Source organism: Acinetobacter sp. UBA6526 (genome assembly GCF_002434875.1).
Classification (GTDB): Bacteria; Pseudomonadota; Gammaproteobacteria; order Pseudomonadales; family Moraxellaceae; genus Acinetobacter; species Acinetobacter venetianus.
In genome coordinates, this window is record NZ_DJLC01000013.1 from 1 (window position 1) to 44,681 (window position 44,681).

Here is a 44,681-nt window from a genome sequence, read left to right on the forward strand (position 1 = left end):
AGTTCGATCGGTTTGTATTTCTGGAGTAAAGCAATCCGCCAACGCAAGGCAAAATATTTGGCTTATGGTTTATTATCTGGTTACGCTTGTGCATGGGTGGGGCATTTCTTCTTTGAACATAATAAGCCAGCAAGTTTCAAGCAACCGCTTTACAGCTTTATTTCAGATTGGCGTATGTTGTCAGATGTTGTACGTGGTCGATTGAGTCTGGTTGATCGTCAGTTTGATAAGATTGATAGCTAACTATTTGTGCAATATATCTATTTACATAAGTTTAGATAGATATATTTTTAAATACTTGATGAACTACAAGCCTTAATTTTTTATTTAAAACACAAGCTAAGATTGACTTGCTGTTAACTGGCCTTCGGCAATAAGTTGCTCTGCCATTTCTTTGGTTTTTCTTAAACCAGGCATTCTATATTCAGTGTGACCATAGTCTTTGATTGACTTCCAACGGCCACCCCAAGTCAATCCTACAGATTCTGCAACTTCCCCATAAAGTTGATAGCCGCGCATTGCCCAAGGATCTCGTTCCGTAATCACAATTTTTCCATTGCGTCTAAATGCGACATCGGCAGCAAGCCCAAACTGGTGATAGCTTTGATAACCTTTAGCACGTGTTGTATTTGGATTGCCTGCTAGCATGTTTTGTCGACTTGGGCTGCGATAACCTTCCAGTAACACAAGGTCATACCCATGTTGTTCCTTCATGATTTTAAAGACCATAAGTAGACGTTGTTTATAACGAGGATTAATTTTATCCCATTTACGATCAACAAGAGGCGAGTCTAAACTGCCATGTGAGTGTGTTATTGGAATCTCGATTTGAGATGCATCAATGCTCATATTATGTTGAGCCTGATATGCTTGCTCTAATCGAGTTGCTTCAACAATTGCATCTTGAACTAGTGTTTCATCTACTTCTGGTGGAGGACTGAGTATTTCTCCATCGAGTAACGCATATATTTGCGGATCAGTTTCCTTCAAATATTCTGCTTCGATTCGAGTAGAATCAATCGGCCGTGTAAATGCAAAGATCAGAATACTAGAAAATAAAAAGAAACCTGCAATTAAGATCCACCATTGTTGTAAATGCCAATCCGACTGGATTCGTGAAGGAGATGCCGCTTGATGCATATTTTCAGCAAACTGCATTGCATTTGCTAATCGCTTCTTACTATCAGGAATTAAAGACAGCAAACTTTGCTTAACTTTAAAACGCAATTCGTGTGACATTAATAGTATTAGTGTAATGACGACACTTATGAAGCAGATTGCAATAAACCAAATCATTGTTTAATGGAGTTCGTTCACTGTAAAAGGTTTTTGCGTCACTTTAATTTGAACTGTTGCTTGAGGTGCTTCAACTTCTGGTTCGGTAACTTGTGATTTAGGTTCGTTTGTTTGGACAGGTTTCGAAATATTGTTATTTTGCGGTAAGGTTGTTCTGTTTGCTGTCGTAGTTGATTTAACAACTAAAGGTGGATGTGCTACTTTTTTATTTGGTTCATTTGCAAATGGAGAGCTCCTTTGTTCTGTTGGGGCGGTAGGTACTGCTGGTGCATGCTGGAAGAACTTATTTAAGTCATTACTGCCAGGTTGTACGAGATTATTGTCCTCTTCTGCTCCTATAGCATCATCATGAGTTGGGGTTACAACAATTTCTTTTGATAATTCTTTTTGCGTTTCAACTGGTAATGCAGAATGTTCTTGCTCCGTTTGGACATTATCTACTTCTGTTTTGTTTTTCTGTTGCGTCATAAAGAAAACAAAGCCAATCAATAAAGTACAAGCTACACCTGAAATAAATCCAATCAAAACATAAACGATAGGAGATAGACTTTTTTTCTTATTGGTTTGTAATAAGCGTAAAGAAGTTGGTTTTTCCTGAATCATGCGCTATCAACTAAGGTAAATGGATGGTGATATGTGCTTCTTCAGCTGGTGCTGAAATAACATTCTGATAAGGCGATAAAGCACTTTGATTTTGTTTTGACAACATAAATCTCAGTCCTAAAAATGTCAGTACACTGAATATTAATAAGAAGATCAAAATCCACAAAAATGGTAACTCATGATGGATAATATTTTTAATTTGATCAGGGATCGCAGCAAAAGGTGAGAAAGCGGCTTTTTTCCCTTTTAAATAATCAATTTCATCACCGACACGAGCAACTAGATGGTTTAGACTTTCCACTGATTCCAAACGATACTTACCTTGAAAACCAAGAAGTAAACAGTAGTGAAAAACTTCTAGCGATGCTAAACGTTCTTTTCCTCGACTACGGAGTTGTTCGAGAATTTCAAAAAAACGATAGCCTGCCAGTTGTGAGCCAAACAAACTAAGCTGCAATGGGCTAATTAACCATGTGTTTTGCAGATTAAAGTAAGCGGCATCTTGTTGTGTCGCGATAGTTTCATCGATTAAAGCACAAAAGGCATATTTTGCATCGTGAATATCATCAGCAGGGAATTGTAATCGTTTTGCTTGTTGTTCGAAGCGATTGAGTAAATCCAAAATCTTTTCACGAAAATCATTTGGATTTGAAGGAATATATTTGTTTCGGAGCAAGAAGACGAGGTAAAAGCCATCATGCAATAAATCAATTAAATTCGTTGCTTGAATTTTATTTTGCGTGTGATCAGAACTTGGAAGTCCTGAACCAATTTTACCATCATCAAATAAAGACGGGATGCCTGTAGGATGTTGCGTCATTGCTATTCTCTTAGGTATTCATTACAGCAATCAGTTCAATGCTAATGTCTTGAAAGCCCGCAGGGACATAGACACAAATCGTTTCTGATTCAAGCATTCGTTGATACAGTTCATGATGTGGCTCAATTTCAAAATAGCTCACTCCAGAACGCACAGGAATTGCGGTAGGAACTTGCATTAAGTGATGAATTGGTACAGCTGGAAGTGCAGCAATAACCCTTTGCTCCACGTCAATGGTACTGCCAACTTTAAAGCGTAAAGGAACGATTTGAATAAGTTCATGGGTTTGCATCATGCTGCTTGAAACAGCAATATATAACCGTGTATCTCGGGTAATTTTGTCTGACTCAAGACTACCGACCCAATAAGATGGTCGAGTTTCTTTTAATGCAATATTGAAATAACGACTTGAAATAATAGTGTCTAACAAGTCTCTTAAAATAATATCCAGTTTTTGAAAGCTGTCTTGCAGCTGTTGATGTTGGTAATGTGGTAAATGATCAACATCATAAGCAGTGGAAAATGTCAGCAGTGAACCTGCAAGTCTCAGCAATTCAGCGAATAAACGTTCAGGATGCACCAATGGATATTGTTGAAGATGATTTAAACCTGCATAAGCGGTATTTAAGGCATTAATTAACCAGAAAGAGACAATATCACCAGAACGGAACTCAATCAGCTTTTGTTCATTCTCACGATTATTACTTTGGATCGTTTTAATTTTTGCCTTAATGACATTCAGCGTACGTTTTAGATTTCCAGTTAGAGACTCTGAAGCTGCAATATGTAAAATGGGTGGAATAAATTTTTGATCAAGTTCAAAGCTGCCAGAACTTTGACGTTTTAATTTGCCAATCGCTAAATATAAGAAACCATCCAAATTTTGGCTGGGTTGAATATGTGGTTCGAGTAATTTGAATTCAGCTCTACGGCGTAATAAATTGAGTTCTGCAGGACTTGCGTCTGTAAATAAATCATGGGTTTCCGTTAAATAATTATGATAACGGCTTGATACGGTTCGAGTGTCATCTGCAATATTCTTTTTGTTTGCTTGTAACATTGGCAAAGCCAAATAAACGATCATTTCACCCAGAAGATTTAAATCGTCTAGTAAAAGTGGTTCAGGTAACAGATCTTGGGCAGGGGCGTGGTAGATTTCACCGTCCTGCCAAATAATTTCGACATCTTCTAAAGCAAGTACGTGTGTAGAAAGTTGTATTGAATCAAATTTTAGTTTCTGTACGCCATAAGCATGAGGAATCATTGCTCGAACAGTATGATTCAAACGCTGCTCATGATAGGTATCTTGGATCTGGAAATGTTGAGGGCGTAAAAATAATCCTTCACCCCACAATACTTTTTCTGCTTTAAACATCTTTACTTACCAATCTTTATTCATATTCATTCTTTGGTTGAACACCTAATGTGTCTTGCAACATTTGCAGTGGATGTTCGTCCTTAATTACATGTGTTAACCATTCATGAAGTGGCATTTGACTCCATTTGATTGTTTTTTGCAGCATATAGCTAACAGGGCTATGAGGTTCATTTTTCTCAAAGTAAGTTGCAATGTCCTGTAACACTCGCATTGCTTGTTCACGATTCTCAATGTGGGATTGAACTTGAGGCTGAAAAGACATTTGGTTTTGAGGAATGCTTTGTTGCGTCAATATTTCGGTTGTTGTCGGTGCTATTATTGTTTCAGTCACAGTTGTGTGTTGCTGAGAGGTTTGCACAAAGTTCTCTGTTTTATAAATTTTTTTCAGACTGATATGAATGTTATCTAAATTTGAATCTATTGAAGCAAAACTTGGTGAGTCTAAGCCTAATAAGTCATCCAATACTTGTTTTAAAACAGACCATTGCTGGAGTATTTCATTAAAATATTGGTAGTTTTTGATAACAAAATTTTTATCGGTATTCGATACAGCTTGTTCAAATAATTCTAACTCTGTTGAATTTTGTGAACTCTCATATTCATCGCTCTGTTTGCGACGAATATTTTCATGATAGAGAAAGTTGTCATAATCTAAAAGATGATAGAAAGGAGCTTGATTGATTAACGGGACTTTCTTAATTAATAAAGGAAGTTGATTAATTAAGCCTTGTAATAAACCTATGCGTTGATCTAAGTCATCATCTTCTACTTCTGGATGTATGCTTAACCAATATTGCTCAAGGAGTTGATGACTTAATTCAAGACTTTTCGAGATCCCTTCAAAACCATAAAGATTGGACCAAGCTTCAGAGAGCCAAGTAAGTAAACGAATATCTTTACTTTTGGATTGAAGTAAATCGACTGAAGTAGATGCGACAAAATCCCAATCTGCTTGTTTGGGTTCAGTGACCCAATCACCTTGATCTAACAGTAGGTCATCTTGAGTTTTTGCTTTTTTAATTGCATGAAACTCATTGGAAAAAGAAAAATCCTCACCACACGGCGCTTGTTCGTAAATTGGGGTGAGGAGAGATGATATATCCATGTACATAACAATGTTGACTCAATCTTTAAATTACTAAACATCAGCTTTAGTTTTCTTACTAGTGCGCTTTTTAGTGACTTTCTCTGCTGGATCTAATTGATAGCTAATATCATCATCTTTAACATCAATTACGATACGTTTAGGGAGTTTATGTTCAGCTAATGCCACTAAAATCTCAGTCGCGAGAGAAGGTAATACACTTGAATTCAAAATGTTATCGACATTACGTGCGCCACTATCAACTTCAGTACAACGACTTAAAAGTAATTCGATGAGGTCATCAGAATATTCAACAGCCGTTGCATATTGGTTTTCAATACGTTGAATAATTTTGCCAAGTTTATGTTTAATGATTCGAACAAGTAGGTCATCATGTAATGGAAAGTATGGAACAACTCGCATACGTCCAATAAAAGCAGGTTTAAATTGCTTATATAAACTTGGTTTTAGATGCTCAATCAGATCCTCGGCATTTGGCCAATCTTCAACAGGCTGGTTTAAACAGGCTTGCATAATCGCGCTTGAACCAGTATTTGAGGTCAACAAGATCGTGGTATTTTTGAAATCAATAATACGACCTTCACCATCTTCAAGCATACCTTTATCAAAGACCTGATAAAAAAGTTCTTGAACATCACTATGTGCTTTTTCTATTTCATCTAATAGAACCACGCTATATGGGTTTCGGCGCACAGCTTCAGTTAAGACACCACCTTGTCCATAACCGACATAACCTGGAGGCGCACCTTTTAAAGATGAAACAGTATGTGCTTCTTGATATTCAGACATATTGATCGTAATCAAATGTTGTTCACCACCATACAGTTCATTTGCAAGCGCGAGCGCAGTTTCTGTCTTACCTACACCACTTGGACCAACCAGCAAAAAAACACCTTGTGGTTTATTTGGATCTTCTAATTTTGCTTTAGAAGTTTTGATTCCCTGTACGAGTTGTGACAGGGCATAGTCTTGCCCCATAACTCGTTCTGCTAATTTATCTTCAAGGGTTAAAATCTGCTTAATTTCATCATTGACCATATTTCCAACAGGTATACCAGTCCAGTCAGAAATAATTTCATTAATGATACGTGCATTTACACGTTCAAATACCAATGGTGCTTGGCCTTGCAGTTGCTCTAATTCTGTCCTTAAAGCCTCAATTTTAGAATGTGCTGATTCATCCTCAGATTGAGTATTTAGTTGATTAATTTCTTGTACAAGTTTTAATTCTTGCTGCCATTTTTCCTCTGTTGCCTGAATATCTTGATCTAAAGTCGCAAGTTGCTGTTTAAGTGACTCTAATCGTTCATGATGAATTGGGAAATGCTGATGTTCTTGAATTAAAATCTGTTGCTCAAGGTTTAGGTTGTGTTGCTGTGCTTTAAGTTGATCCAAAAGAACTGGCTGAGCATTCTGGGTTAATGCAACACGGGCTGCTGCCGTATCTAATACGCTAACTGCTTTGTCTGGAAGTTGTCGACCACTAATGTAACGATGAGAGGCTTGAACCGCAGTAATTATTGCTTGATCATCAATATGTAAATTGAAATGATTTTGCATGACTGGGATCATGGCACGTAGCATATCAATAGCAACTTCTTCTGTGGGTTCTTCAACTTTGACAACTTGGAATCTACGGCTAAGTGCCGCATCTTTTTCGAAGTATTGTTTATATTCAGCCCAAGTTGTTGCGGCAATCGTTCTTAACTCACCACGTGCTAAAGCAGGCTTAAGTAGATTTGCAGCATCATTTTGTCCCGCTTGACCACCAGCACCGATTAATGTGTGCGCTTCGTCAATAAATAAAATAATAGGATGTGTTGATGCTTGAACTTCTTGAATCACTTGTTTTAATCGGTTTTCAAATTCACCCTTTACGCTAGCGCCTGCTTGTAATAATCCCATATCTAAAACATGGATATGTACATTCTTGAGTGCATCTGGAACCAGACCTTGAGCAATTTTTAAAGCTAAGCCTTCCACAACAGCCGTTTTTCCTACGCCCGGTTCACCTGTCAAAATTGGATTGTTTTGACGACGACGCATCAAAATATCTAGCATTAAACGAATTTCGAATTCACGACCAATCACTGGATCAATCAATCCCTTTTGCGCTTTTTCGGTCAAATTGATTGTGTACTGATCTAGGGCTGGCGTCTTAACAGGGATCGGAGCATTTTGAGATTTATTCTGTTGCCCATCTATTGAAAGGCTATTTTCTATTTGGGTTTGTTCGCTACTTTGTTCACAAATATCAAGGAACTTGTGTTTCATTGTATCTATTGGGAATAGCTCAAATAAACTTGAAGCTCTCGCGGCAATTTGTTGCAAATCAGGTGCAGTTAGTAATGCAACAAGCAAGTGGCCGCTGCGAATGATAGGTGTTTGTTCCGCAGAGGCTAATAACCATGCTTGTTCAAATAATTTAACGATAGATTTTGCAAAAATAGGGGTTCTAGTATTTCCTTTGGGTAAGGATAGAATGGTTTCTTTTAAATTATTAATTAATGCTTCGTAAGATATATTATTTTTCTTTAATAAAATAAGTAAATCATTGGGTTCTTTTTGATTTAATAATTCTACAAATAAATGTTCTATTTCTATTTCATAATTCAATTGGTTAATACAATAATTTGCAGATTTTTCTAAAGCTGAACGAGTAGGTTGGGATAGTTTTGTAATTAAAACCTTAAGGTTACTCATTTAAGACTCACAAGTTTTTCGAATACCAAGCACTAGTTCATAAATTTTGACTTGATATGTTTGTTATGTTGAATATATATTTTTTGAATAAAATCAAAAACTTATCTAAACCTTGCAAAGGTATACAGATTATTCTACTACAAAAATTGTCACTTTTAAACAAAAATTGCATCAGAATTATTAAAAAAAATTCTATCAAAAAATAATAATGTTAATAAACGTAATTAGTATTGACTTTCTGTGTGATTTTTTTGTTAAATTCGCCGAAATGTTCTGTGTGTATAAAAATTGACGAGTAAGAGGGTTTTTTAACAATAATTGTCCACTCTTCAATTATAAACTAAATAATGATGAGGCATATTTTGAAAAAAGGTATTTTAATATCAACTCTTTGTATAACGATTTGTCTAGTAGACAGCTCTGTTTATGCTGGAGATCAAGAAATTAAGCCAATTAAATTAAAAAGTAAGTGTATTAGACACAACCCATTAGCTGCGAATCAGACGGATCAAGAGTTATTAAATATTTACCAACAGGTGTGTGATAAAGACAATGCTTCGCGAGTTAATGATTTGTTAGCTCAAGCGGCCATGCGTATGTATCAGTTAAAGCAACCCATGAATGCATTGCAGTTAGCAAATCAATTGCAACAACAAAACGTGCGAGGCGCGACACTCACAGATGTAACTTTTCTTGCCAGTGTAGAAATTGCAAATAATGCTTTAAAGCATATGCGTTCTGAAGAAATGCGTTATCTCAGTAATGACTCAACTTATCCGCCTGCAAAGCAATTGAGTGACAATATTCGCAGTGCAATTCCGGCACCAGATACATCGACAAGTAAAGCAATTACGGATGAGTCACTTCAAAAAGAAATTCAGCAAACTACGAATTCTCGCCGTACCTCCAATAGGCAGAAAACTCGGACTACACAATCAACCCGAAAAACAGTAAATCAGGTCAACACGACTACGAAACGTCAAACAACAGTGACCCCAACTGTTTCTAAACAACCAAATACTGTTCAAAAGACAGGTTCGAATCCATTCGATTCGTTGAAATAACAATCAGAGGTATAGAGTTATGGCGAAAAGAGAAAGTGTACAGAAGAAACTGCAACGCATTCGACCACCACGCGTCCAGCTAACATATGATGTTGAAGTTGGGGATGGAAAAGAGTCAAAAGAATTACCTTTTGTTGTTGGTGTAATGGGTGATTTCTCTGCGGCTTCTGAATTAGAAAAAACCAAATTAAAAGATAAAAAATTTATCAATGTTGATTTAGATAATATTGATGAAGTTATGGAGTCTTTAGCACCAAGAGCTGCTTTTCAAGTCGATAATACTTTGACTGAGGAAGGTGGTCGCATGTCAGTGGATTTGACATTCAACTCAATGGAAGATTTTAGACCTGAGCAAGTTGTTCAGCAGGTTGATCCATTACGCAAATTAGTTGCTGCACGTGAACGTTTAACAGATCTTCGTAACAAAATCTCTAACAGTGAGCGTCTAGAAGATTTGTTGGATGAGGTCTTACAAAATACAGATCAAGTACGTCAATTAAGTGCGGAGGCTGAAAATGAGTAATGCACAAGCCTTAGCTGCAACAGCAGTAGCCGCAGATTCTAATAATTTATTAGATTCAATCGTTGAGCAAAGTCGCATCGCACGTAATGATGATGAGCATGTTCGCGCTAAAAGTTTAATTGGTGAGTTAGCTAAAGAAGTGATGGCAGGAACAATCACTGTTTCTGAAAATATGACTTTGTCGATTGATAAACGTATTGCTGAAATTGATGCATTGATTTCAAATCAATTAAGTCAAATTATGCATCACGAACAATTTCAAAAAATTGAGTCTACTTGGCGTGGTCTTTATTATTTCTGCCAAGAAACACCATCTAATCCAATGATCAAAATTCGTATGTTAAATACGACGAAAAAAGAATTGGTTAAGGACTTTCAAGGTGCAACGGATTTTGATCAAAGCACATTGTTCAAAAAGATTTATGAAGAAGAATATGGTTCATTTGGTGGTGCGCCATACTCTGCATTGATTGGTGATTTCGAATTTGATCGTACGCCATCTGACATGTATTTATTAGAACAAGTATCGCATGTTGCCGCAGCAGCTCACGCGCCATTTATTTCAGCAGCCAGCCCAAGTATTTTAGGTCTTGAATCGTTTACTGATATCGACCGACCTCGTGACGTATCTAAAATTTTTGAAACTGCTGAATATGTTCAATGGCGATCTTTCCGTGATAGTGAAGACTCTCGCTATGTTGCTTTGACTATGCCACATGTTTTAGGTCGTTTGCCGTACCATCCAAAAGAAGGAACTGCGACAGAAGGCTTCAACTTTGCTGAAGATGTTTCTGGTGAAAATCATCATGATTATCTTTGGATGAATGCTGCTTATGCATTTGGTACACGTTTAACCAATGCATTTGATTCGCATGGTTGGTGTGCTGCGATTCGTGGTGTTGAAGGTGGTGGTTTAGTTGAAGGACTTCCTGTTCACACATTCAAAACTTCAGACGGTGAAGTGGTATTTAAGTGCCCAACTGAAATTGCAATTACTGACCGTCGTGAAAAAGAGCTCAGTGATCTTGGTTTTATTCCATTGGTGCATTGTAAAAATACTGACTATGCCGCTTTCTTTGGTGCCCAATCTACCCAAAAACCGAAGAAATATGATAACGATACCGCAAATGCGAACTCAGCACTTTCAAGTCAAATTCAGTACATCATGGCAGTGTCAAGGATTGCTCATTACTTAAAAGCAATGATGCGTGACAAAGTAGGAAGTTTTGCATCAGCAGGAAATGTTGAAGCCTTTTTGAATGAATGGCTTTCTCAATATGTATTGCTTGATGATGGTGCTTCTCAAGAGGCGAAGGCGCAATACCCACTTCGTGAAGCATCAGTAAAAGTTGTAGAAGATCCTGCTCAACCAGGTCACTACAAATCAGTGGTCTTTTTAAGACCGCATTTCCAGCTGGATGAGTTGTCCGTATCTTTGCGACTCGTGACTGAACTACCGCAGTCCTCAAATTAAAAATGAGATCAGCTAGATAATAACTTTAAATAAATAGAGGTAATTTTTAAATGAAAGATATATACGTTGAGTTTCGCGGCAAATATAAAGTGGATGGTGAGTCTCGTGACTCTGAGCACAAAGGTTGGCTAGAAGTTAACTCTTGGTCGCACAACATCCGCCAACCAAAATCTGCTACTTCGAGTAGTGTTGGTGGCCATACTGCTGAACGTGTTGAACACTCAGACATGATCTTCGTTAAAGATTTAGATGCTACAAGTCCTAAACTTTGGGAAGCATGTTCTGCTGGTTATACATTTGATGAAGTACAAATCGATTTTTACCGTGCAAATGGTGATAAGCGCATCAAGTACTTACAAATCAAATTGAAGCATGTGCTTGTATCAAGCGTAACGCCAACTGTAAATGAAGAAGGTGTACCAACAGAAGCATTTGGTTTGAAATATGCTGCTGTTGAGTGGACATATAATCAACAAGATATTAACGGTACTGCGAAAGGTGCTGTTACTAAGAAATGGTCACTTTCTAATAACACAGCTTCATACGCTGCATAATAGTTATAGTGATTTTCTAATAGAGGTTAATTATTCATTAGCCTCTATTTCTCCCATATTTTGTTTTGTGACATGAATCTAGATCATTTATATCCCTACGGATTTCGATCAACACTATTTGATCGTTTAGTTCCTGAGCATGAAGACTATCTAAGAGGTTTATCTATTCAGCAATTACGAGAATCTGTTGCTCGTGATTTAGAGGATTTACTTAATAGTCGTATTGCACAGTTTGATGAAGACATGGATGACTATCCATTGGCAAAACAATCTATTTTGCAGTTTGGAATTATTGATTTCGTAGGACTCTCAACAGCGAACCCTTTGGATCGAGATAAAATTTGTCAGTCTATCGAACAGTCTATCGCTGCGCATGAACCACGGTTACGTCAGATCAAAGTTGAGATGTTATTAGATGGTCACAATATGGGATCACTATGTTTAAGTATTCAAGCTTACTTAAACATTCATCCATTATACGAACCTGTTTTTTTCGACGCTTTACTGAAACCGACAACACAGCAGTATGTTATTTCTGCTAGAACTTAGTGTGAGCGTACCGTGATAGAACAACTTTTACCGTATTATGAAAAACAATTACAAGAATTTGGTCAGCAATCTAGAGAGTTTGCGCAGAAATATCCCAAAATTGCGCAACGTTTGTCATTAAACCAAGAACAAATTGACGACCCACATATTGAGCGGCTTATTCAAGCTTTTTCACTTATTGCCGCACGTATTGATAAAAAATTAGCGGATAGTTATGACGTTTTTACCCATTCTTTATTTGAGGTTATGTTTCCTCAATATTTACGCCATTTCCCCGCATGTACAGTGGTTAGTTTTGAAGATATAAATAAAATTAAGCAACTTACAACAGCACATATCATTCCTCAAAAAACTGCATTGAAATCTCGAAGTTTTAAAGGAGTTCAGTGTGAATTTAATAGTACGAATGCTGTTCGATTATTGCCGATTACACTTTCAGGATTAGAGTTTTTAACGTCTCCAAGTAGCCATATGCATTTAAATCAAAATGCATCACTTAGCTTAAAATTTGAAATCTTTAATGATGCGCAGAATTGGGTTTTAGACGAAAAGTTACCGATTTATTTAGATGCGATTTCTAATTTCCCATTGCAGGTTTTAGATAGTATTTTTCGCAAAGAGACTGGTTTTTCAGTTCGTGTCGGGCAGCGGCTAGTCCAAATTGATAATCCTTTTGAAGTGATGGGCTTTACTGAGCAAGAAAGTTTGTTGCCTGTTGATCAGCATACCCACCATGCTTATCGTTTATTGATGGAGTATTTTTGCTTCCCAGAGAAGTTTAATTATTTAAACTTAGATCTAAGCCAACTCAAGGCACTGGTAGGGAATAGCAATCATTTTGAAATCTTGATTCATCTTAAGCTCAATTTAAATGATCAAGCCGTTGTTCGTAATTACTCCGAATTGAATGTCGCAAACTTCAAATTATTTACTACACCTGCGATTAATTTATTTGAAAAGCAGGCTGAACCACAAAAAATTTCTTATACACAATTGCAATATCCACTGATTACAGATGCTCATCATCCTGATCTTTACCATGTTTACTCAGTTGTTGAAATGAATATGGTACGAGAAAAGACAAATCAGGAGCAGACTCATCTTCCTGTATTACCTTTTTTTGCAATGAGTCATTATCACAATGACAAAGTACAATTTTTCTATTCATTGAATTACTTATCCTCCCAAAACAAACATAAGCAAATGGGATATTCAATCATTTCAAAAGACCTAAAACCCTATGAAATAAAATCAGATTTTATTAGTACGAAATTACTTTGCTCGAATGGTGATTTACCACATGAAGCTTTGAGTCAAAGTAATAATATTCTAAATCTGAATGATAGTAGTCTGGCAAGACGTGCTCTGATTTTAAAGCGCCCGACATCGCCATTTTATTTTGATCAAAATAAAAATGAACAGTGGCGCATCATTTCACATTTGTCTTTGAATACTTTGGCTTTGATGAAAGGGGATGCATTGAGTCATGTTAAAGAGTTGCTTGCTTTGTATAACTTGCCACATTCCAAAGAAAATATTTTGTTAATTGATGCGCTTAAAAGTCTGAGTTTCTCGATAACGAATAAGCTCGTTCATGCAAAGCCTTTTCCAATGTTTATTCGAGGTGTTCAAGCTGAATTGACTGTGAATAGCAGTGTATTTAGAGGACATAGCTTATATATTTTCATTCAATTATTAAGTCATATTTTTAATCTAAAAGTCCAAATCAATAGTTTCGTCGATGTCGTGGTTAAAGACAGTATTCATCAACAGGAGATGTACCAATGCGTTCAGAACGTTGGTGGCAAGACGCTTCTGTAGTTGATCAGGTTTTTAATCGATCGAGTACATTTGAGTTTATTCAGTCAACACGATTATTGCGTCATGTGCCCAATAGCAGTAGCGTAAAAAATTGGTCGACTGATTTTAAGTTCGACACTTCTTTTAGCTTAAGTTTTCCTGCGACAGAAATTGAAGAATTAAGTTATCAAGATGATCGTATTCATTTGACTAATTTGATTGTCGGTTTAACAGGAACACAAGGAGCTTTGCCATATACATATACCAATAAGATAAAGCAAAGTTCAAGACAACAACGACTTGAGATTAAAGAATTTCTTGGTTTATTTAACCATAATCTCACCGCTAAATACGTAGATGCTAGTCTTACTTATAATTTACCTATCCGTTATGAAGTAGAACAAGAAAATCATTATCTTGATATCTTGCATGCTTTGAATGGCTATGTTCGTGCTCAGCATCAACAACATGATTTAGATGAATATTTCGCTGAATTTTCTGGTTTGATGCAAGGGCAAAACAACACGGCTCACGCTTTGAAAACCGTTTTATCCTGTGTTTTTAATGAACAAGTCAATGTTGAGGAATTTATAAAAGAAAAATTTAAGTTAGGCGAAGATCAGAAAACAACGCTAGGGGGCACAAACCCAAGTTTACTTGGTGTGAATACTTTTTGTGGTGATACGGTTGAGCAGATAGATGGCAAGATTGAAATCCAAATTGGCCCACTATCACGCGAAAAATATTTAGCTTTTTTACCAAACCAACCATTAAATAAAAAATTAAAAGATCTCATCCAAACTTGGTGCAGCCCAACTTTATTTATCGATGTTCGGTTGATTTTAGATAAAGATAACGTCAGTCCTCTGTGTCTTGATTCTAGTCATGAGTTGGGGTTGGGGCAGGGTACATTTCTAATGCCATCAGAACAATTGCATCATAACAAGGAAACTCGTTATGCACTTTTGGGAGCGGCATAATGATTAAGAAAATCCTTGCAACTTTGATGAGCTGCTTTGTATTGGTTGCTCTGATTGTGATTTTTTACTGGCGTGACACACAATATCAACCTGAATCTACTGATTTAATTAATTATTTTATTTTTCTACCTATTGTTATCACAGTTGTTTTACTTTCACCGTGGTTCGTTTATAGCGTTCATCAACATCGCAAGAAGAAAAAGCAGCAGGCATCGAGTCAGCAAGATGAGAGGAGTGATCAGAAGGTTGATGCAGAGCAAGTTAATCAATCTAGCCAATGGATAGCATTGAATGTATTTGCTGCGAGTGCTTATCACTCTTTTGGTGAAAATGATGCAATTGTTGAGGGAATCAAACAATTTACTAGCGCGCAACTTGATACAGCGCTTTTGAATTTTCAAGGACTACCGATTTTATCTTATCGAGTTGCTGATTTAGATCAACAACTCGAACATGATGAAGAATCTGAGCAAGCTTTTCTATCAATTCGTCAGCAACGTATTACCGCATTGCTTCAGCATCAAATTGAACAAAATACTGAATTCCTCATGCGGGTTTCTCAGCATTTAAAAGCTTCAAGTTTATTCTATGAAAGCCAAAGTCTGTATGAATACCGTATGCATCCTGCTTGGACTGATCCAATGCATGATAGTGAAGAAGATCTAGAACCTCAGCAGGTTCAACAAGTTTATCGTATAGACAAACTCAATTTACATATCCTACTGTCTGAAGACCTCCTACATACGTGGAATGAACATGATTGTAATGAATATATCCAAACCATTTTTTATGATTTAGAAATCATTCCTCAAAAATTGCATATCGAATATCACTTTGTGAGTTCTAAATCCTCTGATCAATATTTACTTGAATTATTTGATCGTATTCAAAAACAACCTCATGAGATTTCATGGTTGATTGCTGTCGATTCTGAAATTGATCAAGAAGTTATTGATGAAAAGAGCTGGAACACGAATGCCTATATTCCAGCTGAATTTATCAATAGTTGTTTTGTGGCGCATCCAAGTCTAGAAATAGAGCAGTCCCAGCCTGTAAAAACTTTAAGGTTGGTTGCTCATCAAAATAATTTAAATCAAATATTTAAAGAGTTAGATATCCATGATTTACCGCAATATCAAGATGAAGCTCCATTTGTATTTGTTGCTGAAGATGGATCAGACATCAAAGTTGTAAAGAGACTTGAGCAGTTTTTTGGACAAAGTTCAGTTGAGCAACATCATTATTTGTACTGTAAACCTGCAGTTGGAAATACGTTAAATGTCGCAAAAGTTTTTGCAGTCTTGCTGGCTGCTCAGCTTTCGGATCAATACGTCGCGTTTGTTTATAGTCAAGATTTAAAAGCATTTTTTCAAACTTTCCCAGAGGTCTCAGCAGATCAGGAAAGTGTAGCAATTGCTGATTGATTAATTTTATTAAGAATTCGAGAACTCAATGTACATCATTTTAGGTTATCTATGGCAGTACATCACAAATCCTAAGGCAATCATTGCTTTATCATTATTTGTGGCGCTTATTTCCTCATATTCTTCTATTCCTCGCCATATCTTTTGGGCGTTGGCTGCGACTTATGCTTTGGGGCTAATTGTTTATGGAATTTATTGGTTAATACAAAGAAAACGCCATGCTGCACAAGGCGAAGAGCTTGCTAATGCGATAGAGCAAGAAGGCAACTCAGAAAATGCTCAACAAAAAGATAAAGCCGAGTTGCAACTGATCAATCAGCAGGTGAAAGAATCAATTCAATTGATTCGTAAATCTAAATTGGGGGACAAAAAGGGCAATGCTGCTTTATACGAATTGCCTTGGTACATGGTGATTGGTAATCCTGCTGCTGGGAAAAGTTCTGCAATTTATAATTCTGGATTGAAGTTTCCATTTGAAGAAACACATCAAAAAATGGTTTCAGCAGGGCTGAGTGGAACGCGTAACTGCGATTGGTTCTTTTCAACAGAAGGTATTCTATTGGATACAGCAGGGCGTTATTCCGTTTATTCTGAAGACCATTCTGAATGGTTAGGCTTTTTAAATATTTTGAAGAAAAACCGTTCAAAATCACCCGTAAATGGCCTTATTGTGATTGTCAGTATTGCTGAGTTGGTTAGTCAAAGCCCTGAAAGTTCATTAAAACTAGCTAAAAACTTACGCGCTCGAATTCAAGATTTGACTGAAAAATTAGAAGTTGTGGTTCCAGTCTATTTAGTTTTCTCAAAAATGGACTTAATTGCTGGTTTTACTGAGTTCTTTGATTGCTATGAATCTCAAGAATACAATCAAGCTTGGGGTGCTACTTTACCTTATGAGCAAAGTTCATCTCATAATGCCGTTGAACTATTCGATAAGCATTACAGCATTCTTTACGATGGATTAAAAAGTGTTAGTACAACGCATTTGAGTCGTCGTCATTCACAAAATATTTCACCAAGCGTGATGACATTTCCACTGGAGTTTAAAACACTAAAACCAGCATTGAAGAGTTTTATTGGAACATTATTCGAAGAAAATCCTTATCAATTCCAGCCTGTATTCCGTGGTTTTTATTTCACCAGTGCTTTACAGGAAGGTGCTATTGAAAGTCCAATGACTGAAAATATTGCCCAAGAATTCCAATTACAGCAAATTTCAAATCAAGATCAGGATGGAATAAACTCTTTGCTTACACCTAATCATGGTTACTTCTTACAAGGTCTTTTCTCGAATGTGATCTTACGAGATAAGGATCTCGTTAAACAACATATTAATCCTGCTAAAAAACGTCAGCGTTATATTGCTTTTATTGCTGCTTTGGTGGGTGTGTCTTTGGTTCTGGGCGTATGGGTATGGTCATATCGAAATAACCAGCAATTGATTGCAGATGTACAGGCGGATTTAGATAAAGTTGTACATTTAGAAAAAGCATCTGGACAACAATTATCAACCCAACTTGAATCTTTACTGATTTTGCAAGAGCGTTTACAACAGCTAGATGAATTTGATGCAAATCGCCCTTTAAAATTTAGTTTTGGTTTATATCAAGGTAATCAGTTACGCGAAACTCTAAAAGCTGAGTATCTGAAAGGGGTTCAGCAGATTGTTTTAACACCGACACAGCAAAATATTGCACAGTATTTACAGCGTGTGAAAAATAATGAGGCAACGCTCAAAGCCAATCATGCAAATGTTGAAATTAAACAAGTTGCCAAGACCCAACAATATTTAGAACCATCAGATAGCAATCCTCAAGATGCCTATAACGCCTTGAAAGCATATCTTATGTTGAGCAATCCTGAATATATGGATAGTAGTCATTTGAGTGATCAGGTGTCTAGATTCTGGCGCTCTTGGTTAGATGCAAATCGTGGTGATATGCCGCGTGGTGAGATGATTCAAGATGCTGAGAAAATTTTATCTTATGCGATGTCTTTAGCGAATCAAGAAGGTTTCCCTACGTTAGAAACAGATGCACAAGTGGTGGACCAAACACGCCAAGTTTTATTGTCTGTCATACGTGGTATGCCTGCGCGAGATCGTGTTTATAACGAAATCAAAATGCGTGCTGCAGTACGCTTCCCAGCAGTCACAGTTGGTCAAATCGTGGGCGAACAAAACCGTAATATTGTTTTGGGAAGTTATGCATTACCAGGTGTATTTACTCATAAAGCATGGGATGAATATGTAGAACAAGCGATTGATGATGCCGCAAATAAACCAACCAATAGTAAGGATTGGGTGCTGAACAGCAATCAATCTGATGATTTGACTTTCTCTGGTAGTCCTGAACAGATTCGTAAGCAATTGGTTGCATTATATAAGCAAGAATATGTAGCTGAGTGGAAGAAGTTTCTGAACGGTATTTATTACGCAAAAGCCGATCAATTCAGCCAGCAAGTAAAAACGATTGATGTTTTGGGTGAACCTGAAAACTCGCCAATTCGAGCATTATTACAACGGATTGCAATAGAGACGAACTGGGATAATCCGATTGTACAAGCTGAACTTGCTGTGCCTGAAAAAGGTTTTGTGGCATGGTTTAAACGAAAAGTTTTAAATAATACAGATGATAAAGCTGCTGCACAGGCAGTGAATAAAGCGCAAGGTGCGATCTCTCAAGAATATCAAATGTTCTATCAGCTCGTTCGTAAGCGGGATGATTTGCAAGATAAATCGTTGTTTGATGAGTACATGAACAATCTTGCTCAAGTGCGTAGTAAGTTTAATGATTTAAAAACTGCTGGTGAAATTGGGCCGAGCGCGATGACATTGGTGAAACAAACCATTAATGATCAAAACTCAGTCTTTAATGTAACTCAGAAATATGTTGATGAAAAAATGATGGTCGGTTTGAAAGACACCGATCAGCAATTATTACAAAAGCTATTGATGGGACCATTAACGCAATCATTTGCAAGTTTGATTGTTCCGACTCAGGATGAATTAAATAAACTATGGGGTATTCAAGCTTATCAACCATTCCAAGCGAATTTAAGTCAAAAATATCCCTTTAACTCAGGTGTTACTTTACAAGCAACAAGTAATGAAATAGCTCAAATTTTTGGTGAGACTGGAAGCATTTCAAGATTTGTTAAAGAAGCCTTAGATCCATTTGTCATACGCCGAGGATACGTTCTTACTTCAAAAACGTGGAAAGATTTAGGCATTAGTTTAAATCCACAATTTGTTATGGCTTTCCAACAATATGTTGAACCAATCAATGGGATGGCGACAGGCAGTTTAGATCAGCCTGCTGCTGCGCCTGCTTCAAATCAGTCTAATTTCCAATTTTATCCATTACAAAATCCACAGTATTTGTCTTACACGATTGATATCGATGGTCAGCGGATGGTCTTTGAAAATGGTATTCAGCAGTGGGTAAACTTCGTTTGGCCAAATAAGGGAGCGATTCCAGGTGCACGAATCACGGCTGTTGATTTAGAAGGGACGACGCATACGATTTTTGAAGAGCCCGGCGAATATGGGATTAACCGTTTAATTGATGCGGCACAACGCAAAGAACAAAATGGCAGCTTTGAAATGACGTGGACGAGCAAGGCCGAGCCATCTCTTTCAATTAAAGTAAAGTTCAGATTGATCAGTGGAAATAGCTCAGGAAATATTGGCTCTAGTCGTGGATATGCTGGATTGAAATTGGTCGATAAAGTGGTAACAGACAAAGCTGTTCGTGTTGTTGCAGCGCAAGCAACGCCAGCTGGAGAGGGTGTGAAAGCACCGCCAGTTTTATCACCACAATCAGGAGCAGTACAGCAATGATAGGGATGATCATCATTAAGCGAGAGGTGCTGATATGCGGCAATTAAAAAGCACCCCATTGTATTATGGAAAGACACCTGCAAGAGGGGATTTCATTAAGTCCAAAGGTCAATATGCTTTGATCCAAGTGCTTGATCAGTGGATTACTGAAGCACTAGAGGTTGCAATGCGTACTCCTGAGTTTAAACAACGCTACGCTTCCTTACCTGCACTTGACTTCTTTATTGCCAATCCAGCCGAGCCAATGTTTTTGGCTGCAAATTTGATTGCCAGTCAAGACAGTTCTGGACGTGCTTTTCCAATGGTGGTAAGTCAGCTACTCGAGGTTGAACAACCATACCAAAACCTATTGCAAGCGCCGTACATTTATAAAGCTGTTTTGGTGGATTTATTCCAAAGAAATAGAGTGCTTCGTAGTATTGCTGATACCAATATCATGATTGAAAAGTTGAATAATTTACCGAATGTTATTCAAGTATTTACATCCATTGAATGTAATAGCTTTTATGAAAATCATACGATGCACTCATTTGCTCAATTGATGAAGATTAATGTGTATGAATTGGCTCAAAGTATGATTGGTCTTGGGCTTTTGCTACAGCCAATTTTAAAGAGTGGTACAAACCGTTTAAATAAAGTGCTGATTCTTCCAATTAATAACCATATGTATTGTTATGAAATCGCTGCTTTTTGGGTAGGAATGATTGGTCGATTCTTAGGAAGTAGTAACACTGAGGTGTTAATAGGGATTTTACATCGCGATGAACCACTCCTGTTTATTGGCTTTCAAGGTGCAGACATTATGGCACTGAGTGATATTTTCACTCAAAACATGCAGAGTGAGCATTGGGTTTCTTTGATTCAAGCACAATGGATCGATGCTTATCTTGAACAGAATGCAGGTCTTGCGACATTAGAGCAATCTCTTTGTCAGCGTCAATTGAGCCTAAATCAAGGTTTAAAACTTTTCAGACAAACTTTTTTAGATGAGTAATGATGAAAAATAATTCGAAAGTGATATTGGCTACACTATCTTTTGGGCTAACTGTTTTAAGTTACAGTGCCGCGATTAATGCTGCCCCGATAGTCGTAGAGGGTGTTGTACCGAATGATGCAAGCAAACAGGCGATCTTAACTAAAATGCAGTCGGTTTATGGTGCAGACCAAGTCGTAGACAAAATACAAGTACGACCTGTTTCTGCGCCTAATGATTGGAGTGATTCTGTTACTCAAGTCATTACTTCTGATTTAAAAAAAGTGAAGCAGGGTCAATTGAATGTTCGTGGCACTCAGATCGAATTGACAGGAAAAATGACTGACCCGAATGAGATAACACCAACAACATCGAAATTTGAATCATTGGTTCAACAGCCTTATCGTTTTAGTGCACAACTTACGGTAAATCAAGCCGAGCAAAAAATTATTGACGATGCGCTTAAAAATCGCATCATCGAATTTGAATCAGGAAGTGCAATATTAACTGCGGCAGGTAAAAGTATTCTTGATGAAATGGCTATAGCGTTAAATAAAGTAGGTACTAAGAAAGTCAAAATCATTGGTCATACTGATAGTTCTGGTGATGCAGCTAAAAATACAATTTTGAGTCAAGAACGTGCTGTAGCTGTACAAAATTATTTAGTAAGTAAAAATATTGTGATCGATCGTTTGAGTACAGAGGGTAAAGGTTCTAGCCAGCCAGTCGCTGACAATGCAACTGCTGATGGGCGGAGAAAAAATCGTCGAATCGAGTTTGAAGTACTTTAATCAATTGAAAAGTATAAGAGAGATATCCACATGGCAACACCTTATATTGTTATAGGCTGTCCAACGACAGGTGGTGGGCAAGTAATTACTGGAAATAGTAGTTTTTTAGTTGAAGGCATTCCTGTTGCTTGTGTTGGCGATAAAGCAACTTGTCCAAAACATCAAACAGTTGCCACAATTATTGCGGGTGATCCCACAGTTCAAGTGATGGGTAAAGCTGTGGCAAGAGTAAATGATGCTTTGTCATGTGGTTGTAAGTTGTTGCCTAAGCAGAGTTTGGTGGTAAAGGGATAAATCTATTTTAAGAGATATTAGAGCTTAAAATACTTTGCTAACTAAGTATTCTAGCCGATACGTTTCCCTTAAATTTGAAAAGAATGATTAGCTAAATCTCATTTTTAGTGTATCTTTATCAAGCGATATGTTTTTAGAAACATATCGAAATATGAGGATAGAAAATGCTGATCAAAAGACATAAGAAACATACGATAGGGATGATTTTTGGAAGTTTATTAATAAGCTCTCAAATCTATGCAGCTGATTCAGTAACCATTTACGCTGCTGCCAGCTTAACCAATGCAGTAAATGAATTAGATGTGTTGTATGAAAAAAATTATAAGACGCAAGTGAAAACCTCCTATGCTGGGTCTTCAACATTAGCGAAGCAAATCGAGGCAGGTGCTCCAGCTGATGTATTTATGTCGGCAGACATACAATGGATGGATTACTTACAGAATAAACAAATCATTAACGCCAAAGCTCGTATTAATTTATTAGGGAATCGCCTTGTGCTGATAACCCCTAAAGATCATCCTCTAAAACTTAAAATGGTTAAAGGGTTCGATCCAAGTAAGGTACTACAAGGTAAGGTATGTACAGGGGATACCAATAGTGTTCCAGTCGGAAAATACGCCAAGCAAGCTTTAAACTCACTCGGATGGTGGGAAACGATAAAACCTCGGCTTGTTGAAACAGAAGACGTTCGAGTGGCTTTAAATTTTGTTGCTAGGGGAGAATGCCAAGCTGGAATTGTTTATGCAACAGATGCTGCTATCAGCAAAGACGTCGTGATAGCAGGTATTTTCCCAGAAGACACTCACCCTCCAATTATTTACCCGATTGGTCTAGTTAAAAAGAATGCGGATTCAGTAAAGTTCTATCAATTTTTACAAAGTCAGCAGGCTAAAACTATATTTCAAAAGTATGGGTTTAGCGTATTAAAGTGATTCAGTCATGATATTAAGCCCAGATGAGTTAGAAGTACTGAAGCTGTCTTGTAAAGTGGCTGCAAGTTGTCTCATCTTTAGTTTGATTCCAGCCATATTCATCGCTTGGGTTTTAGCAAGAAAAGAGTTTTTTGGTAAATCTCTATTCGAAACATTCATTTTTCTTCCTTTAGTTTTACCTCCAGTGGTGCCAGGTTATTTATTACTGCAAGTTTTTGGAAATCGTGGATTAATTGGGCAATATCTCGCACCTTATGGATTGGAGTTTGCATTTAATTGGAAAGGAGCTGTGTTGGCTTCCGCTGTTATGGGTTTTCCACTTCTGGTCCAATCGGTACGCTTAGCAATAGAGCTGGTTGATCAACGTTTAGAAATGGCTGCCAAAACTTTGGGTGCTTCTTCGCTTGGTGCTTTCATGCAAGTGACCTTGCCTTTAGCCAGTAGTGGAATTTTAGTGGGTGGAATTCTTTGCTTTTGTCGTAGCTTAGGTGAGTTTGGCGCGACCATCAGTTTTGTAGGTAATGTTGCAGGTGAAACACGAACTTTACCTTTGGCGATGTATAGTTTGATGCAACAACCAGATACTGAGACGGCTGTTTGGCGATTGATTATGATTTCATTGTCGGTTGCATTTTTTGCATTGTGGTTTGCTCAATGGTTCAACCGTTATCAAAGAAATAAACGTGGTTTTTCATCATGATTGATTGTCATATCTCGATCCAGCAAGGGCAGTTTCACCTTGATCAAGCTTTTAGCTCTGCACATGCTGTAGTTGGTCTATTTGGTGCATCGGGTTCGGGCAAGACAACAATTCTTCATAGCATTGCAGGTTTGATTACGCCTCAATCTGGATGGATAAAAGTTCAGGGTCAGACGTGGTTTGATCACCTACATAAAATAAACCTGAGCACGCAACAGCGCCGTGTTGGTTTAGTTTTTCAAGATGCACAGTTATTTCCTCATAAGAATGTAATGCAAAATCTGTTGTTTGGTTTTAAGCATATTCGACCAGAGCAGCGTCAGTTTGAACTCGACTATATTGTAGATTTGCTTAAATTAGGACATTTGACTGAGCGTATGCCGATCAAGCTTTCTGGTGGAGAAAAACAACGTGTTGCATTAGGACGTGCGTTGTTATATTCACCTCATTTATTGTTAATGGATGAACCGTTGTCTGCGCTTGATGCTGATCATAAAGCTGAAATTATTCCTTTTTTTCAAATGGTTAAAAATGAATTAAAGATTCCTATGCTTTATGTCAGCCATGACAAATCAGAGCTTGAACAACTGACCGAAGACATTTGGTATTTATAAGTAGCGTTGTAACAAAGCTAAAAACTTCTGCATTTCCTCATCATTTACATGATCTGCATCTTTCAGCACATGTTGTTTTAAATGTTGCTCTATGAGCTGATTCATTAAACCATTTACCGCACCTTTGACTGCGGCAACTTGTTGTAAAACTTCAATACATGAGCTTTCTGGGTTGAGTATGGACTTTTCAACAGCCGCAACTTGTCCTTGGATTCGTTTAACCCGATTTAAAATTTTCTTGTCATGATGGAGATGAGACATACTTTTTTTCCAAAAAAATATATACTGTAGGGGAGTATATTTTAAAGCTAAAACAAATGCAGCATAGTAACCTAGAAAGACGTCATTCACATCAGTTTGATCAAGGCAATCCTCTAGCGCAAAAGCGTATTTTAATTGCAACAATTTTGACTGCAATCATGATGGTTTTAGAAATAGCGGGCGGTTGGATTTTTAATTCAATGGCGTTATTGGCTGATGGTTGGCATATGAGCTCTCATATGTTGGCTTTAGGTTTAGCTTATTTTGCTTACCGAATGGCACGTCATTATGCGCATGATCCACGATTTAGTTTTGGTACTTGGAAAATTGAAGTCTTAGCTGGTTATAGCAGTGCAATCTTATTGATGGTTGTTGCTTTAATGATGGGTATTCAATCACTTGAGCGCTTATTTAATCCTGTTACGATTCATTTTAATGAAGCAATTCCGATTGCGATTGTTGGGCTAGTGATTAATTTAGTTTGTGCTTGGTTACTACATGAAGGTGGACATGATCACCACCATCATGATCATCATCATGGACATTCACACCATCACCATTCACATGATCATCATCATGATTTAAATCAAAAAGCGGCTTTTTTACATGTAGTTGCTGATGCCGTAACTTCAGTTTTTGCGATTATTGCTTTATTTGCAGCTAAATATTTTGGTTGGAATTTTTTAGATGCACTATTAGGACTTGTTGGAGCATTGTTGGTCGCAAAGTGGTCTTGGGGATTGATTCAGGAAACAGGGAAGACGCTATTAGATGCTGAAATGGAGCATCCTGTGGTCGCAGAAATTCGAGAGCTGATTGCAACGTTTAAGGATGTTGAAATTACTGATCTGCATGTGTGGAAAGTGGGCAAGGGTAAATTTTCTTGTATTCTCGGTTTAGAGACGACAAGTGCTGATTTAAACCCTGATCAAATCAAAGCTGAATTATCGATTCACGAAGAAATTGTACATGCCTCCATTGAGATTCATCACATCTAATCGATAAACCACACTAAAGCTGAATTCTCCTTAGCTCTAGTGTGGTTTGATTTTTTTAGATAAGTAAATATACGGCTAAACCACAAAGCGCTGAGACAAAAATCACGTACAGGACGTTGATTTGAAATTTAAATAAAGCGATCAATGCGGCAATGGTGATGAGTGCTGCACTATAATCAAAAGCTTGTTCAAAGCCATTTGGCCAAAGTACATGATAACTAAAAAATAATGCCAAATTTAATATGACACCGACGACTGCTGCTGTAATGGCAGTTAAAGGTGCTGTAAATTTCAATTCATTGTGGGTGGATTCGATAATTGGAGCACCAGCTAAAATAAATACAAAAGAAAAAAGAAAAGTAAACCACGTAACGATGATTGCACCTACAACACCAGCAATAAAGAGATGCTCTACACCGAATAAAGCTTGATTAAAAGCACCCACAAAACCGACAAAAGCAACGATCATGATTAATGGGCCTGGTGTGCTTTCACCTAATGCAAGACCATCAATCATTTGTGTTGGATTGAGCCATGCATAATGATCAACTGCACCTTGATAAACATACGGCAACACAGCATACGCGCCACCAAATGTCAGTAAAGCAGCTTTGCTAAAGAACCATGCCATTTGAGTATAGGTATGTTGCCAACCTAAGCTGAAGCTCAAAATAAGTATCGGCAAACACCATAAAATAGCGGCAATGATTAAAATTTTCCCGAGTCGAGACCAACTAAAGATCGCATGTTGGGGTAAAGGAGTATCATCATCAATGTGTGCAGTGCCGTATTTTTTTTGCTGATGCTGTGGAGCATTTTGTTGATTAAATAACTGAGGATAATATTTGCTGAATACATATCCAGATGCTGCCGCAAAAAAAATAATGAGGGGAAAAGGAAGACTAAATACAAAGATGGCAATAAATGCTGCGACAGCAATTAACCATAAAAGGTGATTTTTTAAAGTTCGATGGCCAATACGATACGTTGCATGAAATACGATGGCTGTCACTGCGGGTTTAATCCCATAAAAAAGCCCCGCAATAATTGGAACATCACCAAATTGAATATAAATCCACGACAATAAAATCAGTAGAAAGAGAGAGGGTAAAATAAACAGTATCCCTGCGATTAGTCCACCAACGTTTCGGTGCATCAGCCAACCCATATAGGTCGCTAATTGTTGTGCTTCAGGGCCCGGTAATAGCATGCAATAGTTCAGTGCATGTAAAAATCTTTGTTCTGAAATCCAGCGTTTTTGTTCAACTAGCTCGTGATGCATCACAGCTATTTGACCTGCTGGTCCGCCAAAACTGATAAATCCCAGTTTTAACCAAAACCAAAAAGCTTGCCAAAATGGGATTGCTGGCTGGGTTGAAACATCGTTGGATTGCTGCATTCAGATTTCTCAGTATATTCTTTTACTCATTTAGGTCATTGAAATAAATCACCTAAGTCAGACAGGATATCTTAACGATTGAATAATTCAGAATGATGAATATCTAAGGTAGCTTCAATTGAATTCATCAGATAATCTTAATTTCTATATATTAAAAAAAAATAAGTAACGCACTTTTTCTTATTTTTAATCATAAAGCGTGGCGCATAACATAAGTCGATATTGTTGAAAGATCATCTAATTATGGCCATCAAGAACACGAAGCCGCTCATTGTTACAGCAATCGTCCTAGTGGCGATTGTTGCTTTTATTGTCTATCAAAGTCAAAAAGATGCTACTCCAAACCTATCTAAAAATGGTCAGACCGTGGTGATAGCTTATCAAACTGGTGTGGATCCAACTAAGGTTGCTCAAGCCAATGGTGATTATGAACGTGATAGTAATCAAGCAATTCAATGGCGTAAATTTGATGCGGGTTCAGATGTGGTCAATGCATTAGCTTCGGGCGATGTCGTGATTGGCAATATTGGCTCAAGTCCATTGGCGGCTGCAGCCAGCCGTGATTTACCGATTGAAGTGTTTTTGGTGACAGCAAAATTAGGTGGTTCTGAGGCATTGGTGGTCAGCAACAAATCAGGCATTAAAACGCCGCAGGATTTGATTGGAAAAACCATCGCCGTGCCATTCGTTTCAACCACACATTACAGCTTATTGTCCGCTTTAAAGCATTGGAATATTGCAGACAATCAGGTCAAGATCATCAATTTGCGTCCACCTGAAATTACAGCGGCATGGGAACGTGGTGATATCGATGCGACTTATGTTTGGGAACCTGCATTGAGTAAAGTCAAAGCCAGCGGCCATGTTTTAACAGACTCGAAACAGGTCGGTGAATGGGGCGCGCCAACTTATGATCTTTGGGTGGTTCGTAAAGACTTTGCCGAGAAAAATCCTGAGTTCTTGAAAGCATTCGTGAAGACCAGTTTGCAACAGATCGAAGCCTATAACCAAGACCCAAAAGCATTTGAACAAAATGCGGACAATATCCAAAAAATTGCTCAACTGACAGGCTCTGATGCGAAAGATATTCCTTTACTGTTGTCAGGCAATATTTATCTGAATGGCCAGCAGCAACACGCGACTTTAGCAGGTGAATTTGCCAAGAATATTTTTGATACAGCGACTTTCTTAAAAAGTCAGGGCAAGGTCGATCAGGTGAAGCCTGATTATCAAGCCAATGTCACCACCCAATTCTTACAGCCATAGGAGATCGAAATGAGCGTATTAGCTGCTGAGCATCTTCATTTAACTTTTCCAAAGCAGACTGTACCTGTATTGCAAGATATCAATCTGAAGATTGAAGAAGGGACTTTGACGGTAATTTTGGGTGAGTCTGGCTGTGGTAAAACCACGTTGTTAAATATCTTGGCAGGCTTCCAAGCACCGAGTTCAGGTCAGATTAAACTGGATAATGAAGTCGTGACTGCGCCTGATGCGCGCCGTGCGGTGGTCTTTCAGGATCATGCCTTATTGCCGTGGTTAAATGTCTCGGAAAATATTGGTTTTGCTTTACAGCTCAAGGGCTTGAAAGCTCAAAAAATTCAATTGCAAGTCGATGCAATACTGAAAATTGTGGGTTTAAGCCATGTTGCTCAAGCCAATATCTGGGAATTATCGGGTGGCATGAAACAACGTGTTGGGATCGCACGTGCTTTGATTAGCCACGCAGCCTTTATTTTATTAGATGAGCCTTTTGCAGCTTTAGATGCTTTTACTCGTGAAACCATGCAACAGCTGGTTCTAGATCTGTGGATTGAACAAAATAAATCGTTCTTCCTGATTACTCATGACATCGAAGAAGCTTTGTTGTTGAGTAATCAACTGGTGTTGATGACAGCTCGACCTGGCAAGATCGTGGAAACTTTAAAGCTGGATTTTGCAGATCGTTATAAGCAGGGCGAATCGATTCGAGCAATTAAATCCGATCCAAAATTTATTCAATTACGTGAGCAATTGTTTGAACGTTTACGCGTGCAGAAACAAGCAGGGCATGAGGTGGCTGTATGACAGGGCAAGCAAAGAATACAGCCTATGAGGTGAGTAAGGTCGAGGAACTAGAATCGACAAACCAAGCACAGTCGGGTTCGTTTTTTAGTCCAATTGGTGCTTTTTTTACACGCCATCGTAGTTTAGCGCTGAGCCTTTCCAGTGTCTTGAGCGTATTGGTGATCTGGTATTTGATCACGGCATTAAAAATTGTCCCGAGTCTATTTTTGCCGAGCCCACAAGCAGTATGGCAAAAATTTCTAGAAGTCAGCCAACAAGGTTTTATGAAAGCCACTTTATGGCAGCATTTGGCCGCGAGTATTTCTCGTGTTTTGTTGGCTTTAGTTGCTGCGATTGCCATTGGTGTACCTTTGGGTTTATGGATGGGATTGAACAAATGGGTACGTGCTGTACTGGATCCTTTGGTTGAGTTATTGCGTCCGATTCCACCATTGGCTTATTTACCCTTATTGGTGATTTGGTTCGGCATTGGTGAAACCACCAAGGTACTTTTGATTTTCTTTTCGATCCTTGCACCTGTGATTATCAGCAGTACCCATGGCGTGCTGAGCCATCAGCTCAATCGTGAACGTGCCGCCTTATCGTTAGGGGCAAGCCAATCACAAGTGTTTTGGCATGTGATTCTGCCGACGGCCTTACCGCATATTTTAACGGGTATTCGTATTGGTTTAGGCGTTGGTTGGTCAACCTTAGTGGCATCAGAATTAGTCGCGGCAGATCGTGGTATTGGTTTTATGGTGCAGTCAGCGGCGCAGTTCCTGATTACGGATACCGTCGTGCTTGGCATTATTGTGATTGCGATTGTTGCAGTCAGTTTTGAATTATTCTTGCGTTGGTTACAACAGCAATTATCTCCTTGGTATGGTCAACAGCTGTAAGTGCAAATGGTAAAGATGAGAGAGTTAGAGATGACGTTAAATATTGAAATGATTAAACCAACAATCGGTGCAATTATTCATGATGTTGATTTAAACACGGCTGATGAAAATACTAGGCAACAAATTCAACAGGCTTTGCTGGATCATCATGTTATTTTCTTCCGCAATCAGCAGCTTGCACCTCAGGCGCAAGCGGAGTTGGCACGTAGTTTTGGTTCTTTGCACATCCATCCGATCTATCCATCTATTGATAATGTGCCTGAAATCATTGTACTGGATAGCTGGAAACAAAACTTGCGTGATAATGAGCTTTGGCATACCGATGTGACCTTTAGCCAGAAGCCACCATTGGGCTGTGTATTGCAAGCGATTAAGATACCGCCTGTAGGTGGCGATACGTTATGGTCGAGTGGGGCGGCTGCATTTGCTGTGCTAGATCAAGATTTACAGACGAAGTTAAAGGGTTTAACCGCAACGCATGATATTCGTCAATCTTTCCCGATTGAGCGTTTTGCGCATAATGATGTTGAGCGTCAAAAGCTGGAAGAAACCTTTAAGCGAAATCCACCTGTTGTTCATCCTGTGGTGAGAACGCATCCAGTTACAGGTCAGCCAATTTTGTTTGTGAGTGAAGGTTTTACTACGCGTATTAATGAGCTGGATGAGACGGAAAGTGCTGAGTTGTTGCAGTATCTATTTGCACATGCCACCAATGAGCAGTTCCATTTGCGTTGGCAGTGGCAAGCGGGTGATGTGGCGATTTGGGATAATCGTTGCACGCAGCATAAGGCTTTATTTGATTATGGGGATGCGCATCGAATTATGCATCGTGCCACGATTAATGGTGATGTACCATTTTATCAAGTGGCAAGCTAAAATTTAGTTTTGATAAAAAGCTTGGGTAAAATCCTGAGCTTTTTATTTTATAGTTTGATCGTCTTTGTGGGATCTTACGGAGATCTCATCCTATTTTTGGATAAGCTTTCTTTTTCTCTCTTACTTTTCAGGGATGAAAAGTAACAAAAATCCTTTGTTTGGCTGATGATACTTCCTTGTATCACAGCCAAACTGGCGGCATCCATGCCGCCGAGCGCGGTAGTGAATATTTGCGAAAATTTAAAATTACAAGAAAAAAGCATTTCCGGTTCTCTTTTATCTGCGCTTGGAAATTTCTAGACCGTTTTATTCTTAGATATTAAGTAAGGTGAGTCTCTTGTTTATAAACAGAAGGCGCTTGTCCTGTCCAACGTTTAAAGGCGCGTCGGAATTCACGTAATTCGCTAAAGCCCAATTGTAGGCTAATCTCACTCATGGATAGGTTCTTTTTCAGTAATTGTTTAGCTTTACGCTCCAAGACATTTTGTCGAATTTGTTGGAAACTCAAACCTTCAGAGAGTAATTTACGTCTTAGATGGCGTTCACTCATTTGCAAATGATCTGCTGCTTGTTGCATCTCAAAACGTTCAGGTAAATGTTGTTCAATCAAATGATCGAGTAAATGTACATAGCCGACTTGGTTGAGCTGATCAATTTCTTTTAAAGCTTGTTTGCAGATTTGTATCGCCGTAGCGTAGTTCGCTGGGCTGTAATTTTTGAGATTTCGATTGAGCATGCTGCTTTTAAAATGAATTTTATTGCTGGTAGTATTTAACTGAACAGGGCAGCCGAAAAGATATTGATAATCTTCTAAATTTGCGGTGGGAGCATAGTTAAGTTCAAGCCCAATAACATCATCGTGGTCACCTAAAATTGCATTTAAACAGGCAATTACACTACTAAATAATTCATCGTAAAAAAAAGCTTTGAGATCAAAAGTTGGGCTCGGTTCAGTCACTTCGAGCGTACAAATATCATCAAGAATTGAAAATTCGATATTCAACACACTACCTGAAACGCGATGAAATTCGAGTGCTATTTCCAGCGCATCGGCAACAGTCTTACAAGATTGCATTGCAAAGCCTAATATTCCCATCGAAATGAGACCTTCACTACGACCCATTTTTAAACCTAAATCAGGTTGGCCGTAGGCAGTGATTGCCTTACGAATAACATCACACATTTGGCTAAAACGAACAAAGCCATTGCTTTGCTGGACTTGATCTAAATCTAAACCAGAATCTTCAAACCATTTTTTATAATCCCATTCTTGTTGTTCTGCATAGTGGATCAAGCTTGCCAAAATCGTAGCTGGTATAAATTGCTGTGTGCTTTCCGCATGAATGATTTGTTTAGGCATAAGTCCGTTTAGCCCCCCCAAAAAGAAGATTCTTTAACCCTTTTGGGTATCTCATAATTTTGTTTAACTTTCAACATGCTTTATTGCAGTTAGAAAAAGAATTTACAAAGGATGTGCCAATGTATCAAGTTGGTTGGGATAAACAAGAAATCAAGATTGCACCGAAAGGCTATGCCATGTTTGGCTATGGTCAATGGTCACATCGTGCTTATGAGCAGCGAACCGCTTTGTATGTGCGAAGCTTTAGTATTGTGGATCAGCAACAGAGTCGACTGATTCTGTGTTGTTTAGATTTAGGCTGTATTACTCATGCGATGCGAAGTAAGACCGTCGCTCGATTAAGAGAAATGTTGGGTGCTGAGTTTGATGAAAATCAATTGGTACTCATGGCAACACATACCCATTCAGGACCGGGGGGCTGCGCGCATGAAGCCTTATATAATATGCCCACGCCAGGATTTGTTCCTGAACATGTCGATGCAATAGTGCATGCGATTGTTCTCAGTATTCAGACTGCAATTGAAAATGAACAAAATACTGAAATCGGTCTTTCTACTCAACATTTTGAAAATGATACGCCTGTTGCATGGAATCGCTCAATCCGTGCTTATAACCGAAATCCAGAGGTGATTGAGCATTCAGAACATGAAACGCATTTAGCAATCAATCGTGAAATGCAATTGATTGGTTTTTATAGAGAGCAGAAATTACAGTCATTTATTTCTCTGTTTGGTGTGCATGCCACCTGTTTAGGAAATAGTTTAAGTGCTTATGATGGTGATAATAAAGGTTATGCCGCGTCATTTTCAGAGCAGGCTTTAATTGAACGCGGAATTGAAAATCCAGTCACGATTTTTGCTCAAGCAACAGCTGGCGATGTGTCACCGCATTTTCATGGCAAAGATCAACTCAAGATTCGCAACAAGATTAAAGGCGAGCAGGAATATTACTATGCTCAGCAAAATGGTCGTTATCAAAGTGATTTGGCATTAACTGGTTTGCAGCAACCAATGCAGAAAGTGCAAGGTCAGATTGATGCAATTTTTTCTTATGTTGATCTGAGCCATATTGACGTTCCCCCTGAGTTTGCACATGGCAAGAAGGATGCAAAAACCAGTCAGCCCTGTCATGGTGTAGCATTTTTTGCGGGTACGCCTGTGGATGGTTTAGGTGCGCCAAAGCCATTGATCAAAGGGATGCAATTTCTCGCTGATCAATTTAAAAAGCAAAAATTAAAGAGTGACGCTGCGCATGATTTTACTGCTTATCAACAGCTATACGCTTCACAAGGGCCGAAGCAGATTTTGCTTGAAGCTGGCGCTAAAAAAATATTAGGTCAACCGATTGGTTTTCCTCCCAGTATTCTTGATCCATTGATTGCAGAGATGAATCGACAAGTCCGTGCTGGCGCGATTCAACAAAGCCCACTCGTTCCGAGTATTGTGCCGCTACAGATTGTTCGTTTAGGCAATTTAGCGCTTGTTTGCTGTCCGGGCGAGTTTACGACGATTGCAGGGCAACGCGTTATGGAAACAGTAAAGCAACAACTCATTGGTAAATCGTCAATTGATCGAGTTTGGCTTGCCTCATATTGCAATGATTACATGGGATATGTCACCACCCATGAGGAATATCAACAACAAGCCTATGAAGGTGGACATACCTTATTTGGACAATGGACCTTAGCTGCTTGTCAAAGCAAGTTTAAATTATTCGCTGAGCAATTATTGTTGGATAAAAAATACCGCGACTACGATCAAGCAACACGACCGAAATTAATTCCACTTCAAGAACTAGCAAAACGTACCAATCATGGAAATCTAAAAACTGCTGTGAGCCAAGGAGAGGCTGTATGAGTGATAGGCATCAAGGGAAGTGGTCAAATTGGTCTGGTTTTCAAACGTCCAATCCGCAGCAAATTTTACAACCTGCAAACATCCAAGAGCTTCAGAATATCGTCAGAGATCATGACAAGATTAGAGTGGTCGGTGCAGGGCATTCATTCACGCCATTGGTATGTACAGATGCAACCTTATTGTCTTTAGACCATATTGCGGGTGTTGCATCGACGGATACTAATCGATGTCAGAGCAGCATTTATGCTGGGACACGCTTATATGATTTAGACCAACATCTACAGCAGCAATCGATCAACCAAGCCTTGATGAATCAGGGTGATATTGATCAGCAAAGCTTAGCTGGAGCTGTTTCTACGGGAACACATGGTACAGGTGCAGATTTACATTGTATTTCTGGTTATGTTGAAGCTTTTGAGTTATTGACGGCTTCTGGTGAAATCCTGACATGTAGCCGAACAGAGCATCCCGAAATCTTTGCTGCTGGACGAGTTTCTTTGGGTAGCATGGGAGTCTTAACTAAGATCACCATGCAAAATCGCCCGCGTTATAAGCTTAAAGAACATATTGAACTTCGTCCTGTAGAGGACATGATGCAACATATTCATCAATGGAAGCAACAACATCGACATATCGAGTGCTTTGTATTTTCGTATGAAAAGCAATTGATGCTGAAAACTTTAGATGAGACAGAGGAGGATATTTTGCCTAGGAAAGAAAATTTTCCTTCGGATGATACTTTACTCACGATGTGCTCAGAGTTAACTAGAACATTTCCTTCATTGAATCCTCATTTACAAAAGCTGTTAGGCATCTTTGTCAAACCGACCACCTATGTCGATTGGTCGAGCAAAATATTTCCGACGCCACGAAATACCAAGTTCAATGAAATGGAATATCAGATTCCAGTAGATCAAGGGATTGCTTGTCTAGATGAAGTATTACATGAACTACGAGTACACAAAGTCGCAACTTTTTTCCCGCTCGAATTTCGTTTTGTAAAAGGGGATGATATTTGGCTTAGCCCTTTTTATCAGCAAGATTCAATTTCGATTTCAGTGCATCAATATCATAAGCAAGACCCACATTTAATTTTTGATGTAGTTGAACCGATTTTACAGAAATATCGAGGGCGACCTCATTGGGGAAAAATGCATACTATGAGTACGGCACAGCTTCGGGCTTCATATCCAAAGTGGGATGATTTTATGGCTTTACGTCAGCAACTTGACCCAGAAGCCAAGTTTTTAAACCCCTATCTGGAAAAGCTGTTTTTAGGTTAGTTTTAACTTAGGTTCGACTTAAATGTTGATTTAATTTATTGAAAAATAATTAACTTAACAGAGTCTTGCCGAGTTTTATCCATTTTAGGATAAGCCACTTTGTCTTGCGCTTTGCCAAAGCTATAGTCGCTTCGGCTTGCACAGGTTGTAGATGACATTCCCTTGTATAAGATTTTTTTAGGATCACGATTAAATAAAAAAGGTATAGCCATGTTGGATCATTATTTTAAACAACTCAATCTAGACCTGAAAAAACAGGGGATAGCGACACCGCAACTGATTGTTGATGAAGCGGCTTTAAAACAAAATATCCAACATGTTCAGATTCGTCTTGCTCATGCCAAACATTTAAAACCGCGTTTGGTGGTGAAATCATTAGCAAGCCTAGATTTACTTAAGTTGTTATCTGAGCAAATCAATACGCAACGCTTTATGGTATTTCACTTGCCACATATTGTTTCGATTCTAGAAAATTTTGCTGAAGCAGATATTTTATTGGGTAAGCCGATGCCTGCTCAAGCTGTACGTCATTTTTTTGATCAGCGTGCGGAGTGGTCGAATGCCAAAATTCAATGGCTGATTGATAGCAAGCAACGCTTACAGCAATATCTCGAGATTGCCCAGCTCTATTCTCTGTGCTTAGATGTGAATATTGAAATTGATGTGGGATTACATCGTGGTGGGGTACAGTCGACAGAACAACTGACTGAAATCTTAAAGCTGATTCAACAGTATCCGCAGTATTTAAAGCTTTCTGGTTTGATGGGCTATGATGCGCATGTCACTAAAATCCCAGCCATCATTAAAAAACCAGAACTTGCTTATCAAGAATCTCAACATGTTTACGCGGTTTATAAAAAGCTAATTCAAGAACAGTTTAATCCACTATGGTCAGAACAACTTTGTTTTAATGGTGGGGGAAGTCCAACTTTTAGTTTTCATACTGACAATAGTGTTTGTAATGATCTATCTTTTGGTTCAATGCTACTAAAACCGAGTGATTTTGACAGTGATTTTTTAAAGGCATTACAACCTGCGTTGTGGATTGCTGCGCCTGTGTTAAAAGTCCTACCGTTTACCCAGCTTCTCTCTATATCTTTATTGGATAAATTACCACATAAGCATAAGGCGTTATTCATCTATGGTGGCTATTGGCTGGCTGACTATGTCTATCCTAACCAAGCGCATATCCATGCATTGTATGGGCGTAGTACTAATCAAGAATTGGTCAATGTGCCAAAGAATTGTGATATTCAAGTTGATGATTTTGTTTTTCTTAGACCGAAGCAAAGTGAAGCAATTCTTCCTCAGTTTTCAACGTTAATACGATATAAGCAAAATACCTTTGAAGCATGGGATACATTTCGTGAATAACGATACTGTATAAATAGCCCCTTATATTTTAATAACAAAGGGGCTTGTTAAGTAGAAATGAGAGCGTTTCTATCTTCAATGAAAATATAAATTTTAAAATAAATCGTTTAAGTGGCAGCTTTTGGCTTCCGTTATATTTTGAATTGAATCAACTAAAATCACATTTGTATCTGCTTCTTGCTTATATGCACCATGCACTTCTGCATAAACAGGTTGTTTTAGTTTTTCTGCTTTTGACAAATAATTTTCGACTGCTTTCGTTTCAGCCCAATCTGCATCTTTTAATGTATATTTATTTTCAGCAAGATCGCAGCGAGTCAAAATTGCTTTTTTATCTTTAACACTTAAAGTACCAATAAACATATCCATTATTTCTTTTGGCTCTGTACTGTCTGCAAAAGCGATAACAGGTTGAAGCAACCCATATGTAAGCATAGAAATTAAAATATAAGTTTTTTTCATTGAGTTTTCCGAATTGGTGAGTAGCAATATAAAGAAATATGCGGATATTGTATTGAAAGAATTTATTCAATGAGACAGGGTTATTTTATATAAACTCAGTAAATTAAGAACAGTTTTTAAACTTTTTAATGGTGTTATTTTTTGTTTAAATCATAAAAATATCTAGTCGGTCAAAAGATCGTTAAAAAGATGAAGTCCAACTAGATATTTATATGCTCAACATTTAAAAACTTAGAATTTATAGCCGATTTTCATGCCATAGGCGATCGCTGAGTTATCTTTAAAATCTGCTTGCTCTGCAATCGGTTTGATTCCTGCTACAGGAATATAATACGTGCCGTCTTCAGCTACCACATCGCCTAGCCAGAAGTATTTAAGCCCACCTGCAATAAAGTAGTTTTCAGCAGGGTTAAATTGTATGCCTAAACCAAGCCCCCAAGAACCTTTGGTTGGATTTAAGGTGGATGCAGGATTACCTGTGCCTGAGTCCCAACTCACCTCAGTGGATGCACTCCATTTTTCAGTAAATTGATGACCGACTCCTAGCGTCGCTGCCCATTGATCTTTTTGATAACTATCTAAATCAAAACCACCTGTATAAGAACCTTCACTGATTAAACCAGTGAGATATTCGGTGACTGCTCCAAATTGTGTGGGGCGGATATGAAAATCTTTCCAATTGACCCAACGTAGATTCGCATAAGCGAGCGTGTCTTTATAAACACCTGTTTGAAAATCAATATTGACTGATTGTGGAGTCGTGATTGTGGTTTTACTTGGTGTGGTTACTTCTAATGGTTCACCGAACATGGTTTCTGTGACTTGCATGTCATGATCTATTTTTGAGCGATACGTCACAGCTGCTTTTAACGCAATATCTGGAATTTGATAGCTTAAACCTGCAAGCCAACCTACTGCATGATTTTGCTTAAATTTTGCATCGTAGCCATTAAATGCTTCGCTGTAAGAATTACCACGTAAAGCGACATCACCTTTAACGGATTGATAAACTGCGCCGCCGTAAAGTTGAAAATTGGTAAATGGGCTTAATCCGAAGATCATGCTAATACTTTCAGTATCAACATTTACCGATGTTCCTTGCTGAGTATATTCATTATCTGAGAAGGTATTATTGGACTGCATTGGGTAGCGAATATCCGCACCAAATGGTTGGTCATAGAGTAGACCAAAACTAATTTTTTCAGTGAGCTGGAGTTTTAAAGCTGCACTGTAATAATGAAAACTATTGCCCATATTGCCAGAGTTCAGGTTTTGAGGATCATTCACTAGTTCAGGACGATTGCGGATCGTTCCTGAAATATCTGGATCAACCGCTGTAGCATTCACCTCAACATAATTGCCATTCTCCAGAAAGGGCAGAATGGTTTGTCCTGATTGATCCAGTGCTGCTGCATGGTTCAATGTCGAGATACACATTCCAAATATACCAAGCACTATAGGGTTGAGTTTCATAGGCATCATCCTTGTTAAACCGTGTTTTATTGTTGAGATTCTATTTTTTATAAACGGTCATTTTTTCCATCTATAGCAGCATGACTCCATTTACTATTTTGATAGAAAGTCTATGTCCATAGCGTAGTGAAGCATCTTTTGAAATGATGGAGTAGGGTTGTAATTCATCAAAATAGGGGGGGAGATCGGTCAAATAAAAACGATAGACAAGAAAAAAGCCTTGTAATGACGTACAAGGCTTTCAGATTTTTTTAAGAAATTTATTGCTTAACAATCAACACTGGAATATGTGATTCTGTGAGAACTGCACGCGCAACACTACCCAGCAATAGGCGTTTTACACCAGTACGACCATGAGAACCCATGACGATCAAATCAGCACCTACTTCATCCGCAACGAAAATGATGCCTTCGCTAGCAGAGCCATGATAAATTTTGGTTGCAACCTCGATTCCATCTCGTACAAATGACTGAGCAATATCTTGCAGTTGTGTCTTGGCATGTGATTCAGCTTGCATGAAATAATCAGTCACAGCGGGTGCAACTTGATAAAAATCGACACCTACAAATGGATCAACTGCAACCACACTGAGAATCGTAACTTTTGCCCCTGACAATTTAGCCAAAGAAAGTGCATGTTCAACTGCTGCATAAGAAATTGGAGAGTCATCGACAGGCACTAAAATATTTTGATAAGACATGTTTGCTCCTTATAGTTTATCGTTGTAAAGAAAGATAAAAGTTATAAATAAGTTGATAGCATATTGAGCAGGTTCAAGCAAATTGGACCTTGATCAAAAGCATCTGATAAAACTGAAATTAATATGGAATTGTTGGAAATTCCTCAGCAAAATAGGGGTATAAGAAAATCACTGTATTTTTGTAATTTAGTTAAAAATTTACTTTAGCTGCAATGCTGAAATTAAACCATTATTTTTGATCATAGGAATATCAGTGCTACTCAGTTTAGAAGCGTTTAAACAGCAAAAATTTGATCAAGTTGCTGCCAAAATTATGGCAGATCCAGAACTCTATTTGGATTTTGAGTCCGTGTCAGATTTTTATAAAGCAGCTTGGTTAGATGAATTTCCTCAAGGAACAACTTGGTCAGCAACAGGTTTGGATGATGGTGCTGAGCAGTTTTATGCGGTGATTGAATATGGGGATCATTATTTATATATCAGTCGCGCCGAACGGGTGACGGTAAAATTAGGTCGCCGACATCATTACAATAAAAATAACTAATCCGCGCAGTCATCCATTTTTAACTGATCAGATTTTGAGTTTTTAATGAGAGTGCTATACTTTTGCGCAATGATGAGATCCTAAATAAAACGAAATGGAAATTTAAAGATGGCACATCAATTTACGGTTAATGAAACAATTCATGGTGTTTCGATTGAAGACTTTTCAAGATTAGTCGCTGAAACATCATTGCATGAAGCAGTATGTAAACGCATTCCGGGTGAAAATTTAGAAATTATTGAATCTAATGTAAATGGTGATATTTATACGCTACGCCGTGAATATAACCTTGATGTCAATATTCCTGAGGTTGCTAAAAAACTATTAAAAAATGCATTTCGCTTAAAGCGTTCTGACATTACACATTTAAAGAATTTAACTTCGACAGTGGAGTTAGGTGCAAACTTGCCTTTAGATGCCAAAGCTGAGCGCAAAGTGACAGGCAATAGCCAGCAAGTTGATATCACATTGACATGGACTGTAAAAGTTAAAGTTCCGTTGATTGGCGGTATGCTTGAGAAACATGCAGAAGGCGAAATTCGTAAATTTAGCCAGCTTGAAATTGAAATCGTTGAGGATGAATTAAAGAAACATCTTTAATTTAACCTAAATCTAAAACTCCCTATTTGGGGAGTTTTTTGTTTTAAAAGCGCAGAAAATAGGGAAGGATCGATAGAACAATACCAATTACGCTGATGATCATGGTGTTATCAATAAAATAGGTAAATAGCATGAGAACCAACCCACAGACAAGGGGTACCGCCATCTTTTGTTTTTTGCCATACAGAAAATAGCCGAAGCCTATCGAGCTAAAGATGACCCCTAGAAAAAGTTGTGTTGCATTCATTGTTTTATGCCGTGAATTGATTTTTTATTATGTAAATAATATGACAAGATTCTTAAATGAAAATTATAGAAGCGTGAATAAATATCGAATACGATGTGTATGAGTATTGATCAAAAATAATAAGGTCGTGGGATGAGTGTAATTTTACCTGTAGCGCAACGCGGTGAAGAGATTTTAAAAATTAAAGCGGCAACGGTTGCTCATGGGGAGTTTAATAGCGAATGGCTATTGCAACTGGCTTCTGCGATGCATGCCACTATGCTTGAACGTAATGGTGTAGGGATTGCTGCGCCGCAAGTGTATATCTCTAAGCGTGTGATTATCGTTGCTTCTCGTGCTAATCCACGCTATCCAGATGCCCCTGAAATGGATCCAGTGGTGATGGTGAATCCTGAGATTTTAGAATTTTCTCAAGAGACCTGTTTTGGTGAAGAGGGGTGTTTGAGTGTACCGAATGAGCGTGGAGAGGTGGAAAGAGCACAAGCAGTCAAAGTACGTTATCACACCCTACAAGGTGAAGTAGTTGAAACGAACTTTGAGGGTTTTCCTGCACGAATTGTTCAGCATGAAGTGGATCATTTAGATGGTGTGTTGTTTGTGGATAGATTGAGTGCTTAGAAAATAAAAACAATGAAATCTTATAATAAAAACTTAAAACTTCCATCGCGTGATTTACGCAGTAATATGACTGATGCAGAACAACTGCTTTGGCAAAGATTACGCCGTAAACAGATTTTAGGGTTACAGTTTTATCGACAAAAGCCAATTCTAAATTTCATCGTAGATTTTTATTGTTCCGCAGCGAATTTAGTCATTGAATGTGATGGTGGGCAACATTACACCGAAGTTGGGTTAGAGGCTGATCAAAATCGAGATTATGCTTTGAGTGAATTAGGGCTGCTCACTCTAAGATTTAGTAATCATCAGATTTTGACTGAAATAGATGCAGTTTTAGATCAGATTTATTGGATTGTGAAACAGAGATTGGAATCCCCCTAAATCCCCCTTTGATAAAGGGGGACTTGTCACGAATTTGATGATAGTTTTCGGATTCTTGGTACTCCCTCCTTTTTAAAGGAGGGTTGGGGAGGATTAAAATGTATAGACTAATTGTATTTTATTCGGTCTAATTTATGTGAGTTTGACTTTAGATAAATAATTAAAATTTGAGAGGATAATGTGTTTACTAAAATTATTAAATTAGAGAATGTAAAACAATGGCAACATACTGGCAGTAAAGGTGGTTCAGAAAATGATTTTGGTAAGTTAAATTTAATTTACGGAAGGAACGGAGCTGGAAAATCGACACTAACAAAAATTTTAGACTTAATTAATAAAAGAGATATTGCTAGCATCAAGCAATTAGCCCCGTTGGAGAAAGAAGCAGAACCAATATTCAGTTTTTTTATTGAAGGCAAAAATATTACTTTAACATCAATTGATCAAGCCCCTGAATTTCACATTTTTAACCAAAATTTTATTGATGAAAATTTATATTCTTCAAAAGGGGTGGAAAGCTCACAGTTAGTCAACTATTATGATTTTTGTTTAGGAAAAGTATCAGTCGATAAACAAAAGCAAATTGATTTTTATAAAGATGAAATAGCGAATTTAACGTCTTTAATGCAACCATTGGAATCTAAGTTAAGGGCGCAGTTTAGTAATAAAACAATAGATCAGATAAGAAAAATAAAATTTAAAGAAAGCACTGAAATTGAAATTGAAAATCTAACGAAAACATTGCATGACCAAAAGTCCGTTAATTTGTACAGACAGAGGAAAAAATTGACGGCATTAAGCTTGGTTATACCAACTTTTGACATAAGTATTTTTGAAACTACGTTGGAGAAAATCTCAAAAGAAGCACAAGAAAAAGTAAATCAACATATGAAAGAACATTTTGCAAAAGATGATGAACATTGGATAAAAGATGGTTTAGAGCTAGTAACAGAAGCAAATTTTTGCCCATTTTGTGCACAAAGTTTAAATGGCTCCCCAATTTTTAGTTTTTACAGTGAGTTTATAACGGATTCTTATAAGCAGGCTTGTGATGATTTTGAATTAAAAAATACTCAAACTTCGAATCAAGAGCTTATGAAATAGGTATACTTCTTGATGAGTTAGTTGAAATAATTGCTTCAAATTTTGATTTGATTCAAACATGGTCAGATCGAATTGAAAAATTAGATTTGACCATCGAATTAAAAGATTTGAAAAATGCATATAAACTTTTCTTTCATGAGGTCAGGAATTTAATAACGAAGAAAGAAAAAGACATTTTAGCATCGATTAATTTTAATAAATTTGATGAGCTTTTAAAATCAGTCTACGAAAATGTTAATTTTACTGATTATAACGATAAAGTTTTATTATTTAATCAAAGAATTGATGAGTACTTAGAAACATTGTCAAAAGATCAAAGTCAAATAATTATTCAACAAATTTCAGAATTAAAATTAATACAATTGCGGTTTTCGAAAGAAGTTACTTCTGATCTTGAAAGTTTTAGTAATTACAAAATTGAAAAAGATGCAAAGACAAAATCTATGACTGAATTACGAGATTTAATTCTAGAGGAACAACAAATTCTTATTGAGAAGCATAAAGACGGAATCAACGAATTATTAAAGAGATTTAATTCAATGATTAGGCTTAGTTCTTTCGAGAAAGATAATAAAGGGCATAGAGGTGCTAGTCGTATATCTTACGGTATTACATTTTTGGACAAAGAATTATCAATTTTGAATCATAATGAGATAATTTTCGATAGAGTTTTAAGTTCTGGAGATAAATCAGCCTTAGCCCTAGCTTTTTTCCTATCTAAGTTTAAGGCTAAAAACTTCGAACCATCAATCATATTTTTTGATGATCCAATGAGTTCATTAGATGAGCATAGAAGAAAGGCTACGATTCAAGAAATTCAGTATTTGGTGGAAAGAGAGTTTCAAGCATTTGTTTTAAGTCATGATCCATTTTTTCTTTCAGATATAAGCAAATTAAGTGCTATTTCTAAATGGGCGAAGTGTTATGAAGTTGAAACTAAATTAATAGACTTTGATCCTTTAGATCCAAATAGCAACAAAGTCTGTAATAGTAAATTGATTGTACGTCAAAATTTTAATTCTTATGTTTTACATTCTTATTATCAGGAATATTACAAGCTTTGGGATTTTGTTTATGCAGGAAAAGAGGAACAAAAAACTGAAATAGCAAGATCTTTACGGCCAATTCTTGAAGCATATTTGAGATTTCTATTTCCAAAGACTTTTACTGAGGATCTCTGGTTGGGAAATATGATTACAATGATCAGAGAAGAAAAAGATGTAAAAAGTCCTTTATTTGATAAAAATCAAAGGTTGGCTGAAATTCAGTCAATCAATGAGTTTTCGAAAACTTATCATCACGCTGATGGCTTTGATACTTGTATTCAAGGTATAGATTTTTCGACTTTACATGGTTATGCAAAAGATACCTTAAGGTTTATAACAGGAATTAATTGACAATCCCTCCCAACCTCCCTTTAAAAAGGGAGGAGCTGTCACGTAATTCATTTATTTACATGACATCCCCCTCTTTATTAAAGGGGGAACGAGGGGGATTTAAACAATCGAATCATCTAAATTCGGAGCTAACCAACGCTTTGCTTCATCCAATGTCCAGCCTTTACGTTTTGCATAATCCTCAAGCTGATCTTGAGAAATCTTACCCACGTTAAAGTATTCACTTTCAGGATGCGAATAATAGAAACCACTGACAGAAGAAGGAGGGATCATCGCAAAGTGTTCAGTTAGCTTCGTGCCAATCTTCGCTTCAGAATCTAACCAGTCAAACAACACCGCTTTTTCAGAATGCTCTGGACAAGCAGGGTAGCCTGGCGCAGGACG

At 37.7% G+C, this 44,681-nt stretch carries 44 protein-coding genes and 1 pseudogene; 30 read left to right on the plus strand and 15 right to left on the minus strand.

What is annotated here, in order from left to right; translation table 11 throughout:
- A partial coding sequence (locus B4237_RS00775; protein ID WP_286940797.1) for a DUF962 domain-containing protein occupies nucleotides 1–243 on the plus strand: 243 nt, incomplete at its 5' end.
- Nucleotides 244–339: 96 nt separating this feature from the next.
- Here the strand turns inward: B4237_RS00775 and B4237_RS00780 are convergent.
- Genes B4237_RS00780 through tssH form a run of 6 tightly spaced genes read right to left on the minus strand, consistent with a single transcriptional unit; the run spans nucleotide 340 to nucleotide 7,905 of the window.
- A complete protein-coding gene (locus B4237_RS00780; RefSeq protein ID WP_278595509.1) occupies nucleotides 340–1,296 on the minus strand; it encodes a M15 family metallopeptidase in 957 nt (318 codons plus the stop codon).
- Between the two features lie 3 nt (nucleotides 1,297–1,299).
- Nucleotides 1,300–1,899: a hypothetical protein gene (locus B4237_RS00785; RefSeq protein WP_278595508.1), complete on the minus strand. Its 600-nt coding sequence runs from the start codon at nucleotides 1,897–1,899 to the stop codon at nucleotides 1,300–1,302.
- A 10-nt stretch (nucleotides 1,900–1,909) separates the two neighbouring features.
- Nucleotides 1,910–2,719, minus strand: a complete 810-nt coding sequence (gene icmH / locus B4237_RS00790) for a type IVB secretion system protein IcmH/DotU (protein WP_278595507.1) — start codon at nucleotides 2,717–2,719, stop codon at nucleotides 1,910–1,912.
- Between the two features lie 10 nt (nucleotides 2,720–2,729).
- On the minus strand, nucleotides 2,730–4,094 hold the full coding sequence (gene tssK, locus B4237_RS00795) for a type VI secretion system baseplate subunit TssK (protein WP_061517779.1): 1,365 nt from the start codon (nucleotides 4,092–4,094) through the stop codon (nucleotides 2,730–2,732).
- A gap of 16 nt (nucleotides 4,095–4,110) precedes the next feature.
- Nucleotides 4,111–5,208, minus strand: coding sequence for a type VI secretion system protein TssA (gene tssA, locus B4237_RS00800; RefSeq protein ID WP_061517778.1), 1,098 nt, complete (start codon nucleotides 5,206–5,208; stop codon nucleotides 4,111–4,113).
- A 27-nt stretch (nucleotides 5,209–5,235) separates the two neighbouring features.
- Complete coding sequence (gene tssH / locus B4237_RS00805) at nucleotides 5,236–7,905, minus strand: type VI secretion system ATPase TssH (protein ID WP_278595506.1); 2,670 nt, start codon at nucleotides 7,903–7,905, stop codon at nucleotides 5,236–5,238.
- A 362-nt stretch (nucleotides 7,906–8,267) separates the two neighbouring features.
- Between tssH and B4237_RS00810 the strand changes: the two genes are divergently transcribed.
- The 15 genes from B4237_RS00810 (at nucleotide 8,268) to B4237_RS00880 (ending at nucleotide 24,418) form a co-directional block, all read left to right on the plus strand.
- On the plus strand, nucleotides 8,268–8,969 hold the full coding sequence (locus tag B4237_RS00810; RefSeq protein WP_007481649.1) for a hypothetical protein: 702 nt from the start codon (nucleotides 8,268–8,270) through the stop codon (nucleotides 8,967–8,969).
- Between the two features lie 19 nt (nucleotides 8,970–8,988).
- Complete coding sequence (gene tssB, locus B4237_RS00815) at nucleotides 8,989–9,492, plus strand: type VI secretion system contractile sheath small subunit (protein ID WP_019383967.1); 504 nt, start codon at nucleotides 8,989–8,991, stop codon at nucleotides 9,490–9,492.
- Nucleotides 9,485–10,966 carry a type VI secretion system contractile sheath large subunit gene (tssC, locus tag B4237_RS00820; protein WP_007481645.1) on the plus strand — a complete coding sequence of 494 codons (1,482 nt, stop codon included), beginning with the start codon at nucleotides 9,485–9,487 and terminating at the stop codon, nucleotides 10,964–10,966. The genes tssB and tssC overlap by 8 nt, the downstream gene beginning before the upstream one ends.
- 50 nt (nucleotides 10,967–11,016) lie before the next feature.
- Nucleotides 11,017–11,520, plus strand: coding sequence for an Hcp family type VI secretion system effector (locus tag B4237_RS00825; RefSeq protein ID WP_007481644.1), 504 nt, complete (start codon nucleotides 11,017–11,019; stop codon nucleotides 11,518–11,520).
- Nucleotides 11,521–11,592: 72 nt separating this feature from the next.
- Entirely contained in the window at nucleotides 11,593–12,069 is a 477-nt protein-coding gene (tssE, locus tag B4237_RS00830) for a type VI secretion system baseplate subunit TssE (protein ID WP_007481642.1), read from the plus strand.
- 12 nt (nucleotides 12,070–12,081) lie between these two features.
- Complete coding sequence (gene tssF / locus B4237_RS00835; RefSeq protein ID WP_278595505.1) at nucleotides 12,082–13,890, plus strand: type VI secretion system baseplate subunit TssF; 1,809 nt, start codon at nucleotides 12,082–12,084, stop codon at nucleotides 13,888–13,890.
- The gene (gene tssG / locus B4237_RS00840; RefSeq protein ID WP_278595504.1) at nucleotides 13,854–14,849 is read left to right on the plus strand and encodes a type VI secretion system baseplate subunit TssG; all 996 of its coding nucleotides are present in this window, start codon (nucleotides 13,854–13,856) and stop codon (nucleotides 14,847–14,849) included. The genes tssF and tssG overlap by 37 nt, the downstream gene beginning before the upstream one ends.
- The gene (locus B4237_RS00845; RefSeq protein ID WP_278595503.1) at nucleotides 14,849–16,273 is read left to right on the plus strand and encodes a hypothetical protein; all 1,425 of its coding nucleotides are present in this window, start codon (nucleotides 14,849–14,851) and stop codon (nucleotides 16,271–16,273) included. Before tssG ends, B4237_RS00845 begins: the two co-directional genes overlap by 1 nt.
- 28 nt (nucleotides 16,274–16,301) lie before the next feature.
- Nucleotides 16,302–20,114 (plus strand): type VI secretion system membrane subunit TssM, encoded by a 3,813-nt coding sequence (gene tssM / locus B4237_RS00850; RefSeq protein WP_278595502.1) that lies wholly within the window; start codon nucleotides 16,302–16,304, stop codon nucleotides 20,112–20,114.
- 34 nt (nucleotides 20,115–20,148) lie between these two features.
- The gene (gene tagF, locus B4237_RS00855; RefSeq protein ID WP_278595501.1) at nucleotides 20,149–21,108 is read left to right on the plus strand and encodes a type VI secretion system-associated protein TagF; all 960 of its coding nucleotides are present in this window, start codon (nucleotides 20,149–20,151) and stop codon (nucleotides 21,106–21,108) included.
- 2 nt (nucleotides 21,109–21,110) lie between these two features.
- Nucleotides 21,111–21,878, plus strand: a complete 768-nt coding sequence (locus B4237_RS00860) for an OmpA family protein (protein ID WP_061524133.1) — start codon at nucleotides 21,111–21,113, stop codon at nucleotides 21,876–21,878.
- 30 nt (nucleotides 21,879–21,908) lie between these two features.
- Entirely contained in the window at nucleotides 21,909–22,172 is a 264-nt protein-coding gene (locus B4237_RS00865) for a PAAR domain-containing protein (RefSeq protein ID WP_019383975.1), read from the plus strand.
- Between the two features lie 200 nt (nucleotides 22,173–22,372).
- Nucleotides 22,373–23,104: a molybdate ABC transporter substrate-binding protein gene (modA, locus tag B4237_RS00870; RefSeq protein WP_240490421.1), complete on the plus strand. Its 732-nt coding sequence runs from the start codon at nucleotides 22,373–22,375 to the stop codon at nucleotides 23,102–23,104.
- Between the two features lie 7 nt (nucleotides 23,105–23,111).
- Entirely contained in the window at nucleotides 23,112–23,804 is a 693-nt protein-coding gene (gene modB / locus B4237_RS00875) for a molybdate ABC transporter permease subunit (protein WP_019383977.1), read from the plus strand.
- A complete protein-coding gene (locus B4237_RS00880) occupies nucleotides 23,801–24,418 on the plus strand; it encodes an ATP-binding cassette domain-containing protein (protein ID WP_278595500.1) in 618 nt (205 codons plus the stop codon). The genes modB and B4237_RS00880 overlap by 4 nt, the downstream gene beginning before the upstream one ends.
- On the opposite strand, the gene B4237_RS00885 is transcribed toward B4237_RS00880, so the two are convergent.
- Complete coding sequence (locus B4237_RS00885; protein ID WP_004878410.1) at nucleotides 24,413–24,679, minus strand: metal/formaldehyde-sensitive transcriptional repressor; 267 nt, start codon at nucleotides 24,677–24,679, stop codon at nucleotides 24,413–24,415. The genes B4237_RS00880 and B4237_RS00885 overlap by 6 nt on opposite strands.
- Nucleotides 24,680–24,735: 56 nt before the next feature.
- Between B4237_RS00885 and dmeF the strand changes: the two genes are divergently transcribed.
- Nucleotides 24,736–25,677, plus strand: coding sequence for a CDF family Co(II)/Ni(II) efflux transporter DmeF (gene dmeF / locus B4237_RS00890; protein ID WP_004878411.1), 942 nt, complete (start codon nucleotides 24,736–24,738; stop codon nucleotides 25,675–25,677).
- 55 nt (nucleotides 25,678–25,732) lie between these two features.
- Here dmeF and chrA read toward each other — a convergent pair whose 3' ends face one another.
- Nucleotides 25,733–27,076 (minus strand): chromate efflux transporter, encoded by a 1,344-nt coding sequence (gene chrA, locus B4237_RS00895; protein WP_278595499.1) that lies wholly within the window; start codon nucleotides 27,074–27,076, stop codon nucleotides 25,733–25,735.
- A 225-nt stretch (nucleotides 27,077–27,301) separates the two neighbouring features.
- Here chrA and tauA point away from each other — a divergent pair, with 225 nt between their 5' ends.
- The 4 genes from tauA to tauD are packed head-to-tail and all read left to right on the plus strand — an operon-like array spanning nucleotide 27,302 to nucleotide 30,897.
- A complete protein-coding gene (tauA, locus tag B4237_RS00900) occupies nucleotides 27,302–28,342 on the plus strand; it encodes a taurine ABC transporter substrate-binding protein (protein WP_286940816.1) in 1,041 nt (346 codons plus the stop codon).
- A 9-nt stretch (nucleotides 28,343–28,351) separates the two neighbouring features.
- The gene (locus tag B4237_RS00905; RefSeq protein WP_278595497.1) at nucleotides 28,352–29,143 is read left to right on the plus strand and encodes a taurine ABC transporter ATP-binding protein; all 792 of its coding nucleotides are present in this window, start codon (nucleotides 28,352–28,354) and stop codon (nucleotides 29,141–29,143) included.
- The gene (tauC, locus tag B4237_RS00910) at nucleotides 29,140–30,021 is read left to right on the plus strand and encodes a taurine ABC transporter permease TauC (protein ID WP_278595496.1); all 882 of its coding nucleotides are present in this window, start codon (nucleotides 29,140–29,142) and stop codon (nucleotides 30,019–30,021) included. The genes B4237_RS00905 and tauC overlap by 4 nt, the downstream gene beginning before the upstream one ends.
- A 30-nt stretch (nucleotides 30,022–30,051) precedes the next feature.
- Nucleotides 30,052–30,897, plus strand: coding sequence for a taurine dioxygenase (gene tauD, locus B4237_RS00915; RefSeq protein WP_278595495.1), 846 nt, complete (start codon nucleotides 30,052–30,054; stop codon nucleotides 30,895–30,897).
- 319 nt (nucleotides 30,898–31,216) lie between these two features.
- Here tauD and B4237_RS00920 read toward each other — a convergent pair.
- Nucleotides 31,217–32,312, minus strand: a pseudogene (locus B4237_RS00920) (AraC family transcriptional regulator).
- Between the two features lie 64 nt (nucleotides 32,313–32,376).
- On the opposite strand from B4237_RS00920, the gene B4237_RS00925 reads away from it, so the two are divergent.
- Nucleotides 32,377–34,113 (plus strand): neutral/alkaline non-lysosomal ceramidase N-terminal domain-containing protein, encoded by a 1,737-nt coding sequence (locus tag B4237_RS00925; RefSeq protein WP_278595493.1) that lies wholly within the window; start codon nucleotides 32,377–32,379, stop codon nucleotides 34,111–34,113.
- Nucleotides 34,110–35,396 carry a D-arabinono-1,4-lactone oxidase gene (locus tag B4237_RS00930; protein ID WP_278595492.1) on the plus strand — a complete coding sequence of 429 codons (1,287 nt, stop codon included), beginning with the start codon at nucleotides 34,110–34,112 and terminating at the stop codon, nucleotides 35,394–35,396. Before B4237_RS00925 ends, B4237_RS00930 begins: the two co-directional genes overlap by 4 nt.
- A gap of 35 nt (nucleotides 35,397–35,431) precedes the next feature.
- Here the strand turns inward: B4237_RS00930 and B4237_RS00935 are convergent, their stop codons facing one another.
- Nucleotides 35,432–35,608: a hypothetical protein gene (locus B4237_RS00935; RefSeq protein ID WP_278595491.1), complete on the minus strand. Its 177-nt coding sequence runs from the start codon at nucleotides 35,606–35,608 to the stop codon at nucleotides 35,432–35,434.
- On the opposite strand from B4237_RS00935, the gene B4237_RS00940 reads away from it, so the two are divergent.
- Nucleotides 35,607–36,770: an alanine racemase gene (locus B4237_RS00940; RefSeq protein ID WP_278595490.1), complete on the plus strand. Its 1,164-nt coding sequence runs from the start codon at nucleotides 35,607–35,609 to the stop codon at nucleotides 36,768–36,770. The genes B4237_RS00935 and B4237_RS00940 overlap by 2 nt on opposite strands.
- A gap of 93 nt (nucleotides 36,771–36,863) precedes the next feature.
- On the opposite strand, the gene B4237_RS00945 is transcribed toward B4237_RS00940, so the two are convergent.
- From B4237_RS00945 to B4237_RS00955, 3 genes are all read right to left on the minus strand, one after another.
- On the minus strand, nucleotides 36,864–37,232 hold the full coding sequence (locus B4237_RS00945) for a hypothetical protein (protein ID WP_278595489.1): 369 nt from the start codon (nucleotides 37,230–37,232) through the stop codon (nucleotides 36,864–36,866).
- A 231-nt stretch (nucleotides 37,233–37,463) separates the two neighbouring features.
- Entirely contained in the window at nucleotides 37,464–38,705 is a 1,242-nt protein-coding gene (locus B4237_RS00950) for an outer membrane protein transport protein (RefSeq protein ID WP_278595488.1), read from the minus strand.
- Nucleotides 38,706–38,965: 260 nt separating this feature from the next.
- Entirely contained in the window at nucleotides 38,966–39,406 is a 441-nt protein-coding gene (locus tag B4237_RS00955) for a universal stress protein (protein WP_004878423.1), read from the minus strand.
- Nucleotides 39,407–39,659: 253 nt separating this feature from the next.
- Here B4237_RS00955 and B4237_RS00960 point away from each other — a divergent pair, with 253 nt between their 5' ends.
- Together B4237_RS00960 and B4237_RS00965 are read left to right on the plus strand one after the other, a co-directional pair.
- Nucleotides 39,660–39,950 carry a hypothetical protein gene (locus B4237_RS00960; RefSeq protein ID WP_019383991.1) on the plus strand — a complete coding sequence of 97 codons (291 nt, stop codon included), beginning with the start codon at nucleotides 39,660–39,662 and terminating at the stop codon, nucleotides 39,948–39,950.
- 108 nt (nucleotides 39,951–40,058) lie between these two features.
- On the plus strand, nucleotides 40,059–40,550 hold the full coding sequence (locus B4237_RS00965; RefSeq protein ID WP_004878425.1) for a DUF2505 family protein: 492 nt from the start codon (nucleotides 40,059–40,061) through the stop codon (nucleotides 40,548–40,550).
- A 43-nt stretch (nucleotides 40,551–40,593) separates the two neighbouring features.
- On the opposite strand, the gene B4237_RS00970 is transcribed toward B4237_RS00965, so the two are convergent.
- The gene (locus tag B4237_RS00970) at nucleotides 40,594–40,797 is read right to left on the minus strand and encodes an amino acid transport protein (RefSeq protein WP_080602480.1); all 204 of its coding nucleotides are present in this window, start codon (nucleotides 40,795–40,797) and stop codon (nucleotides 40,594–40,596) included.
- 132 nt (nucleotides 40,798–40,929) lie between these two features.
- Between B4237_RS00970 and def the strand changes: the two genes are divergently transcribed.
- The 4 genes from def to B4237_RS00990 all read left to right on the plus strand — a co-directional run bounded on the left by def (nucleotide 40,930) and on the right by B4237_RS00990 (nucleotide 44,297).
- Nucleotides 40,930–41,415: a peptide deformylase gene (def, locus tag B4237_RS00975; protein WP_278595487.1), complete on the plus strand. Its 486-nt coding sequence runs from the start codon at nucleotides 40,930–40,932 to the stop codon at nucleotides 41,413–41,415.
- Between the two features lie 12 nt (nucleotides 41,416–41,427).
- Nucleotides 41,428–41,796, plus strand: a complete 369-nt coding sequence (locus tag B4237_RS00980; RefSeq protein WP_278595486.1) for an endonuclease domain-containing protein — start codon at nucleotides 41,428–41,430, stop codon at nucleotides 41,794–41,796.
- A gap of 180 nt (nucleotides 41,797–41,976) precedes the next feature.
- Entirely contained in the window at nucleotides 41,977–42,900 is a 924-nt protein-coding gene (locus B4237_RS00985; protein ID WP_278595485.1) for an AAA family ATPase, read from the plus strand.
- A gap of 86 nt (nucleotides 42,901–42,986) precedes the next feature.
- The gene (locus B4237_RS00990; RefSeq protein WP_278595484.1) at nucleotides 42,987–44,297 is read left to right on the plus strand and encodes an AAA family ATPase; all 1,311 of its coding nucleotides are present in this window, start codon (nucleotides 42,987–42,989) and stop codon (nucleotides 44,295–44,297) included.
- 99 nt (nucleotides 44,298–44,396) lie between these two features.
- On the opposite strand, the gene B4237_RS00995 is transcribed toward B4237_RS00990, so the two are convergent.
- Nucleotides 44,397–44,681 (minus strand): vitamin B12 dependent-methionine synthase activation domain-containing protein (locus B4237_RS00995; protein ID WP_286940832.1); only part of this gene is annotated, 285 nt, incomplete at its 5' end.

Coding starts and splice junctions, on each gene's coding strand:
- B4237_RS00780 (WP_278595509.1), bottom strand. CDS start 1,296: ATGATTTGGTTTATTGCAATCTGCTTCATAAGTGTCGTCATTACACTA.
- tssM (WP_278595502.1), top strand. CDS start 16,302: ATGTACATCATTTTAGGTTATCTATGGCAGTACATCACAAATCCTAAG.
- tssG (WP_278595504.1), top strand. CDS start 13,854: ATGCGTTCAGAACGTTGGTGGCAAGACGCTTCTGTAGTTGATCAGGTT.
- modA (WP_240490421.1), top strand. CDS start 22,373: ATGATTTTTGGAAGTTTATTAATAAGCTCTCAAATCTATGCAGCTGAT.
- tssE (WP_007481642.1), top strand. CDS start 11,593: ATGAATCTAGATCATTTATATCCCTACGGATTTCGATCAACACTATTT.
- B4237_RS00845 (WP_278595503.1), top strand. CDS start 14,849: ATGATTAAGAAAATCCTTGCAACTTTGATGAGCTGCTTTGTATTGGTT.
- B4237_RS00930 (WP_278595492.1), top strand. CDS start 34,110: ATGAGTGATAGGCATCAAGGGAAGTGGTCAAATTGGTCTGGTTTTCAA.
- B4237_RS00880 (WP_278595500.1), top strand. CDS start 23,801: ATGATTGATTGTCATATCTCGATCCAGCAAGGGCAGTTTCACCTTGAT.
- dmeF (WP_004878411.1), top strand. CDS start 24,736: ATGCAGCATAGTAACCTAGAAAGACGTCATTCACATCAGTTTGATCAA.
- B4237_RS00970 (WP_080602480.1), bottom strand. CDS start 40,797: ATGAATGCAACACAACTTTTTCTAGGGGTCATCTTTAGCTCGATAGGC.
- B4237_RS00950 (WP_278595488.1), bottom strand. CDS start 38,705: ATGAAACTCAACCCTATAGTGCTTGGTATATTTGGAATGTGTATCTCG.
- icmH (WP_278595507.1), bottom strand. CDS start 2,719: ATGACGCAACATCCTACAGGCATCCCGTCTTTATTTGATGATGGTAAA.
- tssB (WP_019383967.1), top strand. CDS start 8,989: ATGGCGAAAAGAGAAAGTGTACAGAAGAAACTGCAACGCATTCGACCA.
- B4237_RS00825 (WP_007481644.1), top strand. CDS start 11,017: ATGAAAGATATATACGTTGAGTTTCGCGGCAAATATAAAGTGGATGGT.
- chrA (WP_278595499.1), bottom strand. CDS start 27,076: ATGCAGCAATCCAACGATGTTTCAACCCAGCCAGCAATCCCATTTTGG.
- B4237_RS00980 (WP_278595486.1), top strand. CDS start 41,428: ATGAAATCTTATAATAAAAACTTAAAACTTCCATCGCGTGATTTACGC.
- tssH (WP_278595506.1), bottom strand. CDS start 7,905: ATGAGTAACCTTAAGGTTTTAATTACAAAACTATCCCAACCTACTCGT.
- def (WP_278595487.1), top strand. CDS start 40,930: ATGAGTGTAATTTTACCTGTAGCGCAACGCGGTGAAGAGATTTTAAAA.
- B4237_RS00885 (WP_004878410.1), bottom strand. CDS start 24,679: ATGTCTCATCTCCATCATGACAAGAAAATTTTAAATCGGGTTAAACGA.
- B4237_RS00940 (WP_278595490.1), top strand. CDS start 35,607: ATGTTGGATCATTATTTTAAACAACTCAATCTAGACCTGAAAAAACAG.
- B4237_RS00865 (WP_019383975.1), top strand. CDS start 21,909: ATGGCAACACCTTATATTGTTATAGGCTGTCCAACGACAGGTGGTGGG.
- tssC (WP_007481645.1), top strand. CDS start 9,485: ATGAGTAATGCACAAGCCTTAGCTGCAACAGCAGTAGCCGCAGATTCT.
- B4237_RS00955 (WP_004878423.1), bottom strand. CDS start 39,406: ATGTCTTATCAAAATATTTTAGTGCCTGTCGATGACTCTCCAATTTCT.
- B4237_RS00860 (WP_061524133.1), top strand. CDS start 21,111: ATGAAAAATAATTCGAAAGTGATATTGGCTACACTATCTTTTGGGCTA.
- modB (WP_019383977.1), top strand. CDS start 23,112: ATGATATTAAGCCCAGATGAGTTAGAAGTACTGAAGCTGTCTTGTAAA.
- B4237_RS00945 (WP_278595489.1), bottom strand. CDS start 37,232: ATGAAAAAAACTTATATTTTAATTTCTATGCTTACATATGGGTTGCTT.
- B4237_RS00965 (WP_004878425.1), top strand. CDS start 40,059: ATGGCACATCAATTTACGGTTAATGAAACAATTCATGGTGTTTCGATT.
- B4237_RS00925 (WP_278595493.1), top strand. CDS start 32,377: ATGTATCAAGTTGGTTGGGATAAACAAGAAATCAAGATTGCACCGAAA.
- B4237_RS00785 (WP_278595508.1), bottom strand. CDS start 1,899: ATGATTCAGGAAAAACCAACTTCTTTACGCTTATTACAAACCAATAAG.
- B4237_RS00905 (WP_278595497.1), top strand. CDS start 28,352: ATGAGCGTATTAGCTGCTGAGCATCTTCATTTAACTTTTCCAAAGCAG.
- tauC (WP_278595496.1), top strand. CDS start 29,140: ATGACAGGGCAAGCAAAGAATACAGCCTATGAGGTGAGTAAGGTCGAG.
- tssK (WP_061517779.1), bottom strand. CDS start 4,094: ATGTTTAAAGCAGAAAAAGTATTGTGGGGTGAAGGATTATTTTTACGC.
- B4237_RS00935 (WP_278595491.1), bottom strand. CDS start 35,608: ATGGCTATACCTTTTTTATTTAATCGTGATCCTAAAAAAATCTTATAC.
- tauD (WP_278595495.1), top strand. CDS start 30,052: ATGACGTTAAATATTGAAATGATTAAACCAACAATCGGTGCAATTATT.
- tagF (WP_278595501.1), top strand. CDS start 20,149: ATGCGGCAATTAAAAAGCACCCCATTGTATTATGGAAAGACACCTGCA.
- tssA (WP_061517778.1), bottom strand. CDS start 5,208: ATGTACATGGATATATCATCTCTCCTCACCCCAATTTACGAACAAGCG.